This window comes from Paraburkholderia suaedae (assembly GCF_040812055.1).
GTDB lineage: Bacteria > Pseudomonadota > Gammaproteobacteria > Burkholderiales > Burkholderiaceae > Paraburkholderia.
Genome location: NZ_JBFOAH010000009.1, coordinates 115,344 through 170,608, shown reverse-complemented (window position 1 = coordinate 170,608; position 55,265 = coordinate 115,344). Strand labels below are relative to the sequence as shown.

General features: G+C 64.7%; 54 protein-coding genes, 1 other RNA gene, 1 pseudogene and 1 riboswitch (2 of these 57 cut by a window edge). Of the genes and pseudogenes, 28 read left to right on the top strand and 28 right to left on the bottom strand.

Features of this window, described 5'->3' with window-relative positions:
- Window positions 1-381 carry the 5' end (the start) of a cobyric acid synthase gene (locus ABQJ48_RS15325; RefSeq protein WP_367838906.1) on the bottom strand. The gene continues 1,098 nt to the left of window position 1, outside the view, so only the first 381 of its 1,479 coding nucleotides appear in the window; its start codon is at window positions 379-381; the stop codon falls past the left edge of the window.
- Window positions 382-601: 220 nt separating this feature from the next.
- Between ABQJ48_RS15325 and cobU the strand changes: the two genes are divergently transcribed.
- The 4 genes from cobU to ABQJ48_RS15305 all read left to right on the top strand — a co-directional run bounded on the left by cobU (window position 602) and on the right by ABQJ48_RS15305 (window position 4,130).
- Window positions 602-1,156, top strand: a complete 555-nt coding sequence (gene cobU, locus ABQJ48_RS15320) for a bifunctional adenosylcobinamide kinase/adenosylcobinamide-phosphate guanylyltransferase (protein WP_367838851.1) — start codon at window positions 602-604, stop codon at window positions 1,154-1,156.
- Window positions 1,156-2,091: an adenosylcobinamide-phosphate synthase CbiB gene (gene cbiB, locus ABQJ48_RS15315; protein ID WP_367838850.1), complete on the top strand. Its 936-nt coding sequence runs from the start codon at window positions 1,156-1,158 to the stop codon at window positions 2,089-2,091. Before cobU ends, cbiB begins: the two co-directional genes overlap by 1 nt.
- Window positions 2,092-2,107: 16 nt before the next feature.
- A complete protein-coding gene (gene cobD, locus ABQJ48_RS15310; RefSeq protein WP_367838849.1) occupies window positions 2,108-3,139 on the top strand; it encodes a threonine-phosphate decarboxylase CobD in 1,032 nt (343 codons plus the stop codon).
- Window positions 3,140-3,209: 70 nt separating this feature from the next.
- A complete protein-coding gene (locus ABQJ48_RS15305) occupies window positions 3,210-4,130 on the top strand; it encodes a cobalamin-binding protein (RefSeq protein WP_367838848.1) in 921 nt (306 codons plus the stop codon).
- 6 nt (window positions 4,131-4,136) lie between these two features.
- Here the strand turns inward: ABQJ48_RS15305 and cobC are convergent, their stop codons facing one another.
- From cobC to ABQJ48_RS15275, 6 genes are read right to left on the bottom strand one after another with little or no spacing between them, the layout of a single operon-like run.
- On the bottom strand, window positions 4,137-4,727 hold the full coding sequence (cobC, locus tag ABQJ48_RS15300; RefSeq protein WP_367838847.1) for an alpha-ribazole phosphatase: 591 nt from the start codon (window positions 4,725-4,727) through the stop codon (window positions 4,137-4,139).
- Window positions 4,712-5,488 carry an adenosylcobinamide-GDP ribazoletransferase gene (locus ABQJ48_RS15295; RefSeq protein ID WP_367838846.1) on the bottom strand — a complete coding sequence of 259 codons (777 nt, stop codon included), beginning with the start codon at window positions 5,486-5,488 and terminating at the stop codon, window positions 4,712-4,714. The genes cobC and ABQJ48_RS15295 overlap by 16 nt, the downstream gene beginning before the upstream one ends.
- 51 nt (window positions 5,489-5,539) lie before the next feature.
- On the bottom strand, window positions 5,540-6,601 hold the full coding sequence (gene cobT, locus ABQJ48_RS15290) for a nicotinate-nucleotide--dimethylbenzimidazole phosphoribosyltransferase (protein ID WP_367838845.1): 1,062 nt from the start codon (window positions 6,599-6,601) through the stop codon (window positions 5,540-5,542).
- 40 nt (window positions 6,602-6,641) lie between these two features.
- Window positions 6,642-7,481 (bottom strand): ABC transporter ATP-binding protein, encoded by an 840-nt coding sequence (locus ABQJ48_RS15285; RefSeq protein WP_367838844.1) that lies wholly within the window; start codon window positions 7,479-7,481, stop codon window positions 6,642-6,644.
- Window positions 7,481-8,542: a FecCD family ABC transporter permease gene (locus ABQJ48_RS15280; RefSeq protein WP_367838843.1), complete on the bottom strand. Its 1,062-nt coding sequence runs from the start codon at window positions 8,540-8,542 to the stop codon at window positions 7,481-7,483. Before ABQJ48_RS15280 ends, ABQJ48_RS15285 begins: the two co-directional genes overlap by 1 nt.
- Window positions 8,543-8,569: 27 nt before the next feature.
- Window positions 8,570-10,495: a TonB-dependent receptor domain-containing protein gene (locus ABQJ48_RS15275; RefSeq protein WP_367838842.1), complete on the bottom strand. Its 1,926-nt coding sequence runs from the start codon at window positions 10,493-10,495 to the stop codon at window positions 8,570-8,572.
- A 92-nt stretch (window positions 10,496-10,587) separates the two neighbouring features.
- A riboswitch (cobalamin riboswitch) is annotated at window positions 10,588-10,847 on the bottom strand.
- A 209-nt stretch (window positions 10,848-11,056) separates the two neighbouring features.
- Between ABQJ48_RS15275 and ABQJ48_RS15270 the strand changes: the two genes are divergently transcribed.
- From ABQJ48_RS15270 to ABQJ48_RS15250, 5 genes are all read left to right on the top strand, one after another.
- A complete protein-coding gene (locus tag ABQJ48_RS15270; protein ID WP_367838841.1) occupies window positions 11,057-11,413 on the top strand; it encodes an ATPase in 357 nt (118 codons plus the stop codon).
- Complete coding sequence (locus ABQJ48_RS15265; protein ID WP_367838840.1) at window positions 11,410-11,724, top strand: cell division protein ZapA; 315 nt, start codon at window positions 11,410-11,412, stop codon at window positions 11,722-11,724. Before ABQJ48_RS15270 ends, ABQJ48_RS15265 begins: the two co-directional genes overlap by 4 nt.
- A 102-nt stretch (window positions 11,725-11,826) precedes the next feature.
- A non-coding RNA gene (gene ssrS / locus ABQJ48_RS15260) (6S RNA) lies at window positions 11,827-12,008 on the top strand.
- Between the two features lie 151 nt (window positions 12,009-12,159).
- Window positions 12,160-12,618 (top strand): EVE domain-containing protein, encoded by a 459-nt coding sequence (locus ABQJ48_RS15255; RefSeq protein WP_367838839.1) that lies wholly within the window; start codon window positions 12,160-12,162, stop codon window positions 12,616-12,618.
- A gap of 237 nt (window positions 12,619-12,855) precedes the next feature.
- Window positions 12,856-13,587 carry an SIMPL domain-containing protein gene (locus ABQJ48_RS15250; protein WP_367838838.1) on the top strand — a complete coding sequence of 244 codons (732 nt, stop codon included), beginning with the start codon at window positions 12,856-12,858 and terminating at the stop codon, window positions 13,585-13,587.
- Window positions 13,588-13,732: 145 nt separating this feature from the next.
- On the opposite strand, the gene lgt is transcribed toward ABQJ48_RS15250, so the two are convergent.
- Together lgt and ABQJ48_RS15240 are read right to left on the bottom strand one after the other, a co-directional pair.
- On the bottom strand, window positions 13,733-14,638 hold the full coding sequence (gene lgt / locus ABQJ48_RS15245) for a prolipoprotein diacylglyceryl transferase (protein WP_367838837.1): 906 nt from the start codon (window positions 14,636-14,638) through the stop codon (window positions 13,733-13,735).
- A gap of 130 nt (window positions 14,639-14,768) precedes the next feature.
- Entirely contained in the window at window positions 14,769-15,758 is a 990-nt protein-coding gene (locus tag ABQJ48_RS15240) for a LysR family transcriptional regulator (protein WP_367838836.1), read from the bottom strand.
- 177 nt (window positions 15,759-15,935) lie between these two features.
- On the opposite strand from ABQJ48_RS15240, the gene ilvD reads away from it, so the two are divergent.
- Together ilvD and ABQJ48_RS15230 are read left to right on the top strand one after the other, a co-directional pair.
- Window positions 15,936-17,609: a dihydroxy-acid dehydratase gene (ilvD, locus tag ABQJ48_RS15235; RefSeq protein WP_367838835.1), complete on the top strand. Its 1,674-nt coding sequence runs from the start codon at window positions 15,936-15,938 to the stop codon at window positions 17,607-17,609.
- A gap of 168 nt (window positions 17,610-17,777) precedes the next feature.
- On the top strand, window positions 17,778-18,116 hold the full coding sequence (locus ABQJ48_RS15230) for a c-type cytochrome (RefSeq protein ID WP_367838834.1): 339 nt from the start codon (window positions 17,778-17,780) through the stop codon (window positions 18,114-18,116).
- A 60-nt stretch (window positions 18,117-18,176) separates the two neighbouring features.
- Here the strand turns inward: ABQJ48_RS15230 and ABQJ48_RS15225 are convergent, their stop codons facing one another.
- The 3 genes from ABQJ48_RS15225 to ABQJ48_RS15215 form a co-directional block, all read right to left on the bottom strand.
- Complete coding sequence (locus ABQJ48_RS15225; RefSeq protein ID WP_367838833.1) at window positions 18,177-18,890, bottom strand: DUF2486 family protein; 714 nt, start codon at window positions 18,888-18,890, stop codon at window positions 18,177-18,179.
- A 133-nt stretch (window positions 18,891-19,023) separates the two neighbouring features.
- Complete coding sequence (locus ABQJ48_RS15220; protein WP_367838832.1) at window positions 19,024-19,440, bottom strand: DNA polymerase III subunit chi; 417 nt, start codon at window positions 19,438-19,440, stop codon at window positions 19,024-19,026.
- 52 nt (window positions 19,441-19,492) lie between these two features.
- On the bottom strand, window positions 19,493-21,019 hold the full coding sequence (locus tag ABQJ48_RS15215; protein WP_367838831.1) for a leucyl aminopeptidase: 1,527 nt from the start codon (window positions 21,017-21,019) through the stop codon (window positions 19,493-19,495).
- Between the two features lie 137 nt (window positions 21,020-21,156).
- Between ABQJ48_RS15215 and lptF the strand changes: the two genes are divergently transcribed.
- From lptF to ABQJ48_RS15200, 3 genes are read left to right on the top strand one after another with little or no spacing between them, the layout of a single operon-like run.
- Window positions 21,157-22,254 (top strand): LPS export ABC transporter permease LptF, encoded by a 1,098-nt coding sequence (lptF, locus tag ABQJ48_RS15210; protein ID WP_367838830.1) that lies wholly within the window; start codon window positions 21,157-21,159, stop codon window positions 22,252-22,254.
- A gap of 3 nt (window positions 22,255-22,257) precedes the next feature.
- Window positions 22,258-23,406, top strand: coding sequence for an LPS export ABC transporter permease LptG (gene lptG, locus ABQJ48_RS15205; protein WP_367838829.1), 1,149 nt, complete (start codon window positions 22,258-22,260; stop codon window positions 23,404-23,406).
- An 11-nt stretch (window positions 23,407-23,417) separates the two neighbouring features.
- Window positions 23,418-23,798, top strand: coding sequence for a sirohydrochlorin chelatase (locus tag ABQJ48_RS15200; RefSeq protein ID WP_367838828.1), 381 nt, complete (start codon window positions 23,418-23,420; stop codon window positions 23,796-23,798).
- A gap of 13 nt (window positions 23,799-23,811) precedes the next feature.
- Here the strand turns inward: ABQJ48_RS15200 and cobA are convergent, their stop codons facing one another.
- The 6 genes from cobA to ABQJ48_RS15170 form a co-directional block, all read right to left on the bottom strand.
- A complete protein-coding gene (gene cobA / locus ABQJ48_RS15195) occupies window positions 23,812-24,567 on the bottom strand; it encodes a uroporphyrinogen-III C-methyltransferase (RefSeq protein ID WP_367838827.1) in 756 nt (251 codons plus the stop codon).
- Between the two features lie 71 nt (window positions 24,568-24,638).
- Window positions 24,639-25,955, bottom strand: coding sequence for a sulfate adenylyltransferase subunit 1 (locus tag ABQJ48_RS15190; protein WP_367838905.1), 1,317 nt, complete (start codon window positions 25,953-25,955; stop codon window positions 24,639-24,641).
- Window positions 25,956-26,013: 58 nt separating this feature from the next.
- On the bottom strand, window positions 26,014-26,976 hold the full coding sequence (gene cysD, locus ABQJ48_RS15185; RefSeq protein ID WP_367838826.1) for a sulfate adenylyltransferase subunit CysD: 963 nt from the start codon (window positions 26,974-26,976) through the stop codon (window positions 26,014-26,016).
- A 143-nt stretch (window positions 26,977-27,119) separates the two neighbouring features.
- Window positions 27,120-27,866 (bottom strand): phosphoadenylyl-sulfate reductase, encoded by a 747-nt coding sequence (locus ABQJ48_RS15180; protein WP_367838825.1) that lies wholly within the window; start codon window positions 27,864-27,866, stop codon window positions 27,120-27,122.
- Entirely contained in the window at window positions 27,863-28,426 is a 564-nt protein-coding gene (locus ABQJ48_RS15175) for a DUF934 domain-containing protein (protein ID WP_367838824.1), read from the bottom strand. Before ABQJ48_RS15175 ends, ABQJ48_RS15180 begins: the two co-directional genes overlap by 4 nt.
- A 22-nt stretch (window positions 28,427-28,448) precedes the next feature.
- Entirely contained in the window at window positions 28,449-30,128 is a 1,680-nt protein-coding gene (locus ABQJ48_RS15170) for a nitrite/sulfite reductase (RefSeq protein WP_367838823.1), read from the bottom strand.
- Window positions 30,129-30,346: 218 nt separating this feature from the next.
- On the opposite strand from ABQJ48_RS15170, the gene ABQJ48_RS15165 reads away from it, so the two are divergent.
- From ABQJ48_RS15165 to ABQJ48_RS15155, 3 genes are all read left to right on the top strand, one after another.
- On the top strand, window positions 30,347-31,288 hold the full coding sequence (locus tag ABQJ48_RS15165) for a CysB family HTH-type transcriptional regulator (protein ID WP_367838822.1): 942 nt from the start codon (window positions 30,347-30,349) through the stop codon (window positions 31,286-31,288).
- Between the two features lie 29 nt (window positions 31,289-31,317).
- Complete coding sequence (locus ABQJ48_RS15160; RefSeq protein ID WP_367838821.1) at window positions 31,318-32,490, top strand: ABC transporter substrate-binding protein; 1,173 nt, start codon at window positions 31,318-31,320, stop codon at window positions 32,488-32,490.
- Between the two features lie 345 nt (window positions 32,491-32,835).
- Window positions 32,836-33,096 carry a hypothetical protein gene (locus ABQJ48_RS15155; RefSeq protein WP_367838904.1) on the top strand — a complete coding sequence of 87 codons (261 nt, stop codon included), beginning with the start codon at window positions 32,836-32,838 and terminating at the stop codon, window positions 33,094-33,096.
- Between the two features lie 59 nt (window positions 33,097-33,155).
- Here the strand turns inward: ABQJ48_RS15155 and ABQJ48_RS15150 are convergent, their stop codons facing one another.
- The 6 genes from ABQJ48_RS15150 to ABQJ48_RS15125 form a co-directional block, all read right to left on the bottom strand.
- The gene (locus ABQJ48_RS15150; RefSeq protein WP_367838820.1) at window positions 33,156-34,307 is read right to left on the bottom strand and encodes a Gfo/Idh/MocA family protein; all 1,152 of its coding nucleotides are present in this window, start codon (window positions 34,305-34,307) and stop codon (window positions 33,156-33,158) included.
- A 145-nt stretch (window positions 34,308-34,452) separates the two neighbouring features.
- Complete coding sequence (locus tag ABQJ48_RS15145; RefSeq protein WP_367838819.1) at window positions 34,453-35,502, bottom strand: sugar phosphate isomerase/epimerase family protein; 1,050 nt, start codon at window positions 35,500-35,502, stop codon at window positions 34,453-34,455.
- A 76-nt stretch (window positions 35,503-35,578) separates the two neighbouring features.
- Window positions 35,579-36,541 (bottom strand): substrate-binding domain-containing protein, encoded by a 963-nt coding sequence (locus ABQJ48_RS15140; protein ID WP_367838818.1) that lies wholly within the window; start codon window positions 36,539-36,541, stop codon window positions 35,579-35,581.
- Window positions 36,542-36,794: 253 nt separating this feature from the next.
- On the bottom strand, window positions 36,795-37,808 hold the full coding sequence (locus tag ABQJ48_RS15135) for an ABC transporter permease (RefSeq protein WP_367838817.1): 1,014 nt from the start codon (window positions 37,806-37,808) through the stop codon (window positions 36,795-36,797).
- Entirely contained in the window at window positions 37,789-39,276 is a 1,488-nt protein-coding gene (locus ABQJ48_RS15130) for a sugar ABC transporter ATP-binding protein (RefSeq protein WP_367838816.1), read from the bottom strand. Before ABQJ48_RS15130 ends, ABQJ48_RS15135 begins: the two co-directional genes overlap by 20 nt.
- Before the next feature lie 3 nt (window positions 39,277-39,279).
- Entirely contained in the window at window positions 39,280-40,356 is a 1,077-nt protein-coding gene (locus tag ABQJ48_RS15125; RefSeq protein WP_473094138.1) for a LacI family DNA-binding transcriptional regulator, read from the bottom strand.
- Between the two features lie 402 nt (window positions 40,357-40,758).
- Between ABQJ48_RS15125 and ABQJ48_RS15120 the strand changes: the two genes are divergently transcribed.
- The 3 genes from ABQJ48_RS15120 to ABQJ48_RS15110 all read left to right on the top strand — a co-directional run bounded on the left by ABQJ48_RS15120 (window position 40,759) and on the right by ABQJ48_RS15110 (window position 42,538).
- The gene (locus ABQJ48_RS15120; protein ID WP_367838815.1) at window positions 40,759-41,412 is read left to right on the top strand and encodes a protein-L-isoaspartate O-methyltransferase family protein; all 654 of its coding nucleotides are present in this window, start codon (window positions 40,759-40,761) and stop codon (window positions 41,410-41,412) included.
- Window positions 41,413-41,493: 81 nt separating this feature from the next.
- Complete coding sequence (locus tag ABQJ48_RS15115; RefSeq protein ID WP_121316736.1) at window positions 41,494-41,817, top strand: rhodanese-like domain-containing protein; 324 nt, start codon at window positions 41,494-41,496, stop codon at window positions 41,815-41,817.
- A gap of 235 nt (window positions 41,818-42,052) precedes the next feature.
- Window positions 42,053-42,538 (top strand): DUF2844 domain-containing protein, encoded by a 486-nt coding sequence (locus tag ABQJ48_RS15110; protein ID WP_367838814.1) that lies wholly within the window; start codon window positions 42,053-42,055, stop codon window positions 42,536-42,538.
- A gap of 255 nt (window positions 42,539-42,793) precedes the next feature.
- Here ABQJ48_RS15110 and ABQJ48_RS15105 read toward each other — a convergent pair whose 3' ends face one another.
- Entirely contained in the window at window positions 42,794-43,078 is a 285-nt protein-coding gene (locus tag ABQJ48_RS15105) for a hypothetical protein (RefSeq protein ID WP_367838908.1), read from the bottom strand.
- 29 nt (window positions 43,079-43,107) lie between these two features.
- Between ABQJ48_RS15105 and ABQJ48_RS15100 the strand changes: the two are divergent.
- A pseudogene (locus ABQJ48_RS15100) lies at window positions 43,108-44,199 on the top strand (DUF3443 family protein); the annotation flags it as partial.
- Window positions 44,200-44,417: 218 nt separating this feature from the next.
- Here the strand turns inward: ABQJ48_RS15100 and aptA are convergent.
- Window positions 44,418-45,749, bottom strand: a complete 1,332-nt coding sequence (gene aptA / locus ABQJ48_RS15095) for an omega-aminotransferase AptA (protein WP_367838813.1) — start codon at window positions 45,747-45,749, stop codon at window positions 44,418-44,420.
- 384 nt (window positions 45,750-46,133) lie between these two features.
- On the opposite strand from aptA, the gene urtA reads away from it, so the two are divergent.
- The 6 genes from urtA to ABQJ48_RS15065 all read left to right on the top strand — a co-directional run bounded on the left by urtA (window position 46,134) and on the right by ABQJ48_RS15065 (window position 53,169).
- A complete protein-coding gene (gene urtA / locus ABQJ48_RS15090; protein ID WP_367838812.1) occupies window positions 46,134-47,432 on the top strand; it encodes an urea ABC transporter substrate-binding protein in 1,299 nt (432 codons plus the stop codon).
- A gap of 171 nt (window positions 47,433-47,603) precedes the next feature.
- Complete coding sequence (urtB, locus tag ABQJ48_RS15085; protein WP_473094139.1) at window positions 47,604-49,277, top strand: urea ABC transporter permease subunit UrtB; 1,674 nt, start codon at window positions 47,604-47,606, stop codon at window positions 49,275-49,277.
- A gap of 1 nt (window position 49,278) precedes the next feature.
- Complete coding sequence (gene urtC, locus ABQJ48_RS15080; protein WP_367838810.1) at window positions 49,279-50,514, top strand: urea ABC transporter permease subunit UrtC; 1,236 nt, start codon at window positions 49,279-49,281, stop codon at window positions 50,512-50,514.
- Window positions 50,511-51,374: an urea ABC transporter ATP-binding protein UrtD gene (gene urtD / locus ABQJ48_RS15075; protein ID WP_367838809.1), complete on the top strand. Its 864-nt coding sequence runs from the start codon at window positions 50,511-50,513 to the stop codon at window positions 51,372-51,374. Before urtC ends, urtD begins: the two co-directional genes overlap by 4 nt.
- Before the next feature lie 40 nt (window positions 51,375-51,414).
- Entirely contained in the window at window positions 51,415-52,107 is a 693-nt protein-coding gene (urtE, locus tag ABQJ48_RS15070) for an urea ABC transporter ATP-binding subunit UrtE (RefSeq protein WP_367838808.1), read from the top strand.
- 168 nt (window positions 52,108-52,275) lie between these two features.
- The gene (locus tag ABQJ48_RS15065) at window positions 52,276-53,169 is read left to right on the top strand and encodes an urease accessory protein UreD (RefSeq protein WP_367838807.1); all 894 of its coding nucleotides are present in this window, start codon (window positions 52,276-52,278) and stop codon (window positions 53,167-53,169) included.
- 252 nt (window positions 53,170-53,421) lie between these two features.
- Here ABQJ48_RS15065 and ABQJ48_RS15060 read toward each other — a convergent pair whose 3' ends face one another.
- Together ABQJ48_RS15060 and ABQJ48_RS15055 are read right to left on the bottom strand one after the other, a co-directional pair.
- Window positions 53,422-54,048: a response regulator transcription factor gene (locus ABQJ48_RS15060; RefSeq protein ID WP_367838806.1), complete on the bottom strand. Its 627-nt coding sequence runs from the start codon at window positions 54,046-54,048 to the stop codon at window positions 53,422-53,424.
- Window positions 54,049-54,086: 38 nt separating this feature from the next.
- A complete protein-coding gene (locus tag ABQJ48_RS15055; protein ID WP_367838805.1) occupies window positions 54,087-54,209 on the bottom strand; it encodes a hypothetical protein in 123 nt (40 codons plus the stop codon).
- A 212-nt stretch (window positions 54,210-54,421) separates the two neighbouring features.
- On the opposite strand from ABQJ48_RS15055, the gene ABQJ48_RS15050 reads away from it, so the two are divergent.
- A protein-coding gene (locus tag ABQJ48_RS15050; protein WP_367838804.1) for a LysR family transcriptional regulator crosses the window boundary here: on the top strand, window positions 54,422-55,265 show its 5' portion. 77 nt of this gene lie beyond the right edge of the window; 844 of the gene's 921 nt are visible here — the first part of the coding sequence; the start codon lies at window positions 54,422-54,424; its stop codon lies off the right edge, out of view.

Below are 55,265 nucleotides of genomic sequence, written 5' to 3'. Positions count from 1 at the left end.
TTCGACGAAGATCGTGTCGTAAGCCGCTTGCAGACGCGCATAGGAGGCGAGCACGGCCTCGAACGCGACCGGTTTGTAGTCGTGATACGCGCGCGCATCGAGATTCATGCGCGCCTTGCCGTGGATGATCACCTGCGCGCCGCGATCGCTGGTGGGCTTGAGCAGCACCGGGTTCAGATCGGTGTGCGCGGCAATCCCGGCGGCCACCGCCTGCAGCGCCTGCGCGCGGCCGATCTCGCCGCCGTCGACTGTCACCGCGCTGTTGAGCGCCATGTTCTGCGGCTTGAACGGCGCGACCCGCACGCCCGCCCGGCGCGCAAGGCGGCAGAGGCCGGCGACCAGCGTGCTCTTGCCGGCGTCGGACGTGGTGCCCTGGATCATCAGCGTGCCGCGCGGCACGTGGATCGCGTCGGGCGGGGTCGGGGTTGCAGTCGGAGCGGGCGAGTCGGTCACGGTTGTGGGGATTCAGCGGTGAGAAAGCGTTAGAGCCAGTGGCAGTGAACGAAAGGCGAAGCGGCAACGAAGCCGCAACGACCCAACATCAAGCCCGCCGCATTATCCCATCGCGCCGCCCGGCGCTGCACGCCGGTACAATCGCACGATGATTCCCCGCGACCTCACCTTCGTTCTCGGCGGCGCCCGTTCGGGCAAGAGCGTGCACGCCGAGCAGCTCGCCAGCGACAGCGCCCTTCCCGTCACCTACATCGCCACAGCCCGCATCGCCGACGACGCCGAATTCAGCGCGCGCATCGCGCATCATCGGGCACGGCGTCCCGCACAGTGGCGCCTCGTCGAAGCGGACGCCGATCTCGCCGGCGCGCTCAGACAAACGGACGCGCCCGCCCAGTGCGTGTTGATCGACTGCCTGACGCTGTGGCTCGCCAACCTGCTGTGCCCTGCCGAAGGTGAAGCGCTGCCGCTCGCTGACTATGACGCGCAGGTCGCCGCGCTCGAAGCGGCGCTCACCGCCGCGCGCGGCAAGGTGATCGTGGTCAGCAATGAAATCGGCCTGGGCGTGGTGCCGCTCGGCGCGGCCACGCGTCGGTTCGTCGACGAGCTCGGCCGCCTGAACCAGCGCATCGCCGGATTGAGCACGACCGCCACGATGATGGTCGCGGGCTTGCCGCTCGCGTTGAAAACAGCAGGCCGCGCGTGATGCTCTCGCTTCCTTTGATCGCGACGTTGGCGACCGCGGGCGTCACCATCGACCGCTGGTTCGGCGAACCGCGCGCGGCGCATCCGCTGGTCGCGTTCGGCCGCTGGGCGAAGCGCCTGGATCAGCGCTTCAACACGGGCCGGCGCTTGCGGCTCAAGGGTCTCGCCGCGTGGGGGCTGGCAGTGCTGCCGCCGGTGCTGATCGCGTGGTGGCTGGTCGCGGTGCTGCCGTTGCTTGCGGCCTGCGCGGTGCATGTCGCTTTGCTGTGGTTCGCGCTCGGCGCGCGCAGTCTGCACGATCACATCGCGCCGATCGCGCGGGCTCTTGCCCAACGCGATCTCGCGCAAGCGCGCCACTTGACCGCGCAGATCGTCTCGCGCGACACGACCCAGGCCGATGAAGCCGCGCTCGCGCGCGCAGCCGTCGAATCCGCGCTCGAAAACGGCAACGACGCGATCTTCGGCGCGCTGTTCTGGTTCGCGATCGCCGGTGGTCCCGGCGCGCTCGGCTTTCGCCTCGCCAACACGCTCGATGCGATGTGGGGTTACCGCACGCCGCGCTATCGCCGCTTCGGCTGGGCCGCGGCGCGCCTGGACGACCTGCTCAACTGGATTCCCGCGCGCCTGACCGCCGCGAGCTATGCACTGCTCGGCGACACGCACACCGCCTGGCGTTGCTGGCGCGAGCAGGCGCCGCGCTGGGACAGTCCGAATGCCGGCCCGGTGATGGCGGCCGGCGCGGGCAGCCTGAACGTGCTGGTCGGCGGGCCGGCGGTCTATCACGGCACGCTCGAATACCGTCCGACATTGGGCTTCGGACATGCCGCCAAGGCAACTCACGTGACGGCCGCGCTGGCGCTGGTCGAACGCACGATCATTCTGTGGCTGGCGGTGTTGATCGTGCTTGCATTGCTGAGTGTGCCCTTTCATGGTTGATCGCATGGCTGACCCGATGAGCAGTGCGATAAACGGCGCGGTGGTTCACGGCGGCAATCTGCATGAAGCCGCCGAGCGCTACGGCATTGCGTACGCGCAGTGGCTCGACCTGTCGACCGGAATCAATCCGCACGGCTACCCTGTGCCGCCGGTTCCCGCCGATGCCTGGCGCCGCCTGCCCGATGAAGGCGACGGCTTTGCCGCCTGCGCCGCGCGCTATTACGGCGCGCCGGATGCGGCGCACGTGCTGCCGGTCGCCGGCAGCCAGGCGGCGATTCGCGCGCTGCCTGCGCTGTTGCCGCGCGCGACGGTCGGCATCGCACCGCTCACCTACGGCGAATATGCACCGGCTTTCGCACGGGCCGGCCATCGCGTCGCGGCGCTCGACGTGCGCTCGGACAGCTTGCCGGACGCGCTGACTCACGCAATCATCGTGAATCCTAACAATCCGACAGCCGAGCATCTGAGCGCCGCGAAGCTGCTGCATTGGCATGCGCAGTTGCGCGCGCGCGGCGGCACGCTGCTGGTGGACGAAGCCTTCGCCGATACGATGCCGGCCGCGTCCGTCGCGGCCAGCACGTATCTGGACGGGCTAATCGTGTTGCGCTCGCCGGGCAAATTCTTCGGACTCGCCGGTGTGCGCGCGGGCTTCGTGCTCGCTGCGCCGGCGTTGCTCGGCGCGTTGCGCCGTTCGCTGGGCGCGTGGACGGTTAGCGGACCGGCCCGCCATGCGGTCACAGCCGCCTTCGCCGACGCAGCATGGCAGCGGCAAATGCGCACCCGGCTGCATAGCGAAAGCACGCGTCTGACCGCGCTTTTGCTTGCGCGAGGTTTCGCGACGCACGGCACGCCGCTCTTCGCATGGACCGACGACGCGCGCGCCGCCGCCCTGCATGAAGCATTGGCGCGACGCGGCGTATGGACGCGGCTGTTCGCGCCGTCGGGCAGCGTGCGTTTCGGCTTGCCCGCGAGCGATGATGAATGGGCGCGCTTCGACGCAAGCTTGCGCGCAGCGGTGCAGGCAATCGACCCCGCGCGAGCCGTTTGACACGATGCCGCGTGCTCCCGTTGGCTGGCTCTTCCCCGCGCGCGCCGCGCGCTTTCAACCCTTGCGCCCGATGACCCCTCTCGCCCGCCTGGTCCCCGCTTTCATCGCCGTCGCTCTGTGCGCGATCTCGCTGCATGCGCACGCCGCCATCACCGTCACCGACGACACCGGCGCAACCGTCACGCTGCCCGCACCGGCACAACGCGTGATCAGCCTCGCGCCGCACGTCACGGAACTGCTGTACGCAGCGGGCGGCGGCGCAAAGATAGTCGGCGCCGTGTCGTATAGCGACTACCCGCCTGAAGCGAAGCAACTGCCGCGCGTCGGCGACAACAAGGCGCTCGATCTGGAGCGTATCGTCGCGTTGCGGCCCGATCTGATCGTCGTGTGGCGGCACGGCAATGCACAGCAGCAACTCGATCGTCTGCGCGAATTGCACGTGCCACTGTTCTTCAGCGAGCCCCATCACCTGGACGACGTGGCGGTGTCGTTGACGAAGCTCGGACAATTGCTCGGCACCTCACCTGCCGCAGGTACGGCGGCTGCCGCCTATCGTCGCGACATCGCACGCCTGCGCGCGCAGTATGCGAACCGGCCGCCCGTGAGCGTGTTTTACCAGGTGTGGAACAAGCCGTTGATGACGCTCAACGGCGAGCATATGGTCAGCGACGTGATCACGCTGTGCGGCGGGCGCAACGTGTTTGCAGCACTCGAGCCGCTGGTGCCGACGGTCTCGACAGAAGCGGTGCTCGCCGCGAACCCCGAAGCGATCGTCACCTCCGCGCCCGGCGCAACGCAGCCCGACACGGGCCTGCCGCAGCTCGACACATGGCGCGCATGGCCGGGCCTGACGGCGGTCATGCGCAACAACCTGTTCGCAATCGACGGCGATCTGATCAACCGTCCGGCGCCGCGCATCGTGGAGGGCGCGCGGCAGCTTTGCGTGGACCTGGAAACGGCGCGTTCGCGCAGAACGCCCGCCGCGCAGTAAACCAGCTCACGCGTTCCAGCGCGCCAACGCCCACTGTTGGGATTCGTCGTCGCGACGCAGCCAGACCATCCCGGCCATGTCGAGCGACCATCTCAGGCAGCGCTCCAGCGGCATGTTCAGCACCAGCGACGCGATCACCCGCATCACGCCCGCGTGCGTGACCACGTACGCGGGCGACAACTCGCGCGTTTGCGAGAACGCGTCGAGCCACGCGCGCACCCGGGCGACGAATTGCGCGACGCTCTCACCCCCATGCACGCGAGCATGCTCGAAATTGGCGGCCCATTGGTCGAGCAGCGTGCGGTCGATCGCATCCCAGCGCTGTGCCTCCCAAGTGCCGAAATTCATCTCCTTGAGCCGGTCGTCGTGACTGAGCACGCAGCCGAAGTCGCTCGCCATCTCGGCGGCCAGCGCCGAGCAGCGCGTCAATGGACTCGACATCAACACGCGTGGCGCCGGCACCTGCAGTTTCGCGAGCTTCAGCGCGAGCGCGCTCGCCGAGATGTCGGCGGCGGCGGCGAGCGCCACATCGCTATGGCCGTAGCACACGCCCGCATCGAGCGCGACGGCCGGATGACGAATCAGGACGATATCCATGCAAGCCCCACCAGGTAAATGCTCAATTCGAAAATCTGTTGCGCGAAGCCGAGGCAGTCGCCGGTGTAACCGCCAATGCGTCTGACGAAATAACGGCCCATGAGGAGACGAAGCACCATCAGCACCGCGAAGATCGAGCCTGCGAAGCGCCAATCCGGCACGCCCGGTCCGTTCGGCCACAGCAGCCACGGCAGACCGAACAGCGCCGCGCACAGTAGCGCCGGCCCGCTCAGGCGCTGTGCGACCGGCTTCGCTTTGCCTGCGGCGCGTACGTAGTCGAGCGTGGCCAGATAGCTGATCGCGCTTGCGCGGCTCGCGGCATGCGCGGCAATCATCAGGCTTGCGGCGCGCAGCGGCGGCAACGCCGCTAACGTCTGCCACTTCAGCGCTAGCGCGATCACCAGCGCGATGGCGCCGAAAGCGCCGATGCGTGAGTCATGCATGATGCGCAACGCATCGTCTCGCTTATATGCGCCACCGAACGCATCGACGCAATCGGCCAGACCGTCCTCGTGAAAGGCGCCTGTGAACAGCAGCGACGCGGCCATCGATAGCAGCACCGCCACGCCCGGCGGAAACAGGTGCAGCGCGGCCAGATAGACGAGCGCGCTCAACCCGCCGACAACAGCGCCGACCAGCGGAAAATAGCGCGCCGCCGCGTTCAGGTAGTGCGGTTGGAAGCCGACCCAGCGCGGCACGGGCACCCGCGTGAAATAACCGAGCGCGGTGAAGAAATAGCGCAGTTCCGCGAGCGGGTTCATGAGTGGGTCGTTTGCAGGTTGGTCGAGGTGAAGCGGCGGAGGGCTCGGCACTCATGCTTCACGATTCGCGACGCCGGCCGAATCGAAGCTCGCCATCTCGTTGACGAACGCGACGGCCGCGCGCAGCAGCGGCACGGCAAGCGCGGCGCCGGTGCCTTCGCCGAGCCGCATGTCCAGCGACAGCAACGGCCGCGCGCCGAAGTGATCGAGCATGCGCCGATGCCCCGCCTCGTTCGACGCATGCGCGAACACGCAATACTCACGTACGTTCGGCGCGAGCGCATCGGCGACCAGCAGGGCCGCAGTCGCGATGAAGCCGTCGACGAGGATCGTCATACGCGCTTCGCCGGCGGCGAGATACGCGCCGGTCATCATCGCGATCTCGAAGCCGCCGAAGGTGGCGAGCACCTCGAGCGGACGGATCGCCGCGGCGTGTTGCGCAAGCGCCGACGCCAGCACGTTGCGCTTTTTCGCGAGGCCCGCGTCGTCGAGACCGGTGCCGCGCCCGACGCATTCGTCGATCGGCGCGCCGCACAAGCGGCTCATCAGGCAGGCGGCCGACGACGTATTCGCGATCCCCATCTCGCCGAAACCGATCACGTTGGTGCCGAGCGCCGCGTGGTGGCGCACCCGCGCCGCGCCCGCCTGCAGCGCGGCGAGCGCCTGGGCGGATGTCATCGCGGGCTCATGCGCGAAGTTGCGTGTGCCGCTCGCCACCGGAATGTCGACCAGTCCATGGGTCGACGCGAGCGGCGTGGCGATGCCCGCGTTGACCACTTCCAGTTCGAGACCGGCCACCCGGCTCAACGCATTGATTGCCGCGCCGCCCGCGAGAAAATTGGCGACCATCTGCGCTGTCACCGTTTGCGGATAGGGGCTCACGCCTTCGGCGGCAATGCCGTGATCGCCCGCGAATACGATCATTGCCGGGCGCCGCACGGTAGGCTGCATGCTGCGCTGGATCAGGCCCATCTGAAGGGCCAGCGTTTCGAGCCTGCCGAGACTGCCGGGCGGCTTTGTCTTCGTATCGATGACGTGTTGCAGCTCGGCGCGCAGCGTTTGATCGAGCGCATCGACTTCGGGCAAACCGGCCGGGTAGAGCAAAGAAGTCATGAACGTGGTCTGAAAAAAAGAGAGTAGTCGGATGGATTCGTTAGCCTGCGGGCAAGTCATTGCCGCCACGCGATTCATCACGCGCACGCGGCGCCGGAATGAGCGCCTCGTGTTCGCCGTCGCGAATCAGGATCAATGGATAACCGAACGCGCGGCTCGTCAACGTGGGCGTGAGCACGTCATGCACCGCGCCGGCATACACGCCGCCCTCGCCGTCGAGCAGCAGCGCGTGCGTCGCGAAGCGGCGCGCGAGGTTCAGGTCGTGGCACGAGAACATCACGGTGCGCCCCGGCTCGCGAGTCCACGCGGCGAGCGCTTCGAGACAATCGATCTGATGATGCAGATCGAGATGCGACACAGGTTCGTCGAGCAGCAAAAGCGGCGCGTCCTGGCATAGCACTGCCGCCAGCGCCACGCGTTGACGCTCGCCGCCCGACAGCGACAGCACGTCGCGCGCGGCGAATGCGCCAAGGCCCAACAACTCGAGCGCGGCGTGCGCGGCGGCGCGATCGGCGGCGCTCTCCCAGCCCCAGCCGCTCAGGTGCGGAAAGCGATTCAGCGTCACGATATCGAGCACGCTCGCGCTGAACGCGTCGGCTGCGCTTTGCGGCATCAACGCGCGGCGCTGCGCGAGCGGCAGCGCCTGCCACTCGGACACACGCACGCCATCCAGTTCGACGTGGCCCGCCGCCGGCCGCGCGAGGCCCGCGAGCGTCGACAGCAGCGTGGTCTTGCCCGCGCCGTTCGGCCCGGCGACGCACCAGATCTCGCCTGCGTAGAAGCTGTGCGTGAACGCGTCGAGCAACGTGCGCGCGCCGGCGCGCAACGTCAGCTGTTGCGCGCTGAGAGCGGGAGCGGACACGCTGGCGTCGGAGCGCATCAGCGGCGCCTGCGCAATAGCATCCACAGGAACACCGGCACGCCGACGATCGACGTGATCACGCCGACCGGCAATTGCGCCGGCGCGACCACGGTCCGCGCGATCAGATCCGCGCCCATCACCGCGACGCCGCCGCCGAGCACCGCGGCCGGCAGCAGCATGCGCTGATCGTTGCCGAACGCGAGCCGCAACATGTGCGGCACCACCAGGCCGACAAAGCCGATGGTGCCCGCCGTCGTCACGGCGGCGGCCGCGGCGAGCGACGCCACCAGGTACACGCGCAAGCGCAGCGGCAGCACCGCCACGCCCAACGCCTGCGCCGCCGCATCGCCACGCAGCAGCACGTTCAGGCGCGGCGCCGCCGGCACGATCGCCAGCAATGCGACGACGAGCGCGGCGAGTGCGGTCCACGGCATCGGGCCGCCGTTCAGATCGCCCGTCAGCCAGAACAGCATGCCGCGCAAACGGCTATCCGGCGCGACATTGAGCAGCAGCGTGATGAGCGCGCCCCACCCGGCCGCGATCACCGCGCCGGTCAGCAGCAAACGCGGCGACGTGTCCTGCGGCTCGCCGCGCCACAACTCGCGGCGCGCGAGGCCGAGCACCAGCAGCATCGATACGAGCGCGCCGGCGAACGCGCCGGCGTCGACGACCCACCATGCGCAGCCGGCGATCATCGCGATGAGCGCGAACGTCGCCGCACCGCCAGAGACGCCCAGCACATAAGGTTCGGCGAGCGGGTTGCGCAACAGCACCTGCAGCAACGCGCCGGCCAGCGCGAGCAAGGCGCCGCACGCGAAGCCCGCCACCGCGCGCGGCAAACGCAGTGTGCGCACGATCTCGCCAGCAAGATCGGACGATGCAGCCGAGCCAGCCGGCCACGCGTGCGACGGCAGCAGCGCCGCCAACACGCGGAGAGGCGCAAGCGCCACGCTGCCCAACGCGAGCGATGCGATCAGCACCGCCAGCGCGATCACCGCGAGCCCCAGCCAGATCGCGGCCGCGCGCTTCGCGCTCATCGCACGCATCGCGCCGGGCAACGACTGCGCATGACGGCTCATGCGCGCGCGCTCAACGCGGCGCAGCGATCATTGCTGCTGCCAGCCGACCGTGACATACGCACCGCGTCCCGGCGAGTTATACGAGTAGGCCGTTTCATAGTCCTTGTTGAACAGGTTCTGGATTTGCGCGGCCACGTACCATGCTTTCGTGATGTTATAGCGCGCCGACAGATTCACGACGCCGTAGCCGCCCAGCTTGCCGCTGCTGTCCTCGCGCGGCCCGCTCACGATCCACTCGCCGCCCACGCGCCACCCCGCGATACTGCGGTTTACCGCCAGCGAACCGAAGCGCCGCGCGCGCCGCACGAGGTCGACATCGTTGTCGAGGTCGACGGGGTTTTGCAGCGTCAGCGACGCGCGCACGTCCGTCTTGCCGACATGCCCGCTCCACGAGCCCTCGAGCCCCTGCACCTTGGCATGACCGACGTTCTCGGCCAGATAGATGCCGGGCGTCACCTGCGCGTAGTCGATCAGATCCGAATAGCGCGTCTGGAATGCGCTCACTCGCATCACGCCGAGCGCGCTCGACGCATACTGCAACGCCGCTTCGATCGAGTGACTGCGCTCGGGCCGGATGGACGGATTGCCGCTGATCGGATAGTACAGATCGTCGAAGCTCGGCGCGCGAAACGAATCCGCGTAGCTTGCGGTTGCCTTCCAGTGCCGGGTGATGTCGAAGCCGTAGCCGAGATAGTAACTGTTCGCCCCGCCAAAATCGGAATACTGATCGTGGCGCATGTTGGCCTGAATCTGATTGCGTCCGAAGCGTCCCGTATAGCCGACGAAGCCCGAATCCACATGACGGTCCGGCGCGGCGAACGTATCGGAGTCGAGGCGCTGGTCGAGATGCTCATAGCCGAGTTGCAGCTTCTGCTGCGCGGCGAACGCGAAATCGTTCTGCCACGTGTACTGGCGATTGTCGGTGTCGAAGCGGCCGTTGTAGACGCCGTTGGTCTTCGACACGCTGCGGTCGTCGCCTTCGGCGACGGTGAAATGCGTGGTCCACCAGTCGGTCAGCTTGCCGTTCGCAAACACCGACGTCTGGCGCACCTTGCTGTACAGATTGTTCAGATCGGTCGGCACGCCATACGCGTTGTCGTAGCTGTTATTGCCGTTCGACTGGAAGTAGCTGACGCCGGCGTCCCATCGGTCGGTGAACTTGTGGCGCACCGAAGCCGACACGCTCTCGTTCAGATAGCCGTTCGCGTTCGGATTGGCGTTGGGCGCCTGCTGCGGATCGAGCGACGAAAAACCATCGTCCTTCGCGCGCGCGAGCGAGATGCTGAAAGTCGTGCGGCCGTCTTTGTCCAGCGCGCCGTTCACGCCCGCCTGCTGCGTCTGCGTGTGATAGCTGCCGTAGCCGAGCGAAAAGTTGAAACGCGGCGGATGGTCGCCGCCGTCTTTCGTGAACACGTGGACCACGCCGCCGATCGCGCCCGAGCCGTATAACGCGGACACGTTGCCGTTCACCACTTCCACATGATCGATCTGATCGAGCGGAATCTGCGCGAGTTGCGGCGCGCTGAGACTCACCGAATCGACTCGCACGCCGTCGATCAGCAACAGCGTTTGCGTCGACGACGCTCCGCGCAAATAGACGCTCGCCGTCGATCCCGGGCCGCCTGTGCGTGAAATTTGCGCGCCCGGTGCGAGTTGCAGGAGGCCGGGCAAGTCGGTGGCGGTCGTGTCGGCGATATCCTGCTGATCGAATAGCGAGGTCTGCGGGATCGCATCGGCGAGCGTTTGAGGCCCGCGCTCCGCGGTGACGACGACCGGCGACAACGCGGTGAACGATGCATCGAGTGACGCTATGGAAGAAGACGAAGACGGCGTTGCAGACACAGCAGCGGGCGATTGAGCGGATAACCCGGCGGACGACGCAGCCGCAGCGTCCACGACGAGCGGCAAGCCCGCAAAAGCGAGCAACGTCGCGCGGGCGATGGGACACAGCATGGGATGACATTCCTGTGGAAAGCGGGCGCGGCCCGCTTCCCCGCAGGCCGATGCGTAACGAGGCAACCCACGGCATTGACACTTTCGCGGCGAACGTACCTCTCCCTCTGGCCGGTATCCGGGCTGGCGACACATCGATCCCGCCTTCCCACGCGTAACGCGCAGTGGCACACTCGCATGTTGAACTTAGAACACGCGCCGAGATCGACCTGCATGACGAATGCGGTCGCTTACCGTTGCGGGGGCAGCGCAGGTTTCGCGCGTTAGTTCATATGAACGCGCGTTCTGCTTCCCGTTTAACTGCGCGCACTGTGGACAAGCGCGCGCGGGCACCAGAGTGCGCGCAGTTTATGAGCGCACTCGAAGTGAGTCAAGACAGGTCAATGCGCACGCGCCCTGTTTCTGTAAAGTGCAGGTTATTGTCCGACGGGCGAGTACGTTTTTGTCGTACGGTCCGCAAAAGCCTGCACAAAGCGGGATTGTTACGTCTCGAAACGAGACAATTGTCGGAGCCTCCCAATATTCCGCGCTAAAATGCGATGTCTTTAGAGGACGCAGCACATGCTCACCGAACTGGAATCACTCTCACAGAATATCGGCAAGCTGATTGCGATCAGCCAGCGCCATCACGAAGCGCGGCTCGCGCTCGAAGAGCAACTCGCTCAGTCGCGTGCCGAAGCCGAGGCGACGCGCGCGGAGCTTGCGCACGTGCGCGAAGAGCGCGATGCGCTGCAAGCGGAACGCGATACGCTGTCCGCCAAGATCGACGACGCGCAAGTGCGCCTGAATGCGATTCTCGAAAAGCTGCCGCGGGTACGCGCGAGCAGCGAGCCGGATAACCAGCTCGATCTGCTCGAGCCCGCTCAGCATGCAGTCGAAGCGCAGAGCGACGTTACCCGCCACGGAGAAAACGCATGACCACCAAGCAGATCGAAGTCTCCATTCTCGATGTGCCCTATCGCCTCGCGTGCTCGCCGGAAACGGAAGGCGCGCTGCTCGAAGCGGTCGCTCGCGTCGACGCTGAAATGTCGAAGATCCGCAATAACAGCAACGTGCGCGGCATCGATCGCATTGCTGTCATGGCCGCGCTGTCGCTGGCATCAGAACTGCTTAACCTGCAATCCAGCGTTCGACACGGAGAAGCATTTCCCGCTGAAGAAATCCGGCGTACAATGCAGCAAATGAACGAACAACTGGGTACTGTGATCGAGCAGTACAGCATGCAGTAACTATCTGCCGGCCGGTCCAGAGATCGGCTGCGGATTCAAACGAAGTACGCGAGCAAACCTCGGCAAACGTTTGAGTTCAATCGCTTAAGCTTCATCGGTTTAGCTTCCCTGCCTGGTTCGCCAAGGTCATATATTCCTTGAACCAATGCCATGTGCACGGTTGCGGAAATTTGTAGCACGGGTGTGCGCGTCACTCTGTCTGATGTACCCGAAGTGTTGCTAACTGCGACCAATTCTGAACCCCCGGTTCAGGATGCCGGCCTAGCGGCTAAGGCGGGGACCTTATGTGGAACGGCATCGGACTTGGGTCCGGTGCCGTTTTTTTTCGCCTCGGTTGTGCGGGACGTCTCGTCGGCGTCTCAATGGTCTCATTGGCGTTTCAGTGCGCTGCAATCGTCTCGTGCATCGTCCAACCTCCAACGTTCAATCCGATTCATGCGCTACTGGCTAATGAAGTCCGAACCGGACGAAGCAAGCATCGACCATCTCGCCAATGCACCGCAGCGCACGTTGCCATGGACAGGCGTGCGCAATTACCAGGCACGCAACTTCATGCGCGACATGATGCAAGTCGGCGACGGCGTGCTGTTCTATCATTCCAGCTGTCCTGAACCCGGCATTGCGGGGCTCGCGGAAGTCTCGTCCACTGCTTATCCGGACCCGACCCAATTCGACAAGAAGAGCCCGTATTACGACCCGAAGTCGTCGCACGAAACGCCGCGCTGGTTGCTCGTCGACGTGGTATTCAAGAAGAAGATCCCGCTGATTCCGCTTGCCGCACTGCGCGAGCATGAAGAATTGCGCGACATGCGCGTGCTCGCCAAAGGCAACCGGCTGTCGATCACACCGGTGACCGAGGCGCAATGGCGCTTCATTACGAAGCACCTCATCTGACGTTGCGTATTTTGAACGTCGTGAACCGCGAGCCGTTGGCGAAATGTCATGCATCGCAATGCGTATCCGCGAATAGCCGCGAATAGGTGCGACCGAAGCGGCGATCTCATGGGCGCTGGCCGCCCAAGGAACCAAGCCTGCCTGACCCACGCCTAAGGTAGCGAACCGCCAATGTCGTGCCGCCGCATGCCGTCCGCGTCCCTCGGGCATAGCCCCGTTCAAGCAAGGAGTTCAGCCATGACTAAAATCACCGCACGGGCACTCGCACTCGCTCTCGCGTGCACCACGCCTGTCGCGCTCACACTGACCCCGGCCATGGCGCGCGCCCAGGGCGTGATGCAGTCCCAGCCCTCGGGCGTGCTTTCACTCAACGCGCAGGCCAGCGCGGAAGTGCCGCAAGACGTCGTCAATATCACGATGTTCTACGAACAGGAAGCCAGCGACCCTTCGACGCTCACCGCCACGCTGAACCAACGCGCCGATTCGGCGCTGCAGAAAGCGCGCGGCGTGAGCGGCGTGACGGCCCGCACCGGCTCATTCTCGATTTTCCCTTCTACCGATCGCGACGGGCGCATTTCCACATGGCGCGGCCGTACGGAAGTCGTGCTCGAATCGCGCGACTTCGGCGCGGCCTCGAAGCTCGCGGGCCAGATGGCATCCATCATGCAGGTCGGCAACGTGCAGTTCTCGCTGTCGCCCGAAGCACAACGCGCCGCCGAGCAGAAGATCACCGGCGAAGCGATCAGGTCGTTCCGCGACCAGGCCGCGTCGTCGGCGCAGGCATTCGGCTTTAGCGGCTATTCGATTCGCGAGGTGAACGTCAATCACAGCGGCGCGATGCCGCGTCCCATGATGATGATGAGCGCGCGCACAATGGGCGCCGACGCGAAGGGCATGGCTCCGATGTCGCTCGAAGCTGGAACGTCGACGGTGACGGTCAATGTGTCGGGCTCGGTGCAGATGAAGTGACGCGTGCGAGTCTGCGGCGCTGCGTCTGCGCGGCGCTGTACCGCCGTGCTGGACGCCCAAAAAAAAAACGCCACGGCAATGCCATGGCGTTTTTCGTTAGTGCTCTCTATTGAGTACGGTATCTACGACAAACCGCAGCGAGCACTCAGCTCGCGCTGACCACCTGCGCCGGTTCGCGCCGTGCACGGCGATACGACCACACCAGCATACCGATGCCCGCGAGAATCATCGGTAGCGACAGCCATTGGCCCATCGAAAGACCCATCGCTAGCAGGCCCAGGAAGTCATCAGGCTCGCGCGCGAATTCGACCGTGAAGCGCGCGAGGCCGTAGCCGATCAGGAACACGGCGGAAATCGCGCCCAGCGGCTTGGGTTTGCGCGAGAAAAAGAACAGCACGAAAAAGAGCGCGACACCTTCGAGCGCAATCTCGTAGAGCTCCGACGGATGCCGCGGCAGCATGTGATATTGCGCGAACACGTCATTCAGATGCCATTGCGCGGCCAGTTGCGGATGCGCGGCGAGCCACGCGGCGTCGTCGGGCGCGGCACCGGGAAACAGCATCGCCCAGGGCGCCGACGGTTCCGTCACGCGGCCCCACAGCTCGCCATTGATGAAATTGCCGAGGCGCCCCGCCGCGAGCCCGGTCGGCACCATTGGCGCGACGAAGTCGGTGACTTGCAGCCACGAGCGTTTGCGCTGATGCGCGAACAGCACCATCGCAAGCGTCACGCCGAGAAAGCCGCCATGAAACGACATGCCGCCCTCCCACACCTTGAAGATGTCGAGCGGATGCGCGAAATAAAAGCTGGCCTTGTAGAACAGCACATAGCCGAGCCGGCCGCCCAATATGGTGCCGAGCACACCGTAAAACAGCATGTCGTCGATGTCCTTGACGGTCCAGCCTTGCGCCGCGACGTAAGGCAAACGCAGCCGCAGCCGGCCGACGACGATCGCCGCGACGAACGCGACGAGGTACATCAGTCCGTACCAGCGCACGGCGAGCGGCCCCAGATGAATAGCGATGGGGTCGAAATTGGGGTGAATGAGCATCGTGTCGTTATGGGCAGTTCAGGTTCAAAAGCGGAGTGGTGCAACGAATTGGCGCGGACGGTCTACATTGCGCACCGGTTGATTGCATGCGTTTGACGGTTCGCCCCCCGATCCGTTCGCGGCGGCGGCGCTAGACGCGCGGCGCGGTTGACTGGGCGACGGCGCTTGCCGCATGCGAGCGCACGATGTCGATGAAACCGGCCAGCACCGGACTGACCTCGTCCGTGCGCCAGACGAGCCCGGTTTCAATCGAGGGCACCGACTCGGACAGCGGCCGGTATACGACTCCCGTACGGCGCAGATTACGCAACGATTGCGGCACCAGTGCGACGCCCATGCCGGCTGACACCAGGCTCACGATGGTCTGCATCTGGATCGCCTCCTGGCCGACGGAAGGTGTGAGGCCTGCCGCACCGTAGCAATCCATGATGATGTCATAAAAGCCTGGAGCCAGACGTCTGGGGAAGATCACGAGCGGCGCATCGGCGACATCGCGCAGGCTGACCGGCGTGTCGAGCCACTCGGCGCGCGCGTCACGGCGGAGCTCGGACCCGCCGGCGCTCGCGAGGCGCGCGGCCATGTCCGCCGACATCGCGATGACCAGCGGCTCGCGCGCGATCGGCAGCCACCCGAGCTGCGCGCGGTAGCGCGGCGGCAGCGGCGCGATGGCGAGGCCGGCGTCGATGCGCCCGGCCATCAGTTCGTCCACCTGCACGTCGCTGGTGGCCTCGGTCAGTTCGAGCCGCACCCGCGGGTGGCGCGCGCCGAAATCGCGCAGCAGCGGCGGCAGCAGACCGTAGTCCGCGGTGGAAACGAAGGCCAGCGACAACACCCCCGCCTCGCCGCGCGCGAGGCTCTGCGCGAGCGGCCGCAGGCCTTCGGCGCTCGCCAGCAGGCGCTCGACTTCGGGCAGCAGATCTGCGCCGACCGAGGTCAATTCGACCGAGCGCTTGGTGCGCGCGAACAATGCGACGCCGAGCGTCGCTTCGAGCGCGCGAATGGCTTGCGACAAGGGCGGCTGCGTCATCGACAGGCGCGCGGCCGCCCGCCCGAAGTGCTTCTCTTCGGCGACGGCGACGAAATAGCGCAACTGGCGCAGGTCTGGAGTGGCAGACGGCATGATTAATACATTTTACGATCTAAACCGGGCTAAATAATATATTGGACACACCCTTCGCAAAACTCCATCCTTGCCCAGCGAGCCGAACTACACTGAACTGACTCGCTGACGCATCCGTGCAGCCCGCACGACGTCAGCTCGCCCCACCGGCCCAAAACAACACAGACTGGAGATTTCATGGCATACAACCGTCGTTCCAGGAACATCACGCAAGGCGTCGCGCGTTCGCCGAACCGCTCGATGTACTACGCGCTCGGCTACCAGAAGGACGATTTCGACAAGCCGATGATCGGCATCGCCAACGGCCATTCGACCATCACACCGTGCAACGCCGGTTTGCAGAAGCTGGCCGACGCGGCCGTGGTCGCAATCAAGCGCGCCGACGCCAATCCGCAAATCTTCGGTACGCCGACGATCTCGGACGGCATGTCCATGGGCACCGAAGGCATGAAGTACTCGCTCGTGTCGCGCGAGGTGATCGCCGACTGCATCGAGACCTGCGTGCAAGGCCAGTGGATGGACGGCGTCGTCGTGATCGGCGGCTGCGACAAGAACATGCCGGGCGGCATGATCGGCCTCGCCCGCATGAACGTGCCGGGCATCTACGTGTACGGCGGCACGATCCGTCCGGGCAACTGGAAGGGCACCGACCTGACCATCGTGTCGTCGTTCGAGGCGGTCGGCGAATTCACGGCGGGTCGGATGTCGCAGGAAGATTTCGAAGGAATCGAAAAAAACGCCTGTCCGTCCACGGGTTCGTGCGGCGGCATGTACACCGCCAACACGATGAGTTCGTCGTTCGAGGCGCTCGGCATGTCGCTGCTGTATTCGTCGACGATGGCCAACCCGGACGAGGAGAAGGTCGACTCAGCGGCCGAATCGGCGCGCGTGCTCGTCGAAGCGGTCAAGCGGGACCTGAAGCCGCGCGACATCATCACCCGCAAGTCGATCGAAAACGCCGTCGCGCTGATCATGGCGACCGGCGGTTCGACCAATGCCGTGCTGCATTATCTGGCGATCGCGCACGCGGCCGAAGTGGAGTGGACCATCGAGGACTTCGAGCGCATGCGCAAGAAAGTGCCGGTCATCTGCGACCTCAAGCCGTCCGGCCAGTACGTGGCAACGGATCTGCATAAGGCCGGCGGCATCCCGCAAGTGATGAAGATCCTGCTCGACGCCGGGATGTTGCACGGCGACTGCATCACGATCACCGGCAAGACGCTCGCCGAAGAACTCAAGGACGTGCCAGCCAGGCCGCGCGCCGATCAGAAGGTGATCTTCCCGATCGACAAGGCGCTCTACGACGAAGGCCATCTCGCGATCCTCAAGGGCAACCTGGCCGAGGACGGCGCGGTCGCCAAGATCACCGGCCTGAAGAACCCGGTGATCACCGGCCCGGCCCGCGTGTTCGACGACGAGCAAAGCGCGATGGAAGCGATTCTGGCCGACAGGATCGTCGCCGGGGATGTGGTCGTGCTGCGCTATCTCGGCCCGAAGGGCGGCCCCGGCATGCCGGAAATGCTCGCGCCGACTTCGGCGATCATCGGCAAGGGTCTCGGCGAAAGCGTCGGCCTGATCACCGACGGGCGCTTTTCGGGCGGCACGTGGGGCATGGTAGTCGGTCATGTCGCGCCGGAAGCGTTCGCGGGCGGCACGATCGCGCTGGTGCAGGAAGGCGATTCGATCACGATCGACGCGCACAGGCTGCTGCTGCAACTGAACGTCGACGACGCCGAACTGCAGCGCCGCCGCGCCGCCTGGCAGCAACCGAAGCCGCGCTACACGCGTGGTGTGCTGGCGAAGTACTTCGCGCTGGCGCTGCCGGCGAACAAGGGCGCGGTGACGGGCTGAGCGCGCCGCGTGAGCAACGTGCGGCACCTGGCTCGCATGAGTCGCGAACGCCACGTAAGCTTACGTAAAAGCGCATAGGAGCACGAAGGGGCGCACGGGAAACCGTGCGCCCCTTTCCTTATAATGTTCGCACCACGAGTCGGGGCCTCCCCGCCGACGGAGACCACAATGAAACCCATGTCGTATGCGGCGCTCGCAGCCGTGCTGCTGGGCGCCCTCTCGAGCGCCGGCAGCCGCGCTGCGCATGCCGAGGCTTCCGCCGGCCTCGCGCTCGCCCAGCAGCAGAACTGCATGAGTTGCCATTCGGTCACGCGCTCGCTCATGGGACCGGCGCTGCAAGAGGTCGCGGCCAGATACGCCGGACGCGAAGGCGCCGCGCTTTACCTGAAGCACAAGATTCTGGACGGCAGCACGGGGGTATGGGGCCCGGTGCCGATGCCCGCCAATACGCAGCTCACACCCGATCAGGCGGCCACGCTGGCGAACTGGGTGTTGACGCTCAAATGAAAAACGGGCGCCTTTAAAGGCGCCCGCCGCAAGCGGCCATCGGCATGCCGCATGGTTCGATCAGCCCCGTCCCGAGTGCCGCCGCGCGATCTCTTCCGCCACCGCTTCGTGCACCCAGCCGGTCATTTCGCTTTCGAGCGTCAGCGCCACTTCGCGCGTGATCTGGCTGACGAGCACGGTGCTGTGTTCCTGCAACGCATCGCGGCAACGCGCTTCAATGACACTGCGCCCCTCGCCCGTGAGGAAGCCGGCGAAGCGATCGCGCAGACGTTTCGCGATGACATCGGCGTCGAGGTCCGGCTGCAACGATGCCGGAGATTGCGTGTCGCGAGCGATGTCCGGCGGCACGGTTTCGCCGGCTTCGAGCGGCGCTGCCGGCTCGCTGCGATCGAAGACGTCGGTTACGGCAGGCGCGGCTTGCGGGGCCGTCGGCGGCTGCGGCGCGACTGCGCGCGCGGGGGCCGCCGCGGCTGGGTTCGCGCGGACGCCGTCGTCAGCGGGCTTGGGCGATAGAACCGGCTCGGGCGAGCGTGTCTCTTCCGGTGCAAGCACAGGCTGCGGAGCCAGCACGGGCTCCAACTCGGCGCGCAGACCGGGTTCATCCGCATGCGAGGTCTGCGGCGAGAACACCGGTTCCGTCTTGAATCCGGGTTCGCGCAGCGCCTCGGCTGCGGCGGCCGTTTGACCCTGCGGCGCCGGCTGCGTCGCGGCCGCGCGGCCGGGGACGAGAATCTCGTGCAGAATCGGAATCGAATTATCGTTGGGATCGGACACGTGCACTCTCCGTGTGTGAGTCGAAGCTGTAGGTCGAAGCTGTGAGTCGAAGCGAAAGCAGACTACCCGCGCGCCGCATCCGCCAGTCTGCCGACGGACCCGCGCACCCGACCCGCTCCTGGTGGAACGAAGCCTAGCCGCCTTGCTTGTAGTTGTTCAAAGCATAGCCGCGATCGCGATAGAAGCGATAACGCTCGCGCCCGGCAATCAGCTCGTCGTGTGTGTTACCGACCACTTCCAGCAATCTTTCGAAACGCGCGAACTGCGCGGGCACTGTCGCGCCGAGGTTGAGCAGCACCTGATGATGCGGCACATCGTCGAGGTTCGTGGCCAGCACGATCGGCGTTTGCGCGGCGAGCGGCGTGCCCGCCATGCAGTGCGGCACGAAGTCGAGCGGCGAGAAGGTCCACAGCTGTTCGTCGAAGGCGCGCAGGCGCGCGGGCTCCGCCAGCACGATGGTCGGCTGGCCCGCCTGATACGCCTTGCGGATCAGGCGGCACGCATACAGCAGCGAGTCGCCGACGTTCGAGTGAAAGTCGATTCTGGTCATCGGCGGCTCCGGGCTGCTTTCGGTACCAGGCGCGCGGGCTTACAACAACGCGTCATTGGGCGGCGCGACCGCCCGCGGCCCTGTCGATCAGGAACTGCCCGAGCAGCGGCACCGGACGGCCGGTGGCGCCCTTCGATGCGCCGCTCTTCCATGCGGTGCCGGCGATGTCCAGATGCGCCCACGGGTACGCGTCGGTGAAGCGCGACAGGAAGCACGCCGCCGTCACGCTGCCCGCCGGACGGCCACCGATGTTCGCGATGTCGGCGAAGTTCGATTTCAGCTGGTCCTGGTATTCGTCGTCGAGCGGCAGGCGCCAGGCGGGGTCGGACGCTTCGCGCGACGCATCGAGCAGCTCGCCCGCCAGCGCATCGTCTTTCGAGAAAAGCCCGCTGTTGTGATGACCGAGCGCGATGATGCACGCGCCCGTGAGCGTGGCGATGTCGATCACCGCGGCCGGCTTGAAGCGCTCGGCGTACGTGAGCGCGTCGCACAGAATCAGGCGGCCTTCGGCGTCCGTGTTCAGCACTTCGATCGTCAAACCCTTCATGCTGGTGACGATGTCGCCCGGCTTGGTGGCGGTGCCCGACGGCATGTTCTCGACCGCCGGGATGATGCCGACCACGTTGATCTTCAGGCCCATTTCGGCGACCGCGCGCAACGTGCCCAGCACCGAACCGGCGCCGCACATGTCGTACTTCATCTCGTCCATGCCTTCGCCCGGCTTCAGCGAGATGCCGCCCGTGTCGAACGTGACGCCCTTGCCCACCAGCACCACGGGCGCGGCCTTGGCGGCGCCGCCCTGATACTGCAGCACGATGAACTGCGCCGGCTCGACCGAGCCCGCCGTCACCGACAGGAACGAGCCCATCTTGAGCGCTTCGCACTGCTTCTCGCCCAGCACCTCTACCTTGAGCTTCCAGTCTTTGGCGAGCTTCTTCGCGGCGTTCGCGAGGTAGGTCGGCGTGCACACGTTGCTCGGCAGGTTGCCGAGGTCACGCGTGAGGTCCATACCATTGGCAAGCGCCGCACCCTGCCGGGCGGCCAGCTTGGCGGCTTTCTCGTCGCCGGTGTCGACGCTGAACACGATGCGCTTTAACGCGCGCGGTCCGTTGTCCGGCTTGCTCTTCATTTGCGTGAACTTGTAGGTCAGTTCGCGCAGCGCGAGAATGGCGGCGCGCACGCCCCAGTCGGCCGAGCGCTCCTGCACCGGCAACTGCGCCAGCGTGAATGTGACCTGCACGATCCGGGTGCCGAGCAGCGCGCGCCAGGCGGCCCGCACGGCGTCGCCGTAAGCTTTCTGATTGAAGGCGTCCTGCTTGCCGAGACCGACCAGCAGCACGCGCGAGGCGCCGATGCCGGACACTTCGTGCAGGAACAGCGTGGTGCCGGCCTTGCCGTCCATGTCGCCGGCCTTGATGATGCGCGTCAGCAGCCCTTTGGTCGCGACGTCGATCTCAAGCGCGGCGCCCGAGAGCGTTTGCGATTCGAACACGCCGATCACGATGCAATCCGATTTCCCGGTCAGGAAACCGTTTGACGAGCCTTTGGTCCAATCACAGGCTTTTATGCTAAAGTCCATCGCGCTTGTCCTCGGATAAAGTCTGGGCTTAGGATGAAAGCCGCAATTATCCGCTATTTTTCCCGCGGCGGCTGCACCGCAGGCGTGACGGGAAGCAACCCGCGCGTCACTGAGAGCGCCCCCTCTCGTCATCAATAATGATCTTCGAACGCTCCCTCCAGCGCGAACTCGCGTATACGGCTGGTGCCGTGTTCATGGTTCTGCTCACGCTCGTGCTGACCACGATGATGATCCGCATCGTCGGCTTCGCGGCCTCGGGCGAGATCGATCCGCGCGACGTGCTGGTCCTGATCGGCCTCACCGTGATCGGCTATCTGGCCATCATGCTCGTAGCGACGCTCTTCGTGTCGATCCTGTTCGTGCTCACCCGCTGGTACAAAGACTCCGAGATGGTCGTGTGGTTGTCTTCGGGTGTGAGCCTCACGCAGTTCATCAAACCGATTGGCATTTTCGCTACGCCCATCATCATCCTCATCATGTTTTTCGTGTTCATCGGCTGGCCGTGGTCCAACCAGCAGAGCAAGCTGATCCGCGCGCGCTTTCAGCAGCGCGACGAAGTCTCGCTGCTCGCGCCGGGCCAGTTCCGCGAATCGGCCGCGAGCCACCGGGTGTTTTTCATCGAGAAAATGTCGCCCGACCAGGGGCGGGTGGAAAACGTGTTCGTGACCAGTACGGAAGGCGGCAAGGTCAACGTGGTGGTGTCGAAGTACGGGCATACCGAGACGCGTAAAAACGGCGACCGCTTCGTCGTGCTCGAAAACGGCCGCCGTTACGACGGCGAACCGGGGCACCCGGACTTTCGCATCATGGAGTTCGAGCGCTACGGCGTGAAGATCCAGAGCCAGCCGGTCGTCAATACGCCCACCACCACCGGTACGCCCACGCTCACGCTGTTGCGCTACCCCACCAACGAAAACCTCGCCGAATTCGCATGGCGCGCGGGCCTGCCGCTGATCGCAATCAATCTGATGCTGCTCGCCATTCCGCTCGCGCACCAGAATCCGCGCCGCAGCCGTACCATCAATCTGGTGATGGCCGTGCTGATCTATCTGACGTATTCGAATCTGCTGAACGTGGTGCAGGCGTGGATCGAGCAGGGCAAGATGTCGTTCGGACTGGGGCTCGTGATCCTGCACGTCATCGTGGCGGCGATCGTCGCGTTCATCTTCTGGCTGCGCGTGCGTAACCGTCCGCTCTTCACGTGGACGATGTTCAGCCGTTCGCAGGGAGCCTGACCCATGCGCATCTATGAAAGGTATTTCGCGCGTCAGATCTATCTAACGTTCATCTTCATTCTGTTTGCGTTTTCGGGTCTGTTCTTTTTCTTCGACCTCATCAACGAACTGAATTCGGTCGGCCACGGCAACTACAAATTCCAGTACGCGTTGCTGCGCGTCGCGTTGCAAACGCCGTCGCGCTTTTACGAAATCATTCCGGTCGCCGCGTTGATCAGCGCGATTTACGTGTTCGCGCAGATGGCAGCGAACTCCGAATACACGATCTTCCGCGTGTCCGGCCTCGCCACTAATCAGGCGTTGCGCTCGCTGATGAAGATCGGCATTCCGCTCGTGTTCCTCACGTATCTGATCGGCGAAGTGGTCGGTCCGTACACGGATCAATTATCGGAGCGCGTGCGGCTCGAAGCGTTGGGCTCGTCGGTGTCGAGCAATTTTCAGTCGGGCGTGTGGGTGAAAGACACGCTCACCGCCCGCGCGGACGGCGAACAGGTGACGCGCTTCGTGAACGTCGGCGAGTTGAACCCCGACGCAACGATCGCCAATGTGCGCATCTACGAGTTCGATTCGAAGTTCCGTCTGTCGAACGTGCGCACCGCGCAAAGCGGCCGGTTTCAGCCGCCGGGCCATTGGCAATTGACGGGCGTGACCGATACGCAACTGATCGACGTCCCCCCTACTCCCGGCACGCCGGCCGATGCATTGAATCCGGTGTATCGTGCAAAACAGGTGTCGTTGCCGGAGTATTCGCTGCGCTCGGAATTGACGCCGCAGATTCTGTCGGTGCTGCTCGTGTCGCCGGACCGTATGTCGATGTTCAACCTGTTCCGCTACATTCAGCATTTGACCGAGAATCACCAGGACACGCAGCGCTATGAAATCGCGCTGTGGCGCAAGCTGCTGTATCCGTTCGCGGTGTTCGTGATGCTGGTGTTGTCGCTGCCGTTCGCGTATCTGCACACGCGGGCCGGCGTGGTCGGCATGAAGGTGTTCGGCGGGATCATGCTGGGGATGAGCTTCCAGCTTTTCAATACACTGTTCTCGCACATCGGCACGTTGAATACATGGCCCGCGCCATTGACCGCGGCGACGCCGGGGCTGGTGTATCTGGTGCTCGGACTGGTCGGGCTCAAGTGGGTCGACCGTCATTAGGAGCGGATGTCATGACAACGCACGGGCTGGTTCTGTTTGGGCATGGTGCGAGGGATCAGCGCTGGCGCGAACCGTTCGAGCGGCTCGCGCAAAAGCTCGAGGCCGCGCGCGCGACAGGCGGCGCGGCCGGCCCGGTGAGCCTGGCTTTTCTCGAATTGATGGAGCCTGATCTGCCTGCCGCGGTGGCTGGCCTCGTCGGTCAGGGCTGTGATGTGATTACCGTCGTGCCGGTGTTTTTCGGGCAAGGCGGGCATGTCAGAAAGGACTTGCCTGAAGCGATCGAGCGGTGCCGCGCGCGCCACGCGGGGGTTGAGATCAGGTGCGCGGTTGCGGCCGGCGAGGACGAAGCGGTGCTCGATGCGCTCGCGCAGTATTGCTTGCGGCAGGTTTGATGCCGGTTGCCTATCAGGCGGCCACCAATATCCCGTCCGCCGAACGAAGCACCTCGCGTTGCCGGGCAGCGAACGCCTCACCGATCATCAACAAGCTGGGCTGCGAAGCATCGACCCAGCGCTGCGCGTCGCCCGCGGCAAGCTCTTCAAGCGTCAGCGTGAGCATGCGCTCGCGTTCCGTGCTGCAAGCCTCGACAATCGCCACCGGGGTGGAAACCGGCTTGCCGGCATCGATCAACTGCTGCGCGATCTCAACGCCGCTATCGCGGCCCATATAAAACACCAGCGAATCCGCGTTCACCTGCTCCCGAATCTCGTCGGACCCAGGCGCACGGCTGAACGTAGCCAGCGCGACGCTGCGCGACACGCCGCGCAGCGTCAACGAACGCTTGAGCGAAGCCGCGCTGGCGAGCGCCGCGGTGATCCCAGGCACGACCTCGTACTCGATGCCCGCCGCTTCGAGCGCCCGCATTTCTTCGTCGGCGCGGCCGAATAGCATCGGGTCGCCGCCCTTCAGACGCACCACCACATCGTGCTCCAAAGCGGCGTCCACGATCTGCTTGTTGATGAACTGTTGCGCCGTCGACAGTCGACCGCAACGCTTGCCCACCGCAATGCGCCGCGCGCGCGCCGGCGCATAGTCGAGCATGGCCGGCTCGACGAGCGCGTCGTGCAGCACGACGTCGGCAAGAGCGAGTAGCCGTGCGCCGCGCACCGTAATCAGGTCCGCGGCACCCGGGCCCGCGCCGATCAGATAAACCTTACCCATGTGCATCAACCTGTTGGTTAGGGCGGGTCAGAGCGTAAGCGGCGCTGCGTCGCCGCCCGCCCGTCGCCCGCTTACGCCGAAAACGCCCGGATCATCCCGGCCGCGACGGTATGGTGCGTCGCCTCGTCGATCAGCACGAACGCGCCCGTGCCCGGATGCGAGTCGTACACGTCGCAGACAAGCGGCTTTTGCAACGTCAACGCGACGCGGCCGATGTCGTTCATCGCGAGTTCCTTGCGATCGGTTGCCTGTGACAGCGTATGCACGTCGAGCACTTCCCGGATCGCGCCGATCCGCGCGAACACCGTGCTGGTGGTTTGCTTGAGCAGGTACTTGCGTTGCGTCGACAGCGGCGTGTCGTCGAACCAGCAGAGGTCGGCCTCGAGCTTTTTCGCCGGCTCGGGCGCCGCTTCGCGCAGCACGAAGGTGTCGCCGCGCGACACGTCGACGTCTTCCGCGAGACGGATCGTCACCGTTTGACCCGCGAACGCGCGGTCCACCGCAGCCGTGCCGCCCACCACGGGCGCGATGATTTCCGCGACTGTCGCTTCGCGATTGGCCGGCAGCACGACGATCGTGTCGCCGAGCTTCACTTCGCCGGATTCGACGCGGCCCATGTAGCCGCGGAAATCGTCGGCCTGGCTGCCGTCCTGGCGGGCCACCCATTGCACCGGGAAACGCAATGCCTGGCCAGTCGGCGTTTGGACCGGCAACGCTTCGAGCAGGTCCAGCAGCGGCTCGCCCGCGTACCACGGCATGCTCTCGCTGGCGGTCACGATGTTGTCGCCCTTGAGCGCCGACACCGGCACGAAACGCACGTCGGTCAGGCCCAACTGGCGCGCGAGTTCGACATACGCATCGCGAATCTCGTCGAAACGCGTTTCGCTGTATTCGACCAGATCCATCTTGTTGATTGCGACGATCACGTGCTGCAAGCCGAGCAGCTTGACGATCGCGCTATGACGCTTGGTTTGCGGCAGCAGTTGCGCGACGCCGTCGACGAAGCTCACGCGTGTCGCGTCGACCAGGATGATCGCCGCGTGTGCGGTCGACGCGCCCGTCACCATATTGCGCGTGTATTGCTCGTGCCCCGGCGTGTCGGCGATGATGAATTTGCGCTTGGCCGTGGCGAAGTAGCGGTACGCGACGTCGATCGTGATGCCCTGCTCGCGTTCGGCTTCGAGGCCATCGGTCAACAGCGACAGATCGATTTCGTCGCCGACGGTGCGCTTGTTCTTTGCGCGCGACAGCGCGGAGAGCTGGTCGCTCAGCACGGCTTTGCTGTCGTACAGCAGGCGGCCGATCAATGTGCTTTTGCCGTCGTCGACGCTGCCCGCGGTAATGAAACGTAGCACGCCGAGGTCTTCAGGTTGATGAATACTCATAATGTTCCTTTGTCGATCAGAGTTAGCGCTTTAGCGCTTACTCTGGTCCCATGTCCCCGCCTCAGAAATACCCCTGCTTCTTGCGCTGTTCCATCGCGGCTTCCGAGACCTGATCGTCCATCCGCGTCGCGCCGCGTTCCGTGATTTCCGTCACGGCCGTTTCGGCGATGATCTTCTCGACATCGTCGGCATCGCTTTCCACCGGGCACGTGCAACTGATGTCGCCGACGGTGCGAAAACGCACCAGCGCGCTCTCGCTGACTTCGCCTTCGCGCATCGGCGTGAGCGGCGTGACCGGCACGAGCAGCCCATTGCGACGCACGATTTCGCGTTGATGCGCGTAATAGATCGACGGCAGTTCGAGCTGTTCGCGCGCGATGTACTGCCATACGTCGAGCTCGGTCCAGTTCGAGATCGGGAACACGCGCAGGTGTTCGCCGTTATGCAGACGCGCGTTGTACAGGCTCCACAGTTCCGGGCGTTGCGCCTTCGGGTCCCATTGGCCGAACTCGTCGCGAAACGAGAAGATGCGTTCTTTCGCACGGGCCTTCTCTTCGTCGCGGCGCGCGCCGCCGATCAGCGCAGTGTAGCCGTGCTGTTCGATGGTTTCGAGCAGCGTCACGGCCTGCGCGGCATTGCGCGAATCCGTTTCGCGGCGCAGCCGCACGGTGCCGCGCTTGATCGAATCTTCGACGTGACCCACCACCAGTTGCGCGCCGATTTCTTGTGCGCGGCGATCGCGGAAGTCGATCACTTCGCCGTAGTTGTGACCCGTGTCGATGTGCACGAGCGGGAACGGCAGCACGGTCTGGCGATTGGCGCCGATGCCAAAGGCCTTCAGCGCGAGATGCAGCACCACCACCGAATCCTTGCCGCCCGAGAACAGCAGCGCGGGCTTGCTGCATTCCGCGACCAGTTCGCGCAGGATGTGAATCGACTCGGCTTCGAGCCAATCGAGGTGATCCATCCGGTTCGCCGTGTTGGCAAGCGGAGCGTTGACAGTGGAATCGAGCGTGGTGCTCATATCTGGGTCCTTCGTTGATTCGCCCGGCGAGCGGTTGCTCGCTTCGGCGAAAGTATTCGAATCGGTAAGTGCGCGGTAGGTGGGGCGTTCGGGCTGCAAACCGAGGCCTCCGTTACTCTGTGTACTTGCGGGTACGCAAGAGCTCAGACTGAAGCGTTCTCGCTGCCCACAACCGGGATCGGAGTGATCGTCGTGATGTGCAGTCCGCATTCCTTCGTATCACGCGACTCCCACCACCAGCGCCCGGCGCGACTGTCCTCGCCGGGACGGATTGCGCGCGTGCACGGCTCGCAGCCGATGCTCGGATACCCGCGCGCATGCAGCGGATTGACCGGCACGTCGAATGCCTTGAGGTAATCCCACACCTCGCCCTCGGTCCAGTCCGTCAGCGGATTGAACTTGGCGATGTTGCGCGCGGCGTCGTGCTCTTCCTCGTGCAGTTCGGCACGCGTGACCGACTGCTCGCGGCGCTGACCCGTCACCCATGCGCTGACGTCCGACAGCGCTCGGTTCAGCGGCTCGACCTTGCGGATCTCGCAGCAGCGCTTGCGCAGATCGACGCTTTCATAGAACGCGTTCAGACCGTGGGAGCCGATGTATTCCTCGACCGCCGCAGCCTGCGGATGAAACTGTTCGATCTCGTAGCCATAGCGCTCGTTCACGCGCTGGAGCATGCCGAGGGTTTCCGCATGCAAGCGGCCCGTGTTCAGCGAAAAGATGCCGATCTTCACGCCACGCGACAGAATGGCGTGCGTAAGCAGCATGTCCTCCGCCGCGAGGCTGCTGGCGAGCTTCACGTTGGCGTGACGCGCGGCGATCGAGTCGAGCAGCGCATCGAGGCGCTCGACCTTCGCCGCGAGTTCCGGCGCGAGCAATTGAGCGTCGCTCATGCCGAAACCTTGCCTGCGGTTGCAGCAGTGGTTGCGGCAGTTGCCGCCGCGCGGCGGCGGAATAGCGGCGACGGGTCGTCCACCGCGCCCTGGTACTGAACGCTGAATTCGTCGAACGCTTTGAGCGCATCGTCGAAGTCTTTGTCCGCGCGCAGCGCATAGGAATCGAAGCCGCAACGGAACATGAACCTCAACTGGTCGCGCAGCACATCGCCGATCGCGCGCAATTCGCCCTTGTAGCCATAGCGCTCGCGCAACAGCCGGCCAATGCTATAACCCCGGCCGTCGCGAAATACCGGAAAGTCCACGGCGATCAGCGCGAGCTTGTCGAAGTCGCCGACGATCTCAGCCGGTTCGCTGTCCGGCGCGAGCCACACGCCGATCTGCGCCGCGCCGCGCGACGCGCTCAACGCGTCGCGTTCGGCTTGCCACAACGCGAGCGGCACCAGCACCTTGCCGGCCGGCAAATCGTTGACCGCGGGCAGCGAGCCGTCTTCCGCGGGACGCACGAGCGTCCAGTCATCGTTGACGATCGCGCGGTTCTTGATGATAGAAGCCATCTGTTCGGTATCCTTTGCGCGGTTACGCGTGAGCCGGTTGACGCGACGCGTACACGCGTTCCTTGAACGGCGCGATGCCGATGCGGTTATACGTTTCGATGAAGCGCTCGCCTTCCTGGCGGTTCTCGACGAAGGTGTCGATCACCTTGCTCATCACGTCCGGCATTTCTTCCGCCGAGAACGACGGGCCGATCACGCGGCCAAGATGCGCGCCGGTCGCGCCCGTGCCCTGCTCGCCGCCGAGGGTCACCTGGTACCACTCGGAGCCGTCCTTGTCGACGCCCAGAATGCCGATGTTGCCGACGTGATGGTGACCGCACGCATTGATGCAGCCCGAGATGTTCAGCGACACGTCGCCCAGGTCGTACACGTAGTCCAGATCGTTGAACCGTTCCTGGATCGCGAGCGCGATCGGAATCGACTTGGCATTCGCGAGCGAGCAGAAATCGCCGCCCGGGCACGAGATGATGTCGGTCAGCAAGCCGATGTTGGCCGACGCGAAACCTTGTGCCTTGGCCTTTTCCCACAGCGCGAAGAGGTCGCGCTTTCTGACGTTGGCGAGAATCAGGTTCTGTTCGTGCGACACGCGGATTTCACCGAACGAATACTCGTCGGCCCAATCGGCGACGGCTTCCATCTGCGTATCCGTGGCGTCGCCGGGGGCGACCGTGGCGGGCTTGAGCGACAGCGTCACCGATGCGTAGCCCGGCACCTTGTGCGGCCGCACGTTGCGCTCGACCCAGCGCGCGAATGCGCGGCTTTCCAGCAGATGCTTCTCGTACGATACGTCGGTATTCGGCAGCTTGTCGTAGACCGGCGGCTGGAAGTACTGGCTCACGCGGTCCACTTCCGCCTGCGTGAGGGTCGACGGGCCGTCCTTCAGGTGCTGCCACTCTTCTTCGACCTGCGCCGAGAACTTTTCCGGGCTCAACGCCTTCACGAGAATCTTGATGCGCGCCTTGTACATGTTGTCGCGGCGGCCATAGCGGTTGTACACGCGCAGCACCGCTTCGCAGTACGTCAGCAGATGCTGCCACGGCAGGTCGCGGCGGATCACCGCGCCGATGAGCGGCGTGCGGCCCAGCCCGCCGCCCGCCAGGATGTCGACCACCAGTTCGCCTTGCCCGTTCTTCCTCAGATACACGCCCATGTCGTGAATCTGCACGGCCGCGCGGTCTTCTTTCGAACCCGACACGGCGATCTTGAACTTGCGCGGCAGCCATGCGAACTCGGGGTGGAACGTGGACCATTGGCGCAGGATTTCGGCCCAGGGACGCGGATCGACGACTTCGTCCGGCGCCACGCCGGCGAACTGGTCGGCCGTGATGTTGCGGATGCAGTTGCCGGAGGTCTGGATGCCATGCATCTGCACTGCGGCGAGCTTGCGCAGGATTTCCGGCGTTTCTTCGAGCTTGATCCAGTTGTACTGGATGTTCGAGCGCGTCGAGAAATGGCCGTACCCGCGGTCGTGTTCGCGCGCGATCTGCGCGAGCACGCGCATCTGGTCGCTGCGCAGATTGCCGTACGGGATCGCGATGCGGTGCATGTACGCGTGGCGCTGAAGGTACAGGCCGTTCTGCAGGCGCAGCGGACGGAACTCCTCTTCGCTCAATTCGCCCGACAAGCGGCGACGAACCTGATCGGCGTATTGCGCGACGCGTTCATCGACGATGGTCTGGTCGTACTGATCGTATTGGTACATTCGGGGACCCCAGTTTTTGGCGTGACACACGACGGTCCGACTCGCCGCGCCTTAGATGTCCGTCTTTGTCAGCAACCGCGAACGAGCGTTCAGACTAAACGTTCATTTGCTTATGACAAATACAGATACCCATATTGAAAAAGATGGACAGATCGTAATAAACTCGCCTTATATTTCAAACGACTAAAAAATTCTTTTGATATGCGCAGAGGTTATATATGAACCTGCATCAATTCCGCTTCGTTCGCGAGGCGGTGCGGCAGAAATTCAACCTCACCGAGGCTGCCAAGGCGCTGTTCACGAGCCAGCCGGGCGTTTCAAAGGCGATCATCGAGCTGGAGGACGAGCTGGGCGTCGAGATTTTCACGCGGCACGGCAAACGCGTGCGTTCGCTGACCGAACCGGGGCGCATCATTTTGCAGTCGGTCGAAAAGATTTTGCAGGAGGTGGAGAGCCTGAAGCGCGTCGGCAAGGACTACGCGGCGCAGGATCAGGGCAATCTGGTGATCGCGGCGACGCACACCCAGGCGCGCTACTCGCTGCCGGCCGCGATCGCCGAGTTCAAGAAACGCTTTCCCAAAGTCCACCTTTCGATTCTGCAAGGCAGCCCGACCCAGGTCGCCGAGATGGTGCTGCACGACCAGGCCGATCTGGCCATCGCCACCGAGGCCATCGCCAACTACAAGGAGCTGGTGTCGCTGCCCTGCTTCCAGTGGCATCACGTGGCGGTCATGCAGCCGGACCATCCGCTGCTGGACCGCAAGCTTTTGTCGCTGGACGATCTGACCCAGTATCCGCTGATTACGTATGACAATGCGTTCGCCGGCCGCACCAAGATCAACGAGGCGTTCCGCCTGCGCGCGCTGCATCCGGACATCGTGCTCGAAGCAATCGACGCGGACGTGATCAAGACCTATGTGGAACTGGGACTCGGCGTGGGCATCATGGCGGACATCGCGTTCAACGCCGAGCGCGACCGTCATCTGCGCGCGATGCCGGTGGGCCACCTGTTCGGCAGCAACGTGACGCGCGTCGCGCTGAAACAGGGAGCCTATCTGCGCAGCTATGTGTACACGCTCGTCGAGCTGCTGTCGCCGAGCATGAACCGCAAGCTGATCGAACAGGCGCTCAAGGGCGAACACGAAACCTACGAACTTTGACTCACCGCTTTTCGCTACGGAGACCCCCGATGAAGTCGCATAACAAAAAACGTCGCAACCCATTTCGCGGCGCAGCCGCTCTCGGCGCGCTGTTGCTCGCCACCGCGGCCCATGCCGAGCTGAAGGTCGGCATCGATCTGTCGAGCACCGGCCCGGCGGCCGTGATCGGCATCACCAGCAAGAATGCGATGCTGATGTGGCCCGCGACGATCGCCGGCCAGAAAGCCGACTACATTTTCCTCGACGACGCATCCGACCCCGGCACGGCCGTGCGCAACATCCGCAAGCTGATCAACGAGGACCACGTCGACGTGATCGTCGGGCCGAACATCACGCCGGCCGCGATGGCCGCGCTCGACCCGGTCGCCGACAGCCAGACGCCGATGATCACGCTGGTCGGCTCGGCCAGCGTGGTAGAGCCGCAAGAGGGCAAGAAGGTCTGGGCCTACAAGATGGCGCAGACCGACAGCGCGATGGCCGACGTGATGACGCGCTACATGTCGAACCACAACGTGAAGACGGTGGGCTTCATCGGCTTCGCAGACGGCTACGGCGAGAGCTGGCTCAACGAGTTCAGCAAGTTCGCGGCGCTGCGTCACATTCAGCTGGTCGCGACCGAGCGCTATAACCGCACGGATGCGAGCGTGACCGGTCAGATTCTGAAGCTGATGGCCGCCAGGCCGGATGCGATCCTCATCGCGGGTGCGGGCACGCCGACGGTGCTGCCGCAGCGCACGTTGGTCGAACGCGGCTATAAAGGGCCGATCTATCAGACTCACGGCATCGCCACGCCCGAATTCATCAAGCTGGGCGGCAAGGACGTGGAAGGCACGCTCTTTCCGACCCAGCCGGTCGTGGTCGCCCGCACGCTGCCGGCCGATCATCCGGCGAGGAAGGCGGCGCTCGCGTTCACCAACGCGTACGAGGCGAAGTACGGTGCCGGCAGTGTCACGCAATTCGCGGGCGATGCGGCGGGCGTCTATCCGCGTTTGCAGGATGCGGTGACGCGCGCGCTGAAAACCGCGCAGCCGGGCACGCCGGCGTTTCGTGTTGCGTTGCGCGACGAACTGGAGCACGCGCATGAACTGGTCGTGCCGAACGGCGTGGTCAACACGAGTCCGAAAGACCACGTCGGTCTGGACCAGCGGGCGAGCGTGATGGGCACGATCCGCGACGGCAAGTTCGTTTATCTCAGTCAGTAAGGGGTCTTCCTTGCGCGGCCGTTTGCGGTGAGCCGTGCAGACCACGGAGCGACGCGAGCGTTCGCGGGGCATGCCTGAACCGAACGGAGCGTTTGCAGCACGGCTCGCGTCGATCGCAAGCGTGGGGTGACCGAGGCCGGCGTGACGGACGGCGCCGGCAGATAATTTGGCGGTCCAGTCAAGCATGCATGACGACAACCCCGACAAGCTGTGGCGACGGCTGACCGCCGCGCAATTTCGACCGCACCTGCGTGTTCCGGCGATGACCGCCGGGCGCGCGGCTGCGGCGAACTTGTTAAAGTAGCAATCTCTGCCCTATCTCTGCCCTATCAGCCGTCCCACACCATGCGCACCACCCGAGCCATCCACGCAGTAGAACGGCTGAAAGCGCGCAGCGGCAATCCGCAGTTCGCCGCGATCAGCCTCTCCGGCGGCCTGTTCTATCTGGTCGACAAATCGAGCGGCACCGACAAAAAGGTCTGCGATCCGTTGACGCTCGATGACTTCGTCAAATTCGTCGATGGTTTCGGCCCGCAGAAACCGCGCAAGGCGAGCAAGCTCGATATCGCGTTTGAAGAGCAGATCAAAAAGAGCAAGGGCGGATGACGCTCGGTCGAACACGGCGACGCCTGGCTCACCACCGCTTTCAGACTGCCCCAAACCGCTCAAGCCGCTTCGATTTCACGCCACTGCCCCTGCGCCGCGCTGCTCGCGAGCACCGCATCGATGAAGCGCAGCCCCGCCACACCATCATCCACAGTCGTCAGCAGACGACTTTCCGCAGGCAACGCGCGACCTTCGTCCAATGCTTCGATCTGCAATGCGGCGTCCTTGTACAACTGCGCGAACGCTTCCAGATAACCCTCCGGGTGTCCGGGCGGCACGCGCGTCGCGTGCGCCGCGGGCGCGCTCGTCACGCGCGCCCGCGTGAACCGCTCGGCGAACCCGCCCAGCGGCGTGAACCATAGCTCGTTCGGCTGCTCCTGATCGAAAGCGAGGCTGGCCTTCGTTCCGTACACCCGCAGCCGCAGCGCATTCTCCGCGCCGCTCGCCACCTGGCTCGCCCATAACATGCCGCGCGCGCCGTTCGCATAGCGCAGCATCGCCTGCACGTGATCGTCGATGCGCCGTCCCGGCACGAAGGTATGCAGTTCCGCCGACAGTGCGCGAGGCGTCATCCCCGTGACGAAGGCGGCGAGCTGATAGGCGTGCGTGCCGATATCGCCGAGACAGCCCGCCGGGCCCGCCAGCGCAGGGTCCGTGCGCCAGCCGGCCTGCTTGTTCAAACCACCGGCTTCGACCGGTTCGGCCAGCCAGTCCTGTGCGTATTCCACCTGCACCACGCGAATCTCGCCCAGTTCGCCGCGCTCGACCAGCTCGCGCGCATGACGCACCAGCGGATAGCCGGAGTAGGTATGCGTGAGTGCGAACAGCTTGCCTTTGTCGCGAGCGAGTTTCGCGAGCGCTTCGCCTTCGGCGAGCGAAATCGCCAGCGGCTTGTCGCACACGACGTGGATGCCTGCTTCGAGAAACGCCGTCGCCACCGGCGCATGCAGATGATTGGGCGTGACGATCGCGACCGCGTCGATGCCGTCGTCGCGCACAGCTTCGGCGCGCGCCATCTCGCGCCAGTCCGCGTAGCTGCGCGCAATGCCGGCCTCGGCGGCGCTCGCCTGCGCGCGCTGCGGGTCGGACGACAAGGCGCCTGCCACCAGTTCGAAACGATCGTCGAGCCGCGCCGCGATCCGATGTACCGCGCCGATGAACGCGCCCTGCCCACCACCGACCATGCCCAGCTTCAACCTTTTTTGCTGCATCGCTTACTCCTTCGTTGGGAGGCTGCGGCGAAAGCGTGGTGACGCGGGTTGCCACGTTGCAGCGTCGCCCGCGGCCTCGCTTCTGGGCTTCTGTGCTTGAGCCCCTGCCTCTTTCACGTTCGCAAATCGCGCCACAAAACTTCGCTCACAGCCCAAGGACACGCTTGACCTGCGCATCGTCCACACCACTGCCGGCGAAATCGTCAAACGCATGTTCGGCCACGCGAATGATGTGCCGGCGAATGAACTCCGCGCCCTCGCGCGCGCCGTCGTGCGGATGCTTGAGCGCACACTCCCATTCGAGCACGGCCCAGCCCGGAAAATCGAATTGCGCCATCTTCGAGAAGATCGCGCCGAAGTCGATCTGTCCATCCCCAAGGGATCTGAAGCGTCCCGCGCGTTCGACCCAGCCGCTGTATCCGCCATACACACCCTGCTTGCCGTTCGGCCGGAACTCCGCGTCCTTCACATGAAACGCCTTGATGCGCTCGTGATAGATGTCGATGAACGCGAGGTAGTCGAGCTGCTGCAGCACGAAATGGCTCGGATCGTAGAGGAGGTTCGCGCGCGCGTGCTGCTTCACGCGATCGAGAAAGCGCTCGAAGCTCGCGCCGTCGTGCAGGTCTTCGCCCGGATGCAATTCGTAGCACACGTCCACGCCGGCTTCGTCGAACGCGTCGAGAATCGGCGTCCAGCGGCGCGCGAGTTCGTCGAACGCCGCTTCGACGAGCCCCGCCGGACGCTGCGGCCACGGGTACACGTAAGGCCACGCCAGCGCGCCGGAAAAAGACACGTGGGTGCTCAGGCCCAAACGCCGCGACGCCTTCGCTGCGAGCTTCAGCTGTTCGATCGCCCACTGCGTGCGCGAGGCGGGGTCGCCTCGCACCCGCGGCGCGGCGAAGCCGTCGAACAGCACGTCGTACGCCGGATGCACGGCGACCAGTTGGCCTTGCAGATGCGTCGACAGTTCGGTGATCGTCACGCCCGCGTCGTCCACGGTCTGACGCAACTCGTCGCAATACGTCTGGCTCGCCGCCGCCTGTTCAAGATCGATCAGGCGCGCGTCGCACGGCACCTGTATTCCCTTGAAGCCGAGACCCGCGGCCCATTGCGCCAGATGCGCAAGATTGTCGAACGGCACCTCGTCGCCCATGAACTGCGCGAGAAAGATCGCCGGCCCTTTGATGGTTTTCATCGTACGGTCCCTCTAACGATCGCATACGGGCCGCGCCACTGCAGTGTGGACGCCGCCCGCGCGTGCCACGCGCCGCTCAGAACGGCGAGTCCGGAAAATAGAACTGCTGCGCGTTTTCCTTGGTGATCAGCACCGACGGAATGATGGTGGTCGGCGGCAGCTTCTCGCCCTTCAGACGCGCCTCGGCGGTCAGCTTGATCGCGTCGTAGATGAATTTCGGCGAGTACGACACGTCGGCCTTGATCATCGGCGCGCCGTCCATCACGTTCTTCACCATGCCCTTCGAGCCCGCGCCGCCGAACACGATCTTGATGTCGTTGCGCTTGGCCTGGTCGATCGCCTTCAGCACGCCGACCGCCATGTCGTCGTCGGCGGCCCATACGGCGTCGATGTGCTTGAAGCGCGTCAGGTAGTCCTGCATCACCTTGAACGCGTCGTCGCGATTCCAGTTCGCGTACTTGCCGTCGAGAATCTTGATGTCGGGATAGTTTTTCAGCACGCCGGTGAAGGCGGCCCAGCGTTCGTTGTCGAGCGTGGTCGGAATGCCGCGCAGCGCGACGATGTTGCCCTTGCCGTCGAGCGCTTTGGCCAGGTACTCGGCGGGAATCTTGCCGAACGCGGTGTTGTCGCCCGCCACATACGCATCTTGCGCGCTCGTGTCGGTCAGGCCGCGGTCGACCACCGTCACGTACACGCCTTTCTTCTTCACCTGCGCGACCGGTTGCGTGAGCGAAGCCGATTCGAACGGGAAGATCACGAGCGCGTTGATCTTGTTGACCGTCACCAGATCCTGCAACTGGTTCGCCTGTTCCGGCGCGCCGGCCGCCGTTTTGACGATGACCTTGAGATCGGGATGCGCTTTCTCGAGATCGGCTTTGGCCTTGTTGGCCCACCAGACGATGCCGCCCGTGAAGCCGTGGTCGGCTGTCGGAATCGCGACGCCCAGCGTGACCTTGTCGTCGGCACGCGCGAGCCCTGCCGTGCCCAGTATCCCCAACGCCAGCATGCCGGCGCCGACCGCTCGAATGACCTGCTTCATGGTTGTGTCTCCAATCGCATGCACTTGTATGTCGATGGGGGTCGGCGCTTTGCCGCTGACTCCCATCCCCATGCAAGACGGTTGCTAAAGTGAGGCGTTCGGGCGCCCCGATTTTTGGACCTGCCGGTGTGTTGCCTGGTGTTGCTTGGTGTTGCCTGGTGTTGCGTGGTATTGCCTGGTGTTGCCCGTTGCCTGGTGTTGCCCGTTGCCTGCTGCCTGATACTGCCCGTTATTGCGATGTGAAGCGCTGACCCTACCGCCGCCCGCGCTGCACGAACGCGACGAAGATGATCACCACGCCCTGCACCGCCGCGTTCAGATACACGCTGATGATGCTGGTCAGATTCAGAATGTTGGCGATCACCGACAACAGGATCGCGCCGATCACCGTGCCGATCACGCGTCCTTCGCCGCCCTTGAGCGCCGTGCCGCCGACCACCACCGACGCGATGGCCTCCAGCTCCCACAAGAGGCCGGTGGTCGGCGTGGCCGAGCCGAGCCGCGGCACGTAGAGCACGGTGGCCACGCCCACGCAGATGCCGAGCAGCACATAGGTGACGATCTTCACCGTATCGACGCGAATCGCCGCATAGCGCGCGACCTGTTCGTTGGAGCCGATCGCCTGCACATGTCTGCCGAAGGTGGTGCGATTGAGGATCAGCGCGCCGCCCGCCGCGACGACGAGAAACACCCAGATCGGCACCGGCACGCCGAACAGGCTCGCGTAGTACACCGGCCCATATAGATCGGACAACGAATTATCCAGCGTCAGTGCGCCGCCGTCGGCGAGCCACGTGAGCACCGCCCGAAAGATTCCGAGCGTGCCCAGCGTGACGATGAACGGCTCGATGCGTCCTTTGGTGATCAACAGGCCGTGCGCGCAGCCGAACAGCCCGCCGAGCAGGAGCGCCGCGACGATGCCGATCGCCACGATCATCAGCGGCGCCAACGCGTGGCCGGCGCCACTCGCCGCAAGCCCGTTCATCAGCCAGATCATGCTGCCCGCGATCAGCGCCGCCATAGACCCGACCGACAGATCGATGCCGCCCGAAATGATCACGAAGGTCATGCCGACCGCGATGATGCCGATGAACGACGTGCGCGTGAGCACGTTCATCAGGTTGTCGAGCGTCGCGAAGTCGCGGTTCAGCAACGTGCCGGCGATGCACAGCAGAATCAGCCCGACGAGCGGCCCGAGCGCGTACAGTCGATGCGCGAAGCGCAGCGCGCGGCCGGATTGCACGGCTTCAGTGGGTGCCGGTCGCATGAGCGATCAACTCCTCTTCGGTGAGATGCTCGAGTGTCAGCGTGGCCTGCAGGCGTCCCGCGCGCATCACGGCGACGCGGTGGCACAAGCCGATCAGCTCGATCAGTTCGGATGAAATGACGATCACTGCGCGGCCTTGCGCGGCGAGCCGATGAATCAGGAAATAGATGTCGCGTTTGGCGCCGACATCGACGCCGCGCGTCGGCTCGTCGAGCACGATCACGTTCGGATCGGGCTGCAGGAACTTGGCGAGCGCGAGCTTCTGCTGGTTGCCGCCGGAGAGCATGCGCGCGCGGCTCGACAGGTCGCCGGTGCGGATGCCGAATTCGCCGACCGCCTTCGTCAACGCCGCGCGTCCCGCCTTCATGTCGAGCAGCGGATGCGCGTAGCGTTCGAGCGTCATCAGCGTCACGTTGTCCTGCAGGCTCAGATCCACGTGCAGGCCCTTGCCCTTGCGGTCCTCGCTGAGATACGTGAGGCCGTGGCGCATCGCTTCGCGCGGGCTCTTGAGATCAGCGCGCCGGCCGCCGATCTCGATGCGCCCCGCAGTGCGCTTGCGCAGGCCGATGAGCGCTTCGAAGGCCTCGGTGCGGCCCGCGCCGACGAGGCCCGCGAAGCCCAGCACCTCGCCCGCGCGCACGTCGAAGCTGAGCTCGTCTACCCAGCCGGGCACGGCAAGGCCTTCGACCTGCAACGCGAGCGGCGCGTCGGCGGGCACGGTGAGCTTGTCGGGGAACATGTCCGACACGTCGCGCCCGACCATCAGGTTCGCCATCTGCTGACGCGCGAGCGCCGCCGTCTCGCTGCGCGCGACGAAGCGGCCGTCGCGCATCACGATCACTTCGTCGGTGATGCGCTCGACTTCATCCAGCTTGTGCGAGATGTAGACGATGGTCACGCCGTCGGCCTTGAGCTTCGCCATCAGCGTGAAGAGCCGCTCGGTCTCCGACGGCGTCAGCGTGGCGGTCGGCTCGTCCATGATCAGCAAGCGCGCGCGGCGCGACAGCGCCTTCGCGATCTCCACCATCTGCTTCTCCGCGACGATCAGCTCGCGCACCCGCGTGTCCGGCGCTTTCTCCAGCCCGACCTGAGCGAGATAACGCGCGGCCTCGGCGCGCATCGCGGCGTCGTCGAGAAACCAGCCGCGCCGCTTTTCGTGGCCGAGGTACATGTTCTGCGCGATCGTCAGGTGCTCGGCAAGGTTGAACTCCTGATGGATCAGCACGATGCCCTGCGCTTCGGCTTCGCGCGAACCGGCGAACTGCTGCTCGCGGCCCTCGACCAGCAAGGTGCCTGAAGTCGCGGTTTCGTAGCCGGCGAGAATTTTCATCAGCGTCGATTTGCCCGCGCCGTTCTCGCCGAGCAGACCGTAGATGCGACCGGGCGTCAACTCGAAACTCACGCCGTGCAGCACGCGCACGGGGCCGAAGTCTTTGCGGATGTCGTCGAAACGGATGGCGAGGCTCATGCGTCAAGCGCTCCCGCGAATCACGAGCCGATGCGGCAGCAGCACGCCCGGCACGTTCGCCAACGGATTCGCCAGACGCTGCAACAACAGACGCGCGGCGGTTTCGCCCAGCTCGCGCATCGGCTGCGCGATGGTGGTGAGCGGCGGGTCGATCTGCGCGGCAAGCGAAATGTCGTCGAAGCCGACCACCGCGACATCGTCCGGCACCTGCTTGCCCAGGCTGCGCAAGCCGTGGATCACGCCGATCGCCAACGTGTCGGAGACCGCGAAGATCGCGCTGGGCGCGCGCGATTGCTCGGTCAACGCGACCGCCGCCGACGCGCCCGCCTCATAGTCGAGGCTGTTCAGGTTCATCCGCCAGCGCGAATCGGGCGCGATGCCCGCTTCGGTGAGCGCGTCGAGATAGCCTTGCTGACGCTGCTGCGCGTACAGGTAGTCGACGTCCGAGTTGATCAGCCCGATGCGCCGGTGCCCGCGCGCGAGCAGGTGGCGCACGGCGTCGCCGGCGGCGCGGTAGTTGTCGATTCCCACGTACGGCACGCCGACCGCCGGATCGAACTCGCAGCAAGCGACCCACGGCAGCGCGCCGGACTCGCCGCCGAACGCCTGCTGGATGGTGGCCGGGTCGAGGCAGATCGCGCCGTCCGCGCGGCGGCGGCGCAGCAGGTCGAAGTAGCTGCGCTCGCGGCCGGGGTCGGCGCCGGTGTCGCACAGCAGCATGAAGTAGCCGTGTTGACGCGCGACGCTGTCGATGCCGCGCACGATCTCCGCGTAAAACGGATTGCCGACGTCCGGCACCATGGTGAGCAGCAGCCGGCTTTCGGAGGTGCGCAGATTGCGCGCGAGTTCGTTGACGCGATAGCCGCTCTCGTCGACCGCGGCGAGCACCTTGTCACGCGTGGCGGGCCGCACGTTCTCATGGCCGTTCAGCACGCGCGACACCGTCGCCACGGACACCCCCGCCTGCCGTGCGACGCCGGCGATCGACGAGGCTGCGGCGACGCGCTGCGGCACGCCTCCCGGTGGGGAAGCCGGGTTGGACACTGCCGCTGCAGGCGCCTTGAACGACGATCTGGACAAGTGACCTCGCGTGGGGAGAATGTAATCGATTACATTCTTGGGCGATGCAAGCCGGAATCGCAAGGACGAATCGCTAGGGATTAATACGGGGTCGGGCGGCGGTGCGGCGCGAAGGGCGCGCGAACCGGAGATGTCGCTGCCGCGGCTGGCCACGGCCGGCCCGGGCCCCGTGCCCGCAGCGGCACGGCTGGCCCCCGCCATTTGGTACAATCCCGCAGTTACCTTGGCGCTGCTTGCGGCCCGAATCGTTGGAGTCTCGTTCGCGAGGTTCGGGCGAGCTTCGGGAAGCTGTCCGCCGGAGGCAAAAAAGTCAATGGCGGCATTTGCGAACGCAATCCAGCGCATCGTCGAACGCTTCGTCGAACTGCCGCCCACTCGCCAAACCAAACCGCCGAATCCATCATGAACATCGAGCAAGCGCGTTTCAACATGATCGAACAGCAGATCCGCCCCTGGGAGGTGCTCGACCAGGACGTGCTGAATCTGCTGTCGGTCGTCAAACGTGAAAACTTCGTCCCTGCGGTCTACCGCGAGCTGGCCTTCGTCGACTTCGAAGTGCCGCTGCCAGCCGGTCAGCACATGCTGGCACCGCGCATCGAAGCGCGCGTGCTGCAGGAACTCGTTGTGAAGAAACACGAAAGCGTGCTGGAAGTCGGCGCGGGCTCGGGTTATATGGCGGCACTGCTCGCGCATCGCGCGCAGCATGTGCTGACGGTGGATATCGAACCGGAACTGGCCGAGCTGGCTCGCAGCAACCTGATCGCCAATGGCGTGCTCAACGCCGAAGTCGCCACCGGCGACGCATCGCGCGGCTGGCCCGGTGCTGCGCCCTATGACGTGATTTGCGTGTCGGGCGGCCTGCCGGTGCTGCCCCAGGAAATCCTCGAACAGCTGAAGATCGGCGGGCGCCTCGCGGCATTCGTCGGCACCGCGCCGGTCATGAAGGCGCAAATCATCACGCGTATCGACGACAAGCAGTTCCGCATCGCCGACGTGTTCGAAACCTACGTCGAACCGCTGATCAACGCCGTGCAACCGCCGCGCTTCAAGTTTTAAGCCATACGTCGTATGTCGATACGTCGACATGTCGATCCGGACGGCCCGCATCGGGCCGTCCTTTGAACTGGATGTCCGCTGATGCAAAATCTGACCGCTCCCGCGCTCGCCGAATGGCTCGCCGACACCTCGCGCCCCGCACCTGTACTGCTCGACGTGCGCGAGCCGTGGGAATTGCAAACCGCGTCGATCGCCGGCGCCGTGTCGATCCCGATGCGTGAGATCCCCGCGCGCAGCGAAGAACTCGATGACGACGCGCAGATCGTCTGCGTCTGCCATCACGGCGCGCGCAGCGCGCAGGTCGCGATGTTCCTCGAATCGCGCGGCCATACCAACGTGTTCAATCTGCAAGGCGGCATCGACGCATGGTCGCGTCAGGTCGACCCCTCCGTTCCGACCTATTAAACGCCGCGTCGCAATGACGCGCGAGCCATCCTCCGACTCCTTACCCTAGCCGGCACCCCTACGATGGGCCGGCCCACCGGGCCGTTCATCGCGATCTGACGCCAGCCTCGACGGCATTTGTCCACGCGCAGTTAGCGCCGGCTTGCGCCGTTTCCCGTCTTCTATTCAGACTTTTCCTCTGCTCCTGATAACGGCGCGCGGGCACCATGCTCCGACCTGTTTTCTGGAGCATCGGATGAGACTTATCAAGCTCGCGCTGGCGATCGCCGCCCTGGCGCCGCTCGCGTGCTACGCGACGTTGGGCGCGGCGCCGGCGACCCGGACACACACCGTGGCGGCGGCGCGGTCCTCGCTACAGGCGGCGACGCCCGGCCCTGCGGCTGGCGCGGCGGCGGCGACTACGCCTGCGCCGGCGCAGTACACGATGCGCGAGGCGAACGACGTCGACGGTGTGACCATCCGCGAATATGTGCTGCCAACCAACGTGGTGTTCGCCGTCACGTGGCACGGTCCGGTGCGCCCGGACATGAGCGAGCTGCTCGGCAGCTACTTCGCGAACTTCGTGAGTGCCAGCGATGGCCGCGCGCGCGGCATCGGACCCATGGTCCAGCACAACGGCGACTTCCACATCGAGTCGGCCGGCCATACCGGCTACTTCTTCGGCAAGGCCTATCTGCCGCGCCTCGTTCCCGCCAATGTCCGCATGGAGAATCTGCAATGAAGCGGCGCGTGGATTCATCGAATAACAACACAATGACGACTCTCAACAAGAAGCTTTGCTGCGCGCTTGTGAGCGCCGGCGTCGCGCTGTCCGCCTGCGGCGGTGGCGGCGACGATGGCAGTGCTACCGTGGCGAACAATAGCGATAAGCCGGCGGCGCCCGCGCCGGGTCCCGGCGCAAATGGCGCTCAAACGCAAGGTAAGACACCGAGTCCAAGCCCGGGGCCGAGCGGGAGCCCTGGCACAGGTCCTGGTGTTAGCTCAGGTCCGAGTCCAACACCAACCCCGAGTCCAACACCAACGCCAAGCCCAAGCCCGACCCCAACCCCAAGTCCAACGCCGACCCCCAGGCCCACCCCAACGCCGACGCCAACCCCAAGTCCAAATCCAACCCCAAGTCCAACACCGACACCGATACCGACACCAACACCAACACCAACACCAACACCAACACCAACGCCAACGCCAACGCCAACACCAACCCCAACGCCAACGCCAACGCCAACGCCAACACCAACACCAACCCCAACGCCAACCCCAACGCCAACTCCTTCTCCCGCCACCAACACAGCCAGAATCACCGTCGAACGGTTCACGACCTTCGTCAATGTCCCATACGTGAGCGTCACGATTTGCATCCCTGGCAGCCAGGGGGCCAATCAATGCGCGACCGTCGATCACATGCAGGTCGACACCGGCTCGGTCGGCGTGCGTGTGCTCGGCAGCGCTCTGGGCGCGGCGTTGGCCGGCGGCCTGCCGTCGCAAACCGGCGCCACCGACGATCCGACGGGTAACGCCCCAATCGCGGAATGTGCGCAGTTCAACTCCGGCTATACGTGGGGCGCCATCAAACGCGCGGACGTGACGATCGGCAGCAAGGTAGCCGGCAATCTGCCGATTCAGGTCATCGCCGACGGCAGGTACTCGACGCCGTCGGCCTGTGCGTCGCGCGGTGGCAACGACCTGAACACGGTTGCCGCGATGGGCGCGGATGGCATAGTTGGCATTTCGCCGGCGCGGCGCGACTATGCGGCAGCGGCGACATCCGTCCTACCGGCAGCGTATTACTACTGCACGTCTGCTACGTCCTGCACGAGTACGCGCGTTCCGCTCGACATTCAGGTGATGAACCCGGTCGCCGACTTCACGTCGGATAACAACGGCACGGTCATCCGTCTGCCCGCCTTGCCGCCGGGCGGCCAGACCAGCGCGACGGGCGATCTGGTATTCGGCATCGGCACGCAGTCGAACAATGCGCTGCCGCCGAATGCCAACGTGCTCTCGCTCACCCAGGACGGCTATTTCACGACCACGTACAAGGGCAGCCAATACCTGAGCGCAATCGACAGCGGCTCTAACGCGAATTTCTTCACCGACTACACGGTGCTTTATTCGGGGGACTGGTTCGTGCCGACCACCACGCTCAGCCTGTCGGCGATTCTGACCGGCGCGACTGGTGCGTCGGCGCCGGTCACCGTGCCGTTTTCGCTAGGCAATGGTGCGTCGTTGCTAGCCAACCAGTACGCCGCCTATGACAGCCTCGGCTCGCCGATGTACGGCACGTTCCTTTGGGGTCTGCCGTTCTTTTACGGACGCAGCGTCTACACCGCACTCAGCAACTCGACGATCGGCAAGGACACCGGACCGTTCATCGCCTTCTGATCGGCAAAGCTCCAGCGCCGGTCGATGTCAAAGAGGCCGCCTCCGAACGAGGCAGCCTCGCGCCGTTCAAACAGCCAGGCACGCGCAAAACGCCCGTGACCCGCGACCAGGCACCGCGCGAAGCGGAAGCAAACCAGATACAAGCCAAAACCAAACCATAGGCGCACAAACAACAGCCACCGGCAATGCACGCGCAAAACGCTGGCAACGGGCCCGTCCTACTCCGTCGCTCTCAACACCTCCGCGACCGTCGCAAAGATCTCATCGATTTGCGACTCCTCGACGATCAACGGCGGCGAAAAGGCCAGAATGTCTCCCGTGTAACGCGTGAGCACCCCCTTCTCGAAGCAGCGCACGAACACGTCGTAAGCACGCGCGCCCGGCGCACCCGCGCGCGGCTCCAGCTCCACGCCGCCCACCAGCCCGAGATTGCGCACGTCGATCACGTGCCGTTCGCCGCGCAGCTTGTGAATCGCGTTCTCGAACAGTGGCGCCATCTGCGCGGCCCGTTCGAACAGTTGCTCACGCTCGTACAGATCGATCGTCGCGCAGGCGGCGGCAGCCGCAATCGGATGTCCCGAATAGGTGTAGCCGTGGAACAGTTCGATGCCCGCAGGCGCCCCGCCGACAATCGCGTCGTGAATCTTCGCGCTCGCCGCGACCGCGCCCATCGGCGCCGCCGCGTTGTTGGTGCCCTTGGCCATCGTCAACAGATCGGGCGTGACGCCGAAGTACTGCGCGGCGAACGGCGTGCCCAGGCGCCCCCACCCGGTGATCACTTCGTCGAAGATCAGCAGGATGCCGTGCCTGTCGCAAATCTCGCGCAAGCGTTGCAAGTAGCCTTGCGGCGGAATCAGCACACCGGTTGATCCGGCCACTGGCTCGACAATGACCGCGGCAATCGTCGACGCATCGTGCAGCGTGACAAGCCGTTCGAGTTCGTCGGCAAGATGCGCGCCCCATGCCGGCTGTCCCTTCGAAAACGCCGCCTCCTTGATATTGAGCGTATGCGGCAAGTGATCGACCGCCGGCAGCAGTCCACCTGAAAACGCCTTTCGGTTAGGCGCGATGCCGCCCACCGAAATTCCCCCGAAGCCGACGCCGTGATAGCCGCGCTCACGGCCGATCAACCGAATGCGTTGCCCTTCGCCCCGCGCGCGGTGATAAGCGAGGGCGATCTTCAGCGCGGTATCGACCGCCTCCGAGCCCGAGTTCACAAAAAAGATGTGCTTCAGATCGCCGGGCGTATGACGGGCGATTTTGGTGGCAGCCTCGAAGGCCTTGGGGTGTCCCATCTGAAACGTCGGCGCGAAGTCCATTTCCGCGGCCTGTGCCTGCACCGCCGCGACGATCTCGTCACGGCAATGGCCCGCGTTGACGCACCACAGGCCGGCGGTGCCATCGAGGATGCGCCGGCCGTCGTGCGTCGTGTAGTACATCCCCTTCGCGCTTGCCAGCAGGCGGGGCGCGCTTTTGAACTGACGGTTCGCGGTGAAGGGCATCCAGAAAGCCGCCATATCGGGTGGATTGATGCCCATGCTCTCATTCATGTCTTGTCTCCTGTCGTATGCAAGGCGGTCGCATGCAACCCACTCGCTGCTGCCCATCACCTCAGTGTAGGCACAGCGCGGCGCATGCACAAACGCGCGGCGGCCATGCACCGTCGATGGCCGCCGCCGCACGCGCGCGCTTCGTTGCGGCGCGGCCCGCACCCGAACGAGGCGTCGGCGGCGACCCTGCACCACTTCTGCACCGCGCGCCACGCCCCCGACCAGCCCCGCGAGGCGCGCCGCGGCGCGCAATGCGCATATTCCGGATCGAACTTCCCGCATGGCATATCACTTGCAGTACACAAGCGGCAAGTCATGCGGGACGAACCGTGCTGGCACAAATTGACGCCCACAAACAGTCACATCAATGGCAAGGGGATACACATGAAACGTCGCAGTCTGTTGAAGTTCGGTTCCATGTCCGGCGCACTGGCGCTGGCGGGTCGCGTGCCGTTCGCCGATGCGCAGTCCAGCAGCGGTCCGATCAAGGTGGGGATCCTGCATTCGCTGTCGGGCACCATGGCCATCTCCGAAACCTCGCTCAAGGACACCGCGTTGATGACCATCGCGGACATCAATAAAAGCGGCGGCGTGCTGGGCCGTCAAATTCAGCCCGTGGTGGTCGATCCTGCGTCGAACTGGCCGCTGTTCGCCGAGAAAGCGCGCCAGCTGATCACGCAGGACAAGTGCGCGGCGGTGTTCGGCTGCTGGACTTCGGTGTCGCGTAAATCGGTGCTACCGGTGTTCGAGGAACTAAACGGGCTGCTGTTCTATCCGGTGCAGTACGAGGGCGAGGAAATGTCGCGCAACGTGTTCTACACGGGCGCAGCGCCGAATCAGCAGGCGATCCCCGCGACGGAATATCTGATGAGCGCGGAAGGCGGCGGCGCGAAACGCTTCTTTCTGCTGGGCACGGACTATGTGTATCCGCGCACGACCAACAAGATCCTGCGCGCATTCCTGACATCCAAGGGCGTTCAGGCGGCCGATATTCAGGAGGTCTACACACCGTTCGGCCACAGCGACTATCAGACCATCGTCGCGAACATCAAGACCTTCTCGCAAGGCGGCAAAACCGCGGTGATCTCGACGGTGAACGGCGATTCGAACGTGCCGTTCTACAAGGAACTGGGCAACCAGGGGCTGAAGGCATCGGACGTGCCGGTGGTCGCGTTCTCGGTCGGCGAAGAGGAACTGCGCGGCATCGACACCAAGCCGCTGGTCGGCAACCTCGCAGCCTGGAACTACTTCATGTCGCTGCGCAACCCGTCCAACGAGAAGTTCAAGAAACAGTGGGCCGCCTGGGTCAAGGACAACAATCTGCCAGGCGGCACGAAGCGCGTGACCAACGACCCGATGGAAGCGACGTTCGTTGGCATCCACATGTGGAAGCAGGCCGTCGAGAAAGCGAAGAGCACCGAAGTGGACAAGGTGCGCGTGGCGATGATCGGCCAGAGCTTCGCCGCGCCGTCGGGCTTCACACTGGAGATGGACGGCAATCACCATCTGCACAAGCCCGTGATGATCGGCGAAGTGCGTGCCGACGGCCAGTTCAACGTCGTGTGGCGCACCAAAACCGCGGTCCGCGCGCAGCCCTGGAGCCCGTTCATCGCCGGCAATTCGGGCAAGCCGGACGTGGTCAGTTCGATTCCGGCGTTCCTGAAGCGCTCGCGCGTCGCCTGACAGTACGGCTCACTTAGCACACGCGGCCGCTTTGCCGCGTAGCGAGCCGGCGTGATCGCACGGCTCGCCGCTCGCGCCCGACGCGCGTCGGGCGTTCGGCGTGCCGTGGGTTCCTTCCGTGAAGGAGGTTGCGTGCCTGCGCAACCCGACGGTTTATCTTCAAAGGCCATCATGGCGTTTTCATTGCTTATGTCCGCACGACTCCCAGGTCTCGCAGGATCGGCGCACACGGCGCAACGCTTCGTACAACGTAGCATTGCCGGCGCGACGCTCGTGTTGCTCGCCAGCGTGCCGCTGGCCGCATTCGCACTGGTCCCCGCCGATGTGGCGCCGCTCGCCGGCGACGACTTCGACGCCAAATCCGCCGCGATCGACAAGCTGATCGCCAATCACGACAAGGAATCGCTCGCAGTGCTCAAGGCGCTGTCCGACGACAGCGCGCTCGCCACCGACGCAGGCGCCGTGCTGCTGCAAGACGGCGACACCGCGCGCGACGCCGTCACCGGCAAAACCGTGGCCGCCGGCGACGCGCAGCCGGTCACGCTGAACAACCTGCTGCGCTCCAAAGTGGCGGGTGCGCTCGCCGGCTTGCAACTGAGCTCGCCCGAGCGCGCGACCCGCGAAGCCGCGATCGCGTCGCTGTTGCAAAGCCCCGATCCGGCGACCAAGCCGCTCGTCGACGCGGCCCGCGCGAAGGAGACCGATCCGGCGTTGAAAAAGCGCCTCGACACGCTGTGGGCGATGACCGCCTTGCACGACGCCGATCCGGCCAGACGCCTCGAAGCCGTGCAACTGGTCGCGGCGCGGCACGATCTCGACATGAACGAACTGCTGCGGCCGCTGGTCGCGAAGAAAGCGGACGGCAGCTTCGTCGAAGCCGACTCCCGGGTGCGCGCCGCCGCGCAAAGCGGCATCGACGAACTCGAGGCAATCCAGCGCCGCAGCCAGATCGCCGGCACGCTGTTCGCCGGCTTGTCGCTCGGCAGCGTGCTGCTGCTCGCGGCGCTCGGCCTTGCGATCACGTATGGACTGATCGGCGTGATCAACATGGCGCACGGCGAATTCCTGATGATCGGCGCGTACGCCACCTATGTCGTGCAGAACCTCTTTCTGCGCTTCGCACCCGGCGCGTTCGACTGGTATCCGCTCCTCGCGGTGCCGGCATCGTTTGCGGCCGCGGGGCTGGTGGGCCTCGTGCTCGAACGGGTGGTGCTCAAGCACCTGTACGGCCGCCCGCTCGAAACGCTGCTCACCACCTTCGGCGTCAGTCTGATCCTGATCCAGGCGACGCGCATGCTGTTCGGCGCGCAAAACGTGCAGGTGGTCAACCCGGCGTGGATGAGCGGCGGCGTGAGCGTGCTGCCCAATCTGATCCTGCCGTACAACCGGCTGGCGATTCTCGCGTTCTCGCTGATCGTGGTCGCCATCGCGTGGGCCGTGCTGACCAGGACGCGCCTCGGCCTATTTGTGCGCGCGGTCACGCAGAACCGCCGGATGGCCGCATGCGTCGGCGTCAAAACCGCACGGGTCGATTCGTACGCGTTCGCGTTCGGCGCGGGCATCGCGGGTCTGGGCGGCTGTGCGCTGTCGCAGATCGGCAATGTCGGACCGGACCTCGGCCAGAGCTACATCATCGATTCCTTCATGGCCGTCGTGCTGGGAGGTGTCGGCCAACTCGCCGGCACTGTTATCGGCGGCTTCGGGCTGGGGCTCGTCAGCAAGGCGATCGAACCGTTCTGGGGCGCCGTGCTCGCGAAGATCGCCGTGCTCGTGCTGATCGTGCTTTTCATCCAGAAGCGTCCGCAGGGCATGTTCGCCCTCAAGGGCCGCAGCGCGGAGGCTTGAGATGACTTCCGCTACTTCATCGACAACCGCATCGGCCGGGTCGGGCTCGTCGGCCGCGTCGGCCTCCTCGGCTGTAGTCGGCGCGACGGGCAGCGGCAGCGCGGCATCGGCACGCGGGCTCCCGTCCGGCTTCGCGCTCGGCTTGCCGCCGCGTCCCGCACTGCTGTCGCGGCGCGCATGGCTCGCGCTGATTGCGCTGATCGTCGCGTTCGGGCTCGGCGTACCGTTCGCCACGCTGGTGGTGCCGGAAACCAGCGCGCTGCATCTATCGGCCTACGCGATGACGATCGCCGGCAAGTTCATGTGCTACGCGATCGCCGCGCTCGCACTCGACCTCGTGTGGGGCTACTGCGGCATTCTGAGCCTCGGTCACGCTCTGTTCTTTGCGTTGGGCGGCTACGCGATCGGAATGTATCTGATGCGCGCGATCGGCCATGACGGCAAGTACGGCAGCGACCTGCCCGACTTCATGGTGTTCCTCGACTGGCATCGGCTGCCGTGGTACTGGCAAGGCACCGAGCATCTCGGCTACGCGCTGCTGCTGGTGGTGCTGGTGCCGGCGGTGATCGCGTGGGTGTTCGGCTTCTTCACGTTCCGCTCGCGCGTGAAGGGCGTGTATCTGTCGATCATCACACAGGCGATGACGTTCGCCGCGATGCTGCTGTTCTATCGCAACGAAACGGGTTTCGGCGGCAATAACGGCTTCACCGACTTCAAGCGTATCGGCGGCTTTCCGATCACGCAGCCGGGCACGCGTACCGCGCTGCTGCTGATCACCTTCGCAGTACTGATCGTCGCGTTCATCGGCGCGCGCGCGATCGTCACGTCGAAGCTCGGCCGCGTGGTCACGGCCGTGCGCGACGGCGAAACACGTCTGATGTTCCTCGGCTATAGCCCGCTCGCGTACAAGCTGTTCGTATGGACCGTCTCGGCGGTGTTATGTGGAATCGCCGGTGCGTTGTACGTGCCGCAGGTCGGCATCATCAATCCCGGCGAGATGTCGCCGGGCAATTCGATCGAGATGGCGATCTGGGTCGCCGTGGGCGGACGCGGCACGCTGATTGGACCGATCATCGGCGCGTTCGCGGTGAACGGCGCGAAGAGCGTCTTTACGGCGCATTTCCCTGAATACTGGTTGTTCTTTCTGGGTCTGATCTTCGTGCTGGTTCCCCTGCTGCTGCCCAACGGCATCATGGGACTGATCGAACTCGTGGCCCGCAGGAGCAACCGCCGATGAACGAAAACCCGAGGGTTCCCGACCTGGCTTTACCTCGAGCGCCCAGTGAACATGCGCTGAGCGGCGTCGCGAGCATGGGGCACGCGGTGGTGCCCGGCGAGATCGACACTTCGCACGGAACGATTCTGTACCTCGAAGACGTGACGGTGAGCTTCGACGGCTTTCGCGCGTTGAACGCGCTGTCGCTCACGATCGATGCCGGCGAGTTGCGCTGCATCATCGGCCCGAACGGCGCCGGCAAGACGACGATGATGGACGTCATTACCGGCAAGACCGCGCCGGACTCCGGCAAAGTCTTTCTCGGCCAGTCGATCGACCTCACGCGGATGAACGAGCCGACCATCGCACAGGCGGGCATTGGCCGCAAGTTCCAGAAGCCGACCGTGTTCGAGCAGCATCCCGTGTGGGAAAACCTCGAACTCGCGATGAAGACCGACAAGCGCTGGTGGGCTTCGTTGCGGGCGCGCCTCGATCGTCAGGCGCAGGCGCGTATCGAGGAAACGCTCGCGCTGATCGGTCTGGAGAGCGAAGCGCGACGCTCGGCCGGCGAGCTTTCGCATGGACAGAAGCAGCGGCTCGAAATCGGCATGCTGCTGATGCAGCAACCTGCGTTGCTGCTGCTCGACGAACCGGCCGCCGGCATGACCGACGACGAAACCATGCAGTTGGCCGAGTTGCTCAATCACCTGCGCGGCACCTGCTCGATGATGGTCGTCGAACATGACATGGAGTTTGTGGCCGCGTTGTCCGGCGATGCGGGCAAGGTCACGGTGATGGCAGAAGGACGCGTGCTTGCGCACGGCACGCTCGACGAAGTCAAGCAGGACGAGACGGTGATCGAGTCTTATCTCGGTCGATGAGTGGGTCGATGAATCGAAGATTTGAACGGATATAGCGCATATGCTGGAAGTCGAGAACCTCAACCAGTACTACGGCGGCAGCCACATTCTGCGCGACGTGAAGCTGACCGTGCCCGACGGCAAGCTCACCGTGCTGCTGGGCCGCAACGGCGTCGGCAAGACCACGCTGCTGCGGTGCCTGATGGGCGTGGTGCAGACGAAGAGCGGCTCGATCGCATGGCGCGGCACGCCGATCGGCAAGTTGCCGACGTACTCGCGCGTCGAGCACGGACTCGCGTATGTGCCGCAAGGCCGCGATATCTTTCCACGGCTAAGCGTCGAGGAAAACCTGCTGGTCGGTGCAGCCAGCAAGAAAGCGCCGAAGAAAATCCCCGAGCGCATCTATGAGTTGTTCCCCGTTCTGAAGGATATGCGCAGCCGGCGCGGCGGCGATCTGTCGGGCGGCCAGCAGCAACAGCTCGCAATTGGCCGCGCGCTGATGAGCGATCCGCAATTGCTGATTCTCGACGAACCGACTGAAGGCATCCAGCCGTCGATCATTCAGGACATCGGCCGCACGCTGCGTCAACTGGTCGACGAAATGGGCATGACGGTGCTGCTCGTCGAGCAGTACTACGACTTCGCGAAGGACATCGCCGATCGCTACTGGGTGATGAGCCGCGGCGAAGTCGTCGCGGGCGGCGAAGGCGCGAACATGGACAGCGATGGCGTGCGGGGCTTGATTGCAGTTTGACTGTCGTTCATTCGCTGGGTGACGGGCACGCGTAAGGGCGTGCTATTCTCGCCGCATCCTTTGGGCGGCGCAGCGTGCGCTTGATTTGCACCTGCTTGCGCTTGTTTCGCGGCCGCGAACTCTGCCCGCTCTCATATTCCACACGTCGCTCGCACGCCGTTCATTCGCATGTCGCTTCACGAACATCACGCCGCGCTCGCCAATGCGCAAACTGCGACGCAACCCGCCGCGCATGCGTCATGGCGCGCGCGTCTCGAACTGGGTTTCGCCAAACAGAGCGAGCGCACGACGCTCGTTCACCGGCTGCATCACGGGCCGTTGCGCGTGCAACGCCCGCTCTATCCCGAAGGCCGTCCGATCTGCCACGCGGTGATCGTGCATCCGCCCGGCGGCATCGCGGGCGGCGATGAGCTGGATATCGACGTCGCTGTCGGCGCTCTGGCGCATGCCGTCATCACCACGCCCGGCGCGACCAAGTGGTACAAGTCCAATGGCCACGGCGCGCATCAGCGGATCGCCGTGCGCGTCGGCGAGCAGGCGAAGCTCGACTGGCTGCCGCAAAACAATATCGTGTTCGACGACGCGCATGCGCACCTGAACTTCTCGCTGACGCTGGCAGAAGGCGCCACCGCGATCGGCTGGGATGCCACGCAACTCGGCCGGCAAGCGGCGGGCGAACGCTGGTCGGCGGGCCGGTTGCGCGCGGTGTCGCGCATCGTCGGGGCGCGCGGCGAATTGCTGTGGCTCGAACGCGCGAGCCTGGACGCGAAAGATCCGCTGCGCGACGCGGCCCAGGGGCTGGCCGGCTTTCCCGCCTACGGCACGCTGTGGGCCGTGGGCGCGGCCTGCGACGACGCGCTGGCCGAGTCGCTGACCGCGCAACTGCCGTTCGACGATTCGCTGCGCGCGGCCGCGTCTTGTGTGACGCAGGGAGTGCTGCTGGTGCGCGCGGTGTCGCGCTCGATGGAAACCTTGCAGCATGCGTTGACGTGCTGCTGGATGCAGTTGCGACCGCTCGTGCATGGCGTCGCGGCGGTGCCTTTGCGGATCTGGTCGACGTGAGGCAAGGACCGGCCAGGAACGGCCGGTCGACATCGATTCCTGGCTCGTTGGCAAGCGTTTTCCCTGCGTAGCACGCAGGCCTGGCTGGCTCTCCTGATAACGGTATGTATTCGCGAGTCGCCGGGTTTTTCGTATAGGCCCACAATGGAGCGTCTGAAGGCGCCGAGAAAGCGCCATTCGTTCGTCAGTTCAACCGGACGTCCGTGCGGCCGCTTCGCTCCCGATACAGCCGCTCGCTGGTGACGCCGTACATCAGGTCGTCGACGAGATTTCCAGTCGCAGTTTGTTCGCCTGCCTGACGAGAGTAGCAAATGAATCCGCCCGCATTTTCCGCATTATCTGTCCGCGATGTATCTGCACCGTATATTCAGTGATGCCAAGGTTTGCTGCCACCTGCTTGTTGAGCAGGCCGCTTACGAGCAACGGCATAAGCTCCCGCTGACGAGGCGTCAGCGTTTGATAGCGTGCCTGGAGGCTCGCCGCATCCTCCGCCTCCTTGCGAAGAACGTGTGCTCTGGCAAGTGCCGCGTCAACAGCGCGCATCAACGCGTCTTCGTCGGGTGGCTTTGTAAGGAAATCAACCGCCCCGCCCTTCATGGCCAGGACCGTTGACGGCACATCTGCACTTGCGGCAATGAAAATAACGGGAATCTGCGAGTCCCTGCTGACAAGCTTCTGGACTTCCAGCCCGTTCATGCCTGGCATTCTCATATCCAGGATCAGGCATGCAACGACATTTCGATGCGGTGTGTCCAAAAACGCTTCGCCAGAGTTGAATGTCTGGACCGCCCTTCCGCTTGCACGCAACAGTGCTGCGAGTCCCTCTCGCACGCATCTCTCGTCGTCGACCACGTACACCAATTCGCTTGCGGATCCCATAGCCCCCCCTCATTAGGTCAAAGCCCTTCCTGGCCTGACTAACGGCTGCCAATGTCCGACTTCGTGGCGAACGCCATCTGAGACGGGTAGTCGATGAAACTCAGCGCATGGTCGGACGGGGAAAGCGGCAGATTTCCGGGCTTGGCTTGAGCTTGCGGCATTGAATTCCTGGGCTAGGTAGAGGGAACACATGGCATCCGCAGTTCGCGCCAATCCCGCATCGTCGCGCAGCGCACCCGCAGACGAGTGACGAAGCCGCTATTCGCAACTGGCTGAACTTGACCGCTGCTTGCCCGGCACCGTTGCCGCGATCTTATTAGAGCCGCACGCGTAACGGAATAGAATAAATGGAATAGCATCCATTCCAGAGTTCATGCAAACACTTCCCGATCTCGAAGCGTGGGCGATCTTTGCCCATGTCGCGGACACCGGCTCGTTCGCCAAGGCTGCTGAAGCCGTCGGCGTATCGCAGCCCACTGTGTCAAAAGCGATTTCCCGGCTGGAGCAGCGGCTCGGCACGGCGCTGCTCTATCGAACGTCGCGCCGGCTTTCCTTGACGCCAACTGGCGAGATGGCCCGCGAGCGTGCGAGTCGCATCCTGAGCGAGGGCAAAGCGGTGGAAGCGGAAGCGTCCGCGCAAGCGCTGACCCCGCAAGGTACGGTGCGCGTTACTGCGCCAATGTCGTTTGGAGTCAAGTATCTGGCGCCACTGATTCCCGCGTTTCTCGCGCGCTACCCGGAAGTTGACATCGACCTGGCGCTCACCGATCGCGTGGTCGACGTGGTCGCAGCCGGCCTCGACGTGGCGATCCGCATCGCAGAACTAAGCGACTCCTCGCTGCGCTCGCGAAGGCTCTGTGCGGTACGCCGGCCACTCGTGGCCGCGCCCGCCTATCTGGATCGCCACGGGCGACCTGCACATCCCCGCGACCTTGCACAGCATGAATGCCTGGTCTATACGAACTTGCCGAGTCCCGAACTCTGGCAGTTCACCCATATATCGGGCAGCACCTACGCGGTGCCCGTGCGTGGCAGAATCCGGAGCAACAACGCGGACGTGATCGGTCCGGCGCTGCTTGCCGGGCAGGGGCTCGCGCTGCAACCAGAGTTCATCGTTAGCGATGAGCTCGAGCGCGGCGATCTGGTAGAAGTTTTGCGCGACTGGCATATCCCCCAGATCTACGTCAACCTCGTCACACCGCCGGGCATCCTGCGCC

Excerpts from the sequence above, each read along its gene's own strand:
- ABQJ48_RS15120 (WP_367838815.1), top strand. The coding sequence starts at position 40,759 with ATGAACATCGAGCAAGCGCGTTTCAACATGATCGAACAGCAGATCCGC.
- ABQJ48_RS15295 (WP_367838846.1), bottom strand. The coding sequence starts at position 5,488 with ATGAACCCGCTCGCGGAACTGCGCTATTTCTTCACCGCGCTCGGTTAT.
- cobC (WP_367838847.1), bottom strand. The coding sequence starts at position 4,727 with ATGGATATCGTCCTGATTCGTCATCCGGCCGTCGCGCTCGATGCGGGC.
- ABQJ48_RS15250 (WP_367838838.1), top strand. The coding sequence starts at position 12,856 with ATGACTAAAATCACCGCACGGGCACTCGCACTCGCTCTCGCGTGCACC.
- cobU (WP_367838851.1), top strand. The coding sequence starts at position 602 with ATGATTCCCCGCGACCTCACCTTCGTTCTCGGCGGCGCCCGTTCGGGC.
- ABQJ48_RS15180 (WP_367838825.1), bottom strand. The coding sequence starts at position 27,866 with ATGAGCGACGCTCAATTGCTCGCGCCGGAACTCGCGGCGAAGGTCGAG.
- cobT (WP_367838845.1), bottom strand. The coding sequence starts at position 6,601 with ATGACTTCTTTGCTCTACCCGGCCGGTTTGCCCGAAGTCGATGCGCTC.
- ABQJ48_RS15285 (WP_367838844.1), bottom strand. The coding sequence starts at position 7,481 with ATGCGCTCCGACGCCAGCGTGTCCGCTCCCGCTCTCAGCGCGCAACAG.
- ABQJ48_RS15215 (WP_367838831.1), bottom strand. The coding sequence starts at position 21,019 with ATGGACTTTAGCATAAAAGCCTGTGATTGGACCAAAGGCTCGTCAAAC.
- cbiB (WP_367838850.1), top strand. The coding sequence starts at position 1,156 with ATGCTCTCGCTTCCTTTGATCGCGACGTTGGCGACCGCGGGCGTCACC.
- ABQJ48_RS15240 (WP_367838836.1), bottom strand. The coding sequence starts at position 15,758 with ATGCCGTCTGCCACTCCAGACCTGCGCCAGTTGCGCTATTTCGTCGCC.
- ABQJ48_RS15145 (WP_367838819.1), bottom strand. The coding sequence starts at position 35,502 with ATGAAAACCATCAAAGGGCCGGCGATCTTTCTCGCGCAGTTCATGGGC.
- cysD (WP_367838826.1), bottom strand. The coding sequence starts at position 26,976 with ATGAGCACCACGCTCGATTCCACTGTCAACGCTCCGCTTGCCAACACG.
- ABQJ48_RS15060 (WP_367838806.1), bottom strand. The coding sequence starts at position 54,048 with ATGGGATCCGCAAGCGAATTGGTGTACGTGGTCGACGACGAGAGATGC.
- ABQJ48_RS15270 (WP_367838841.1), top strand. The coding sequence starts at position 11,057 with ATGCTCACCGAACTGGAATCACTCTCACAGAATATCGGCAAGCTGATT.
- ilvD (WP_367838835.1), top strand. The coding sequence starts at position 15,936 with ATGGCATACAACCGTCGTTCCAGGAACATCACGCAAGGCGTCGCGCGT.
- ABQJ48_RS15160 (WP_367838821.1), top strand. The coding sequence starts at position 31,318 with ATGAAGTCGCATAACAAAAAACGTCGCAACCCATTTCGCGGCGCAGCC.
- urtB (WP_473094139.1), top strand. The coding sequence starts at position 47,604 with ATGGCGTTTTCATTGCTTATGTCCGCACGACTCCCAGGTCTCGCAGGA.
- lptF (WP_367838830.1), top strand. The coding sequence starts at position 21,157 with ATGATCTTCGAACGCTCCCTCCAGCGCGAACTCGCGTATACGGCTGGT.
- ABQJ48_RS15065 (WP_367838807.1), top strand. The coding sequence starts at position 52,276 with ATGTCGCTTCACGAACATCACGCCGCGCTCGCCAATGCGCAAACTGCG.
- lgt (WP_367838837.1), bottom strand. The coding sequence starts at position 14,638 with ATGCTCATTCACCCCAATTTCGACCCCATCGCTATTCATCTGGGGCCG.
- ABQJ48_RS15170 (WP_367838823.1), bottom strand. The coding sequence starts at position 30,128 with ATGTACCAATACGATCAGTACGACCAGACCATCGTCGATGAACGCGTC.
- ABQJ48_RS15165 (WP_367838822.1), top strand. The coding sequence starts at position 30,347 with ATGAACCTGCATCAATTCCGCTTCGTTCGCGAGGCGGTGCGGCAGAAA.
- cobA (WP_367838827.1), bottom strand. The coding sequence starts at position 24,567 with ATGGGTAAGGTTTATCTGATCGGCGCGGGCCCGGGTGCCGCGGACCTG.
- ABQJ48_RS15265 (WP_367838840.1), top strand. The coding sequence starts at position 11,410 with ATGACCACCAAGCAGATCGAAGTCTCCATTCTCGATGTGCCCTATCGC.
- ABQJ48_RS15220 (WP_367838832.1), bottom strand. The coding sequence starts at position 19,440 with ATGACCAGAATCGACTTTCACTCGAACGTCGGCGACTCGCTGCTGTAT.
- cobD (WP_367838849.1), top strand. The coding sequence starts at position 2,108 with ATGAGCAGTGCGATAAACGGCGCGGTGGTTCACGGCGGCAATCTGCAT.
- ABQJ48_RS15275 (WP_367838842.1), bottom strand. The coding sequence starts at position 10,495 with ATGCTGTGTCCCATCGCCCGCGCGACGTTGCTCGCTTTTGCGGGCTTG.
- ABQJ48_RS15200 (WP_367838828.1), top strand. The coding sequence starts at position 23,418 with ATGACAACGCACGGGCTGGTTCTGTTTGGGCATGGTGCGAGGGATCAG.
- ABQJ48_RS15135 (WP_367838817.1), bottom strand. The coding sequence starts at position 37,808 with ATGCGACCGGCACCCACTGAAGCCGTGCAATCCGGCCGCGCGCTGCGC.
- urtD (WP_367838809.1), top strand. The coding sequence starts at position 50,511 with ATGAACGAAAACCCGAGGGTTCCCGACCTGGCTTTACCTCGAGCGCCC.
- ABQJ48_RS15155 (WP_367838904.1), top strand. The coding sequence starts at position 32,836 with ATGCGCACCACCCGAGCCATCCACGCAGTAGAACGGCTGAAAGCGCGC.
- urtE (WP_367838808.1), top strand. The coding sequence starts at position 51,415 with ATGCTGGAAGTCGAGAACCTCAACCAGTACTACGGCGGCAGCCACATT.
- aptA (WP_367838813.1), bottom strand. The coding sequence starts at position 45,749 with ATGAATGAGAGCATGGGCATCAATCCACCCGATATGGCGGCTTTCTGG.
- ABQJ48_RS15130 (WP_367838816.1), bottom strand. The coding sequence starts at position 39,276 with ATGAGCCTCGCCATCCGTTTCGACGACATCCGCAAAGACTTCGGCCCC.
- ABQJ48_RS15110 (WP_367838814.1), top strand. The coding sequence starts at position 42,053 with ATGAGACTTATCAAGCTCGCGCTGGCGATCGCCGCCCTGGCGCCGCTC.
- urtC (WP_367838810.1), top strand. The coding sequence starts at position 49,279 with ATGACTTCCGCTACTTCATCGACAACCGCATCGGCCGGGTCGGGCTCG.
- lptG (WP_367838829.1), top strand. The coding sequence starts at position 22,258 with ATGCGCATCTATGAAAGGTATTTCGCGCGTCAGATCTATCTAACGTTC.
- ABQJ48_RS15305 (WP_367838848.1), top strand. The coding sequence starts at position 3,210 with ATGACCCCTCTCGCCCGCCTGGTCCCCGCTTTCATCGCCGTCGCTCTG.
- ABQJ48_RS15055 (WP_367838805.1), bottom strand. The coding sequence starts at position 54,209 with ATGCCGCAAGCTCAAGCCAAGCCCGGAAATCTGCCGCTTTCCCCGTCC.
- ABQJ48_RS15150 (WP_367838820.1), bottom strand. The coding sequence starts at position 34,307 with ATGCAGCAAAAAAGGTTGAAGCTGGGCATGGTCGGTGGTGGGCAGGGC.
- ABQJ48_RS15175 (WP_367838824.1), bottom strand. The coding sequence starts at position 28,426 with ATGGCTTCTATCATCAAGAACCGCGCGATCGTCAACGATGACTGGACG.
- ABQJ48_RS15230 (WP_367838834.1), top strand. The coding sequence starts at position 17,778 with ATGAAACCCATGTCGTATGCGGCGCTCGCAGCCGTGCTGCTGGGCGCC.
- urtA (WP_367838812.1), top strand. The coding sequence starts at position 46,134 with ATGAAACGTCGCAGTCTGTTGAAGTTCGGTTCCATGTCCGGCGCACTG.
- ABQJ48_RS15255 (WP_367838839.1), top strand. The coding sequence starts at position 12,160 with ATGCGCTACTGGCTAATGAAGTCCGAACCGGACGAAGCAAGCATCGAC.
- ABQJ48_RS15115 (WP_121316736.1), top strand. The coding sequence starts at position 41,494 with ATGCAAAATCTGACCGCTCCCGCGCTCGCCGAATGGCTCGCCGACACC.
- ABQJ48_RS15140 (WP_367838818.1), bottom strand. The coding sequence starts at position 36,541 with ATGAAGCAGGTCATTCGAGCGGTCGGCGCCGGCATGCTGGCGTTGGGG.
- ABQJ48_RS15280 (WP_367838843.1), bottom strand. The coding sequence starts at position 8,542 with ATGAGCCGTCATGCGCAGTCGTTGCCCGGCGCGATGCGTGCGATGAGC.